Annotated in this window: 56 protein-coding genes and 1 pseudogene; 33 read left to right on the forward strand and 24 right to left on the reverse strand. The window is 65.6% G+C overall.

The features are described from left to right. The coding region (locus AYB31_RS11790; RefSeq protein WP_068829006.1) for an Hcp family type VI secretion system effector at nt 1-361 on the reverse strand (361 nt) is incomplete at its 3' end. A 667-nt stretch (nt 362-1,028) separates the two neighbouring features. Then, on the reverse strand, nt 1,029-1,433 hold the full coding sequence (locus tag AYB31_RS11795; RefSeq protein WP_068828848.1) for a DUF3301 domain-containing protein: 405 nt from the start codon (nt 1,431-1,433) through the stop codon (nt 1,029-1,031). Nucleotides 1,434-1,550: 117 nt separating this feature from the next. Here AYB31_RS11795 and AYB31_RS11800 point away from each other — a divergent pair, with 117 nt between their 5' ends. From AYB31_RS11800 to AYB31_RS11815, 4 genes are all read left to right on the forward strand, one after another. Further along, nucleotides 1,551-2,084 (forward strand): TFIIB-type zinc ribbon-containing protein, encoded by a 534-nt coding sequence (locus AYB31_RS11800; RefSeq protein ID WP_068828850.1) that lies wholly within the window; start codon nt 1,551-1,553, stop codon nt 2,082-2,084. A 7-nt stretch (nt 2,085-2,091) separates the two neighbouring features. Further along, nucleotides 2,092-3,342, forward strand: a complete 1,251-nt coding sequence (locus tag AYB31_RS11805) for a hypothetical protein (RefSeq protein WP_068828851.1) — start codon at nt 2,092-2,094, stop codon at nt 3,340-3,342. Between the two features lie 61 nt (nt 3,343-3,403). After that, nucleotides 3,404-3,772 (forward strand): DUF2946 family protein, encoded by a 369-nt coding sequence (locus AYB31_RS11810; RefSeq protein WP_236715544.1) that lies wholly within the window; start codon nt 3,404-3,406, stop codon nt 3,770-3,772. A 61-nt stretch (nt 3,773-3,833) separates the two neighbouring features. After that, nucleotides 3,834-5,210 carry a PepSY-associated TM helix domain-containing protein gene (locus AYB31_RS11815; RefSeq protein WP_068828853.1) on the forward strand — a complete coding sequence of 459 codons (1,377 nt, stop codon included), beginning with the start codon at nt 3,834-3,836 and terminating at the stop codon, nt 5,208-5,210. Nucleotides 5,211-5,219: 9 nt separating this feature from the next. On the opposite strand, the gene AYB31_RS11820 is transcribed toward AYB31_RS11815, so the two are convergent. From AYB31_RS11820 to AYB31_RS11830, 3 genes are all read right to left on the reverse strand, one after another. Further along, nucleotides 5,220-5,702, reverse strand: a complete 483-nt coding sequence (locus AYB31_RS11820; protein WP_068828855.1) for an acyl-CoA thioesterase — start codon at nt 5,700-5,702, stop codon at nt 5,220-5,222. A 338-nt stretch (nt 5,703-6,040) separates the two neighbouring features. After that, nucleotides 6,041-7,408 carry a glutamine synthetase family protein gene (locus AYB31_RS11825; RefSeq protein WP_068828857.1) on the reverse strand — a complete coding sequence of 456 codons (1,368 nt, stop codon included), beginning with the start codon at nt 7,406-7,408 and terminating at the stop codon, nt 6,041-6,043. A gap of 144 nt (nt 7,409-7,552) precedes the next feature. Continuing rightward, nucleotides 7,553-8,944, reverse strand: coding sequence for an aspartate aminotransferase family protein (locus tag AYB31_RS11830; RefSeq protein WP_068828860.1), 1,392 nt, complete (start codon nt 8,942-8,944; stop codon nt 7,553-7,555). Nucleotides 8,945-9,067: 123 nt separating this feature from the next. Between AYB31_RS11830 and AYB31_RS11835 the strand changes: the two genes are divergently transcribed. From AYB31_RS11835 to AYB31_RS11855, 5 genes are all read left to right on the forward strand, one after another. Beyond that, complete coding sequence (locus AYB31_RS11835) at nt 9,068-9,838, forward strand: SDR family NAD(P)-dependent oxidoreductase (protein ID WP_068828861.1); 771 nt, start codon at nt 9,068-9,070, stop codon at nt 9,836-9,838. A 122-nt stretch (nt 9,839-9,960) separates the two neighbouring features. Next, entirely contained in the window at nt 9,961-10,647 is a 687-nt protein-coding gene (locus tag AYB31_RS11840) for a GntR family transcriptional regulator (RefSeq protein WP_068828863.1), read from the forward strand. Between the two features lie 66 nt (nt 10,648-10,713). Further along, entirely contained in the window at nt 10,714-12,318 is a 1,605-nt protein-coding gene (locus AYB31_RS11845) for a response regulator (RefSeq protein WP_068828865.1), read from the forward strand. Continuing rightward, on the forward strand, nt 12,315-12,995 hold the full coding sequence (locus AYB31_RS11850; RefSeq protein ID WP_068828866.1) for a sensor histidine kinase: 681 nt from the start codon (nt 12,315-12,317) through the stop codon (nt 12,993-12,995). The genes AYB31_RS11845 and AYB31_RS11850 overlap by 4 nt, the downstream gene beginning before the upstream one ends. Nucleotides 12,996-13,211: 216 nt before the next feature. After that, entirely contained in the window at nt 13,212-14,600 is a 1,389-nt protein-coding gene (locus AYB31_RS11855) for a pectin acetylesterase-family hydrolase (protein ID WP_068828868.1), read from the forward strand. 148 nt (nt 14,601-14,748) lie between these two features. Here AYB31_RS11855 and AYB31_RS11860 read toward each other — a convergent pair whose 3' ends face one another. From AYB31_RS11860 to AYB31_RS11875, 4 genes are all read right to left on the reverse strand, one after another. Further along, nucleotides 14,749-15,390, reverse strand: coding sequence for a hypothetical protein (locus AYB31_RS11860; protein ID WP_068828869.1), 642 nt, complete (start codon nt 15,388-15,390; stop codon nt 14,749-14,751). Between the two features lie 70 nt (nt 15,391-15,460). Continuing rightward, a complete protein-coding gene (locus AYB31_RS11865) occupies nt 15,461-15,868 on the reverse strand; it encodes an SMI1/KNR4 family protein (protein WP_068828871.1) in 408 nt (135 codons plus the stop codon). Between the two features lie 79 nt (nt 15,869-15,947). Next, nucleotides 15,948-16,370, reverse strand: a complete 423-nt coding sequence (locus AYB31_RS11870) for a PA0061/PA0062 family lipoprotein (RefSeq protein ID WP_068828872.1) — start codon at nt 16,368-16,370, stop codon at nt 15,948-15,950. A gap of 40 nt (nt 16,371-16,410) precedes the next feature. Next, nucleotides 16,411-16,827, reverse strand: a complete 417-nt coding sequence (locus AYB31_RS11875) for a PA0061/PA0062 family lipoprotein (protein WP_068828874.1) — start codon at nt 16,825-16,827, stop codon at nt 16,411-16,413. Between the two features lie 57 nt (nt 16,828-16,884). Between AYB31_RS11875 and AYB31_RS11880 the strand changes: the two genes are divergently transcribed. Beyond that, complete coding sequence (locus AYB31_RS11880) at nt 16,885-17,949, forward strand: aminopeptidase (RefSeq protein ID WP_068828875.1); 1,065 nt, start codon at nt 16,885-16,887, stop codon at nt 17,947-17,949. 55 nt (nt 17,950-18,004) lie between these two features. Further along, entirely contained in the window at nt 18,005-18,235 is a 231-nt protein-coding gene (locus tag AYB31_RS11885) for a DUF1161 domain-containing protein (protein ID WP_236715545.1), read from the forward strand. Here the strand turns inward: AYB31_RS11885 and AYB31_RS11890 are convergent. Both AYB31_RS11890 and AYB31_RS11895 read right to left on the reverse strand, forming a co-directional pair. After that, entirely contained in the window at nt 18,232-18,876 is a 645-nt protein-coding gene (locus AYB31_RS11890; RefSeq protein ID WP_068828878.1) for an HAD family hydrolase, read from the reverse strand. The two genes, AYB31_RS11885 and AYB31_RS11890, sit on opposite strands and share 4 nt — an antisense overlap. Nucleotides 18,877-18,881: 5 nt before the next feature. Then, on the reverse strand, nt 18,882-19,427 hold the full coding sequence (locus AYB31_RS11895) for a gamma carbonic anhydrase family protein (RefSeq protein ID WP_068828879.1): 546 nt from the start codon (nt 19,425-19,427) through the stop codon (nt 18,882-18,884). 125 nt (nt 19,428-19,552) lie between these two features. Here AYB31_RS11895 and AYB31_RS11900 point away from each other — a divergent pair, with 125 nt between their 5' ends. The 5 genes from AYB31_RS11900 to AYB31_RS11920 all read left to right on the forward strand — a co-directional run bounded on the left by AYB31_RS11900 (nt 19,553) and on the right by AYB31_RS11920 (nt 25,697). Further along, nucleotides 19,553-21,268, forward strand: coding sequence for a diguanylate cyclase (locus AYB31_RS11900; RefSeq protein ID WP_082805283.1), 1,716 nt, complete (start codon nt 19,553-19,555; stop codon nt 21,266-21,268). A gap of 127 nt (nt 21,269-21,395) precedes the next feature. Continuing rightward, nucleotides 21,396-23,444 (forward strand): oligopeptidase A, encoded by a 2,049-nt coding sequence (prlC, locus tag AYB31_RS11905; RefSeq protein ID WP_068828882.1) that lies wholly within the window; start codon nt 21,396-21,398, stop codon nt 23,442-23,444. Further along, nucleotides 23,441-23,701 (forward strand): YheV family putative zinc ribbon protein, encoded by a 261-nt coding sequence (locus AYB31_RS11910; RefSeq protein WP_068828884.1) that lies wholly within the window; start codon nt 23,441-23,443, stop codon nt 23,699-23,701. The genes prlC and AYB31_RS11910 overlap by 4 nt, the downstream gene beginning before the upstream one ends. 117 nt (nt 23,702-23,818) lie before the next feature. Continuing rightward, complete coding sequence (locus AYB31_RS11915) at nt 23,819-24,877, forward strand: PA0069 family radical SAM protein (RefSeq protein WP_068828886.1); 1,059 nt, start codon at nt 23,819-23,821, stop codon at nt 24,875-24,877. Between the two features lie 94 nt (nt 24,878-24,971). Then, the gene (locus tag AYB31_RS11920; protein ID WP_068828888.1) at nt 24,972-25,697 is read left to right on the forward strand and encodes a carbonic anhydrase; all 726 of its coding nucleotides are present in this window, start codon (nt 24,972-24,974) and stop codon (nt 25,695-25,697) included. A 46-nt stretch (nt 25,698-25,743) separates the two neighbouring features. Here AYB31_RS11920 and AYB31_RS11925 read toward each other — a convergent pair whose 3' ends face one another. Further along, complete coding sequence (locus tag AYB31_RS11925; RefSeq protein WP_068828890.1) at nt 25,744-26,385, reverse strand: hypothetical protein; 642 nt, start codon at nt 26,383-26,385, stop codon at nt 25,744-25,746. 371 nt (nt 26,386-26,756) lie between these two features. Here AYB31_RS11925 and coxB point away from each other — a divergent pair, with 371 nt between their 5' ends. Genes coxB through AYB31_RS11945 form a run of 4 tightly spaced genes read left to right on the forward strand, consistent with a single transcriptional unit; the run spans nt 26,757 to nt 30,952 of the window. Next, nucleotides 26,757-27,884 carry a cytochrome c oxidase subunit II gene (gene coxB / locus AYB31_RS11930; RefSeq protein WP_068828892.1) on the forward strand — a complete coding sequence of 376 codons (1,128 nt, stop codon included), beginning with the start codon at nt 26,757-26,759 and terminating at the stop codon, nt 27,882-27,884. Between the two features lies 1 nt (nt 27,885). After that, nucleotides 27,886-29,475, forward strand: a complete 1,590-nt coding sequence (gene ctaD / locus AYB31_RS11935; protein WP_068828894.1) for a cytochrome c oxidase subunit I — start codon at nt 27,886-27,888, stop codon at nt 29,473-29,475. 10 nt (nt 29,476-29,485) lie between these two features. Then, entirely contained in the window at nt 29,486-30,052 is a 567-nt protein-coding gene (locus tag AYB31_RS11940; protein WP_068828896.1) for a cytochrome c oxidase assembly protein, read from the forward strand. A gap of 12 nt (nt 30,053-30,064) precedes the next feature. Then, nucleotides 30,065-30,952 (forward strand): cytochrome c oxidase subunit 3, encoded by an 888-nt coding sequence (locus tag AYB31_RS11945; protein WP_068828898.1) that lies wholly within the window; start codon nt 30,065-30,067, stop codon nt 30,950-30,952. Nucleotides 30,953-30,958: 6 nt separating this feature from the next. Here AYB31_RS11945 and AYB31_RS11950 read toward each other — a convergent pair whose 3' ends face one another. Beyond that, the gene (locus AYB31_RS11950) at nt 30,959-31,162 is read right to left on the reverse strand and encodes a twin transmembrane helix small protein (RefSeq protein WP_068828900.1); all 204 of its coding nucleotides are present in this window, start codon (nt 31,160-31,162) and stop codon (nt 30,959-30,961) included. A 77-nt stretch (nt 31,163-31,239) separates the two neighbouring features. On the opposite strand from AYB31_RS11950, the gene AYB31_RS11955 reads away from it, so the two are divergent. The 5 genes from AYB31_RS11955 to AYB31_RS11975 are packed head-to-tail and all read left to right on the forward strand — an operon-like array spanning nt 31,240 to nt 35,258. Then, on the forward strand, nt 31,240-31,968 hold the full coding sequence (locus AYB31_RS11955; protein ID WP_068828901.1) for an SURF1 family protein: 729 nt from the start codon (nt 31,240-31,242) through the stop codon (nt 31,966-31,968). Beyond that, nucleotides 31,965-32,555 (forward strand): hypothetical protein, encoded by a 591-nt coding sequence (locus tag AYB31_RS11960; protein ID WP_068828903.1) that lies wholly within the window; start codon nt 31,965-31,967, stop codon nt 32,553-32,555. Before AYB31_RS11955 ends, AYB31_RS11960 begins: the two co-directional genes overlap by 4 nt. 39 nt (nt 32,556-32,594) lie before the next feature. Then, a complete protein-coding gene (locus tag AYB31_RS11965; RefSeq protein ID WP_068828904.1) occupies nt 32,595-33,653 on the forward strand; it encodes a COX15/CtaA family protein in 1,059 nt (352 codons plus the stop codon). A 14-nt stretch (nt 33,654-33,667) separates the two neighbouring features. Beyond that, a complete protein-coding gene (gene cyoE, locus AYB31_RS11970) occupies nt 33,668-34,567 on the forward strand; it encodes a heme o synthase (protein ID WP_068828906.1) in 900 nt (299 codons plus the stop codon). Nucleotides 34,568-34,622: 55 nt separating this feature from the next. Next, nucleotides 34,623-35,258, forward strand: coding sequence for an SCO family protein (locus AYB31_RS11975; protein ID WP_068828907.1), 636 nt, complete (start codon nt 34,623-34,625; stop codon nt 35,256-35,258). Between the two features lie 4 nt (nt 35,259-35,262). On the opposite strand, the gene AYB31_RS11980 is transcribed toward AYB31_RS11975, so the two are convergent. Then, nucleotides 35,263-35,688 (reverse strand): VOC family protein, encoded by a 426-nt coding sequence (locus AYB31_RS11980; RefSeq protein WP_068828909.1) that lies wholly within the window; start codon nt 35,686-35,688, stop codon nt 35,263-35,265. 95 nt (nt 35,689-35,783) lie between these two features. Between AYB31_RS11980 and AYB31_RS11985 the strand changes: the two genes are divergently transcribed. Further along, complete coding sequence (locus AYB31_RS11985) at nt 35,784-36,647, forward strand: LysR family transcriptional regulator (RefSeq protein ID WP_068828911.1); 864 nt, start codon at nt 35,784-35,786, stop codon at nt 36,645-36,647. A gap of 141 nt (nt 36,648-36,788) precedes the next feature. Here AYB31_RS11985 and AYB31_RS11990 read toward each other — a convergent pair whose 3' ends face one another. From AYB31_RS11990 to AYB31_RS12020, 7 genes are all read right to left on the reverse strand, one after another. After that, nucleotides 36,789-37,568 carry a MetQ/NlpA family ABC transporter substrate-binding protein gene (locus tag AYB31_RS11990; protein ID WP_068828913.1) on the reverse strand — a complete coding sequence of 260 codons (780 nt, stop codon included), beginning with the start codon at nt 37,566-37,568 and terminating at the stop codon, nt 36,789-36,791. 75 nt (nt 37,569-37,643) lie between these two features. Next, on the reverse strand, nt 37,644-38,312 hold the full coding sequence (locus AYB31_RS11995; RefSeq protein ID WP_068828914.1) for a methionine ABC transporter permease: 669 nt from the start codon (nt 38,310-38,312) through the stop codon (nt 37,644-37,646). Further along, nucleotides 38,312-39,319, reverse strand: coding sequence for a methionine ABC transporter ATP-binding protein (locus AYB31_RS12000; RefSeq protein WP_068828915.1), 1,008 nt, complete (start codon nt 39,317-39,319; stop codon nt 38,312-38,314). Before AYB31_RS12000 ends, AYB31_RS11995 begins: the two co-directional genes overlap by 1 nt. Before the next feature lie 235 nt (nt 39,320-39,554). Next, on the reverse strand, nt 39,555-40,442 hold the full coding sequence (locus tag AYB31_RS12005; RefSeq protein ID WP_068828917.1) for a hypothetical protein: 888 nt from the start codon (nt 40,440-40,442) through the stop codon (nt 39,555-39,557). Nucleotides 40,443-40,495: 53 nt separating this feature from the next. Next, entirely contained in the window at nt 40,496-41,284 is a 789-nt protein-coding gene (gene znuB / locus AYB31_RS12010) for a zinc ABC transporter permease subunit ZnuB (protein WP_068828919.1), read from the reverse strand. Then, nucleotides 41,284-42,078: a zinc ABC transporter ATP-binding protein ZnuC gene (gene znuC / locus AYB31_RS12015; protein WP_068828922.1), complete on the reverse strand. Its 795-nt coding sequence runs from the start codon at nt 42,076-42,078 to the stop codon at nt 41,284-41,286. The genes znuB and znuC overlap by 1 nt, the downstream gene beginning before the upstream one ends. Beyond that, nucleotides 42,075-42,575, reverse strand: a complete 501-nt coding sequence (locus AYB31_RS12020; RefSeq protein ID WP_068828924.1) for a Fur family transcriptional regulator — start codon at nt 42,573-42,575, stop codon at nt 42,075-42,077. Before AYB31_RS12020 ends, znuC begins: the two co-directional genes overlap by 4 nt. A gap of 64 nt (nt 42,576-42,639) precedes the next feature. Here AYB31_RS12020 and AYB31_RS12025 point away from each other — a divergent pair, with 64 nt between their 5' ends. After that, complete coding sequence (locus tag AYB31_RS12025; RefSeq protein WP_082805285.1) at nt 42,640-43,545, forward strand: zinc ABC transporter substrate-binding protein; 906 nt, start codon at nt 42,640-42,642, stop codon at nt 43,543-43,545. 117 nt (nt 43,546-43,662) lie between these two features. Here the strand turns inward: AYB31_RS12025 and AYB31_RS12030 are convergent, their stop codons facing one another. Both AYB31_RS12030 and AYB31_RS12035 read right to left on the reverse strand, forming a co-directional pair. Next, the gene (locus AYB31_RS12030; RefSeq protein WP_068828928.1) at nt 43,663-44,613 is read right to left on the reverse strand and encodes a homoserine kinase; all 951 of its coding nucleotides are present in this window, start codon (nt 44,611-44,613) and stop codon (nt 43,663-43,665) included. Nucleotides 44,614-44,617: 4 nt separating this feature from the next. Further along, a complete protein-coding gene (locus AYB31_RS12035; RefSeq protein WP_068828931.1) occupies nt 44,618-44,902 on the reverse strand; it encodes a DUF2782 domain-containing protein in 285 nt (94 codons plus the stop codon). 74 nt (nt 44,903-44,976) lie between these two features. On the opposite strand from AYB31_RS12035, the gene polA reads away from it, so the two are divergent. Then, nucleotides 44,977-47,781, forward strand: a complete 2,805-nt coding sequence (gene polA, locus AYB31_RS12040) for a DNA polymerase I (protein ID WP_068828933.1) — start codon at nt 44,977-44,979, stop codon at nt 47,779-47,781. Nucleotides 47,782-48,195: 414 nt separating this feature from the next. Here polA and yihA read toward each other — a convergent pair whose 3' ends face one another. Further along, nucleotides 48,196-48,843 carry a ribosome biogenesis GTP-binding protein YihA/YsxC gene (gene yihA, locus AYB31_RS12045; protein ID WP_068828935.1) on the reverse strand — a complete coding sequence of 216 codons (648 nt, stop codon included), beginning with the start codon at nt 48,841-48,843 and terminating at the stop codon, nt 48,196-48,198. Nucleotides 48,844-49,051: 208 nt separating this feature from the next. On the opposite strand from yihA, the gene AYB31_RS12050 reads away from it, so the two are divergent. From AYB31_RS12050 to AYB31_RS12070, 5 genes and pseudogenes are all read left to right on the forward strand, one after another. Continuing rightward, complete coding sequence (locus AYB31_RS12050) at nt 49,052-49,336, forward strand: c-type cytochrome (RefSeq protein ID WP_442961815.1); 285 nt, start codon at nt 49,052-49,054, stop codon at nt 49,334-49,336. A 45-nt stretch (nt 49,337-49,381) separates the two neighbouring features. Next, complete coding sequence (locus tag AYB31_RS12055) at nt 49,382-49,999, forward strand: c-type cytochrome (RefSeq protein ID WP_068828939.1); 618 nt, start codon at nt 49,382-49,384, stop codon at nt 49,997-49,999. Between the two features lie 143 nt (nt 50,000-50,142). Further along, a complete protein-coding gene (locus tag AYB31_RS12060) occupies nt 50,143-50,805 on the forward strand; it encodes a thiol:disulfide interchange protein DsbA/DsbL (RefSeq protein WP_068828941.1) in 663 nt (220 codons plus the stop codon). A gap of 10 nt (nt 50,806-50,815) precedes the next feature. Then, nucleotides 50,816-51,661 carry an endonuclease/exonuclease/phosphatase family protein gene (locus AYB31_RS12065; RefSeq protein WP_068828942.1) on the forward strand — a complete coding sequence of 282 codons (846 nt, stop codon included), beginning with the start codon at nt 50,816-50,818 and terminating at the stop codon, nt 51,659-51,661. A gap of 24 nt (nt 51,662-51,685) precedes the next feature. Further along, nucleotides 51,686-52,375, forward strand: a pseudogene (locus tag AYB31_RS12070) (GGDEF domain-containing protein); the annotation flags it as partial.

Genomic DNA, 52,375 nt, shown 5'->3' on the forward strand with positions numbered 1-52,375 from the left:
CGATCACGGCGTCTTCCAGTTCGATGGTGAAGTAGTGCTCCTGGGTACCGGTGGAGGAGGTGCGGTACCACTCCAGGCGGCACTTGTTCAGGCGCTCACCGGAAGTCAGCGAGTTGAAGATCAGCGGCGAGGACTTGTCGAACACCTTGGTGATCATCAGCGGCTTGTGTACGCGCTGGCCGGTCGGCTGGCCGGACTGCGGATCACGCGGGATGATGACCTGGTGGTTGAAAGCCTGAACCAGGATCTGATCCTCGTGACCTTCCTGGAAGATGTTGCCGACCGAGTCCTCGGTGAAGGTGCCGGCGGTGATCAGGCCTTGTTTGGTGCCTTCGAGGGACAGATACGCGGGTGTTGGCATGGTGCTCTCCTTGCTTTGCGACGAGGACCGGAAAGGTCCGGGAGCCATCAGGAGTACAAGGGGCGTGCCAAGCTGTGCCGGGCCAGTATTTACGTGGGCTGCAGCGGAGCCTGGCACTGCACGAGACAAACCCTGTGCGGCTGGTCACGAAAGGTTGCGCAACAACTGGCGCAGGGCTGTGCAGAGGCTTGCGCAAAGTGATGAAGGGCCCGCTGAGTGGGCGTTGGCGAGTGGTGCGTCGGTATTTCTGGGGATGGGCTGCGCAGGAAGTGGCGCAGTTGCGGGTACGGGGAGCTTGGATAGCCGCGATGAGGCTGCTGCAGAGCATCGCGGCTGAAGCCGCTTGCGTTAGCTCAGAGCCTTAGCCTTTTAGGCGAGAGCAGTAGGGGCAGGCTGGTCAGCCGCAGTGCTGAGCACGAGCGAGAGCTTATTCCGCTCCTGCAATACCTCTGGCACCCAAGCCCGAACAGTTGATCGAGCTACCAAGCGGGCTCCAGGCAGTGCCATGAGTCCCTTCGCCAGTGTGGGAAACAGTCAAGGTAGCTCTGGCAGCCCGCCTGCGAGCCCTACTCATCCGCGTCAATGCCATGCTGTGTGACGGGGCTCCTTGGCGGCCGGGCTGCAGATGAACAAGAAAGCTGCTCTCTAGGGGATGCAAAGTCCCCTGTCAGTCGGCGCGCCGCTGTTCGTCCGATTTGGGATGAGTGCGCCGCCAGGTGTCCAGCTGGATCACCTTGTCGTCAGTCTGGGCCTGGGCCTCGAAAGGATGGGCCTGCAGCTCAATCCTTCCGGGCCGCTGGCCGAACATCTGTACGCTGCCGCGCAGGCGCTGTTCGCCGGTGACGGTGAACTCGAAGTCGTAGAGGCGCGCCAGGCGTCTGCGCCCCTGGCTGTCGCGCACCAGGGCCAGGCGGCGCAAGGCGACGTTGCCGTCGAGCAGTTCGACATCCAGGCGCGCGCAGTGCTGCTTGGCCAGCAGCAGGGCTCGCTCGCGAATGCCATGGCCGCGCCACAGCCAGGCGCATGCGGTGGCAAAAAGCATCAACAGCAGTACATCGAACAGGTCGATCATCACAATTCCCCGGCTTCTGGGTGAAGCTTAACCGATTCGTCACGGCGCGCTTGAGCCGGTTGGGCAACTTGGTTAGGGTCGCGCTCGGCATCTACTCACAGCGAAAAGGACTTCAGCATGCACTGCCCCGCCTGTCGTACGACCCAGCTCAAACCCACCAAGCTCGACGACGGCTTGCTGGCCCACGGGTGTGAACAATGTTCCGGCGCGCTGGTGGCGCTGCTCTATTACCGCGACTGGGCCGAGCGCGCTGCCCCGGTTGCCGAGAGCGAGACGGCACTACAGGCCGAGCCGGCCAGCGATACCCAGCAGGCGCTGACCTGCCCCAAGTGCGCCAAGCTGATGAGCAAGTTCCAGATCAGCGGCGCCCACGGCAACCGCCTGGATCTGTGCACCTCCTGCGACGAGGCCTGGCTGGACGGCGGCGAATGGCAGCTGCTCAAGGCCCTGGAGCTGAGCCAGCGCATGCCGGCGATCTTCAGCGAGGCCTGGCAACGCAAGGTGCGCCAGGAGGCTGCCGAGGCGGCACGGCGCGAGCGCTTCAGCCGCATCGCCGGCGCCGAGGCCATCGCCCGCGCCGACGAGGTTCGCGCCTGGCTCAAGGAGCACCCGCAGCGCCGCGAGCTGTTGCATTACATCGGCCACGAATGAGTTGCCTATGAAGACCTGGCCGATCATCCTCCTCGGCAGCCTGGTGGCGCTGGGCGCCGGTGCCTGGCAGTGGGCGCAGGACGAGCCGCTGGCGCCGCAGGCCGCCGCCTGGCTGCAGTCGCCGGCGGCAACGCCGGACAGCTTCGCCTACTACCAGCTGCTCGGCCTGGATGCTCCGGCCGGGAAAGACCCGCTGGTGGTGGGCCGCCAGCTGTTGCAGGTCCATCGGCAATGGCGGGCGCAGCATGGCTTCAGCGAACCCATGGTCAATGACGAGGGTGAACGCATCGCTCTGCCCGGCCAGGCGCTGTGTGCCTTCGGCGAGCCTGACTGCCTGCCGCGTCTGCGTCAGGATCGCGCCGCGTTGGCCGAGCTGCTGGCGCGCCATTCCGAACTGTTGCAGCGCTACGACAAGCTGCTGGCGTTGAGCGACTACCGGACCCTGGCCGAGCCGAGCATGGACGAGCCATTGGCCAACTTCACCAGCCTGCGGCAAGCCAATCTCCTGCGCGCGGCCCAGGCCCTGGCGCTGGCCGAAGACGGACGGGGTGCCGAGGCCCTGGCTCTGCTGCAACTGGACGCCTATCTGCTGCGCGGCTGGCTGGCGCGGGCCGACAACCTGATCCTGAAGATGGTGCTGGTGCGTCTGCAGGGCAACGACCTGGAGGCCATCGCCGCGTTGTATGGCGCCGGCCTGCTGCCGCACCCCGCAAAGCTGCCGGCGCTAAGCGAAGAGGAACGCTCGCTGGCGCCGGCCATGCGGCGCGAGTTCGCCCTGGTCGGCGCCGGTTTGCTGAACCTGGTGGATAACCCGCAGCTCGTCGCCGAACTGGGTGTGCACAGCTGGCAACTGCGCTGGTTGTACAAACCGCAGATGACGCTCAACGACAGCCTGCCGGCCTATCTGCGAGTGGCCGACAACTCGCGTCTCGATGCCCAGGCCTTCGCGCGTACGCTGGCCGAGCCGGCCCCTAGCGAGCCGAGTCCGTGGCGCCGCGTACGCAATCCGGTGGGCGTGATCCTGAGCCAAGTGGCGATTCCCGACTTCAACCGCTACCTGGCCCGCCTGCACGACCTGAATGCCAAGCTGGCCCTGTTCAATGCCTTGGGGCAGAGCGAGCCTGATGTGGACAACCCCTACCAGACGGGGCCCAAGGCGAGCTGGAACGCGAAGCGCCAGGCCTACTGTTTCAGCGGCCCGCTGAAGGATGAACAGGGCCTGCGCTGCCTGCCCTGGACGCCACCGCCGCCGCGATAACGGCTATGCTTGCCGGCGGGGCGCGTTGGCGCCCTTCCTTTAGCGAATCGGATAGCCGTCCTTGCCGTCGACCCGCCACCTACACAGCACCGCGCGCCTGGCCCTGTTGGCCATGTTCCTGCTGCTGGCCGCGCCGCTGTTGTCCCAGGGCCTGGCCCAGGCGCAGGCGGGCGGTGTGCCGACCTGGCTGGACGAGTTGGCCTGCGGCGATGCGGCGCCGGCCCACCACGGTAGTCAGCCGCTGTGGGCCAAGTGCGGCTACTGCACCCTGCTGCTATCTAGCCCGGCCCTGCCCGGTGCCCTGGTCGATCTTGGCGGTGTCGCGGATGCCCTGGCCGTCGCCATGTCGCTGCCGCTGGCCGGCACATTCATGCGTCGGCTTGCCCCTCACGATGCGCCGCCGCGCGCGCCGCCGCAGCTCCTGGCCTGATCGTTTTTCCAGTGCGGGGCCGCAGAGCCCCCCTCGATCTGACCATTGCGGAGTATTCACCGTGAGCAAGCCCAAGGTTTCCTTCTACAACCTGGCCTGGCGCTGGCACTTCTATGCCGGCCTGTTCGTCATCCCCTTCCTGATCATGCTGGCGCTGACCGGCATCGTTTACCTGTTCAAGCCGCAGCTCGATCAGCTGATGTACCCCGAACTGCTCAGCGTGCAGCCGGCTGGCACGCCGCTGTCCGCCGATCAGCAACTGGCTCACCTGCAACAGGCCTTGCCGCAGGCGCAGGTGAGCAAGTACCTACCTCCAGTCAATACCGAGAGCAGCGCACAATTCGTCGCGACGCTGGATGGCCGGTCGACCAACCTGTTCGTCGACCCCTATAGCGGCGCGTTGCTCGGCGAGCAGGATGCAGCCGACAACCTGCAGGCCATCGCCCGCGCCCTGCACGGCGAGCTGCTGATCGGCACCGTCGGCGACCGCCTGATCGAGCTGGCCGCCGGCTGGGGCATCGTCCTGGTGGTGTCCGGCCTGTACCTCTGGTGGCCGCGCGGGCAGGGCGGCGCCGGTGTGCTGTGGCCACGCCTGAGCGCGCGCGGGCGCCTGTTGTGGCGCGACCTGCATGCGGTGAGTGGTTTCTGGGGCAGCGCCCTGCTGCTGTTCATGCTGCTCACCGGCATGACCTGGACCGGCTTCTGGGGCGCGCAGTTCGCCGGCACCTGGAACCATTTCCCCGCCGCCATGTGGGACGACGTGCCGCAATCGGATGTGCAGGCGCGCAGCCTCAACAGCGCAGCGGTGCAGACCGTGGCCTGGGCGGTGGAGAACACGCCGCTGCCGGCGTCCGACCCGCATGCCGCGCACAACGGCCATGTCACGTCGAGCGAGATGGCGCCGGCTGGGCGCATCGGCCTGCAGCAGGTGGTCGACACGGCCAGTCGTCTCGGCGTGCAGCCGGGCTACAGCATCAGCCTGCCGAAGGATGAGCAAGGCGTGTTCACCGTCGCCCTGTTCGCCGACGACCCGCGCAATGACGCCACCCTGCACCTGGATCAGTACAACGGTCAGGTGCTGGCGGATATCCGCTGGGCCGACTACGGCCTGGTGGCGCGTACGGTGGAGAGCGGGGCGATGCTGCACGAGGGCAAGATGTTCGGCCTGGCCAACCAGCTGCTGATGCTCGGCGTGTGCCTGCTGATTCTTTTGGGCGCGGTCAGTGGTCTGGTGATGTGGTGGAAGCGCCGTCCGGCGGGCCGTTTCGGTGTGCCGCCGCTGCGCCACGCCCTGCCGTTGTGGAAGGGCGGGGTGGCGATCATGTTCGGCCTGGGCCTGCTGTTCCCGCTGGTCGGTGCTTCGCTGCTGCTGATGCTGTTGCTCGATTGGCTCGGCCAGCGCCTGGCCCGGCGTGGGGCCGAGCCAGTCGCGGGCTGAACCCGAGGCTCAGCCTTCGGCGTCGAGGGACTGGTAGCGGCGCACTAGTTCCTCGCGGATCTCGCGGCGGCGCTGGGCCTGGCGGAAGCGCCGCTGCTCGTCCGGCGTCTGCGGTTGCAGTGGCGGCACGGGGATGGGCTGGCGCTGATCGTCCATCGCCACCATGGTGAAGAAGCAGCTGTTGGTGTGGCGTACCGAGCGTTCGCGGATGTTCTCGGTGACCACCTTGATGCCGATCTCCATCGAGGTGCGCCCGGTGTAGTTGACCGAGGCGAGGAAGGTGACCAGCTCGCCGACATGCACCGGCTCACGGAAGATCACCTGATCCACCGACAGGGTCACCACATAGCAGCCGGCGTAGCGCGCGGCGCAGGCATAGGCCACCTCGTCGAGGTACTTGAGTAGCGTGCCGCCGTGCACATTGCCGGAAAAGTTGGCCATGTCCGGAGTCATCAGGACGGTCATCGACAGGGTGTTGTTGGCAAAATCCATGGTTGTCTCATAGGCAGTTTTTAGGGCGCTGGCGTTGCAGTTCCTGCGGGGTCTGCTTGTTGTTATAGGTGCTGCCTGTTTACTTCGCGTTGCCAGCGGGGAAACACCATGCAATTTCGCGACCTGGCGAAAAGCCGGTGTTCGGGAGGTTGTTGACGTTGCCTGCGCCCCGTTTCGGCACGTATTGCACGCTTATGCGTCAGGAAAAGGCAGTGGAGGGAGGTACGGCGCGTCGGCGAACGGCGTTATCCGTCCTGCGCAGGGCTGCAGAACTGCAGCCGGAAGGATGAAGCGGGGCAGGGTGGGTAAGGGCGCGGCCTTACCCACCGGCAAATGAATCAGGCGTGGGTCAGGTACCAGCGCCAGTCCTGCTCGCCGACCTCGCCGACGAACTGGCGGAATTCTTCCCACTTGATCGCCAGGAAGATCTTCAGGAAGTCCTCGCCCAGGGCCTCCTTGGCCCAGGCAGACTGTTCCAGGTTGCGCAGCGCGGTGAGCCAGTCGGTCGGCAGGGTTTCGCGGGCCTGCTCGTAGCCGTTGCCGATGATCTCCTCGCCCGGATCGATCTGCTCGCGAATGCCTTTGTGGATACCCGCCAGGATCGCGGCGGCGGCCAGGTAGGGGTTGGCGTCGGCGCCGCAGATGCGGTGCTCGACGTGGCGGCTCTTGGCCGGGCCGCCCGGTACGCGGAACGACACGGTGCGGTTGTTGACACCCCAGCTTTTGGCCAGCGGCGCGTAGCTGTTGGCCTGGAAGCGCCGGTAGGAGTTGGCGTTGGGGCAGAAGATCGCCAGCGCGTCGTTGAGCGTGGCCATCATGCCGCCGATGGCGTGCTTGAGCAGCGGGGTGCCGTGCGGGTCTTCCGAAGCCATCAGGTTGTTGCCCTGCTCATCGGCCAGCGACACATGCATATGCAGACCGCTGCCGGCCTGATCGCCGAACGGCTTGGCCATAAAGCAGGCAATGAGGCCATGTTTGTTGGCCACGCCCTTGACCAGGCGCTTGTAGCGGATGCCTTCATCGACCGCCTGCAGCGCGTCGAAGCGGTGCTCCAGGGTCAGCTCCAGCTGGCCGGGAGCGTACTCGGAAATCGCCGTGCGCACTGGCAGGCCCTGGGCCTCGCAGGCGGCATACAGGTCGTCGAGGAAGGCCTGCTGTTGCTCCAGCTCCAGCACGCCGTACACCTGCGGCGCCTGCGGTCGCGCGCCATTGCCCTGCAACGCCGGCTGCGGGCGGCCGTTGGCGTCGCGCTGTTTATCCAGCAGGTAGAACTCCAGCTCCACCGCCATTACCGGGTGGTAGCCGTCTGCTTTCAGCCTGTCGATGGCACGGGCCAGCACATGGCGCGGATCACCGGGGCTGGCCGGCAGTCCCTGGGTCGGGTGCATGCTCACCTGCACCTGGCCGGTGGGCGTGGCGCGCCAGGGTTGCAGGGTCAGGCTGCCGGGCAGCGGGTAGGTCCAGCAGTCGGCATCGGCGACTTCCCAGACCAGGCCGCTGGCCTCGACGTCCTCGCCCTGGATGGTCAGCGAGAGGATGGAGCTGGGCAGCGGACGGCCATTTTCGAAGATCGGCAGCAGCTCATCGCGGTGCAGCAGCTTGCCGCGCGGGATGCCGTTGGCGTCGATCAGCATCAGCTCGATCAAGCGCACGTCGGGGTGTTGTTCGAGGAAGTCGCGGGCTTCCTGGGGGTTGGCGAATTGCATGGTGGTGTCCTTGCTTCTGTTCCCCTCTCCCCTGGGGAGAGGGGCTAGGGGTGAGGGCGGTTCAGGCGACGCTGGGCGGCATGGGGCGAGTCGAACCGCCCTCATCCGCCCTTCGGGCACCTTCTCCCGAGGGGAGAAGGGTAGTCAGAGCCTTGCGCCGGGGATGGCCAGCAGCTCGGTGATGGCCTGGTCGAGCACGCCGATCAGCTTGTCCACATCGGCCTCAGTGGTGCTCGGGCAGCACAGGGTCATGTTGTGGAACGGGGTGATCAGGATGCCGCGGTTGATCAGGTACAGGTGGATGGCCATCTGCAGCTCATCGTGGAAGGCCGCTTCGGCCTCGGCGCCGGTCTTCGGCGACACCGGGCAGAACTGGAACTCGCTGCGCGCGCCCAGTTCGGTCACCGACCACTTGAGGTCGTGCTTGTTGATCAGGCTGCGGAAACCATCGGCCAGGCGCTTGGCCAGCGGCAGCATGTGGTCGTAGGCCGCCGGGGTCATCACCTGTTCCAGGTTGGCGCGCATGCAGTGCATGGCCAGGGCGTTGGCCGACAGGGTGGTGCCCATGCCGCTGTGGCCGTGACCATGGCTGTTCTCGCTGGCACGTTGGCGCGCGGCGCTCATCGCCTCGGCCATCTCGGCGCTGCAGCCGAAGATGCCGCAGGGCACGCCGCCGGCGATCGGCTTGCCGACCACGAAGAAGTCCGGGTCGAGGTTCCACAGTTTGGTGCAGCCGCCGATGTCGGTGGAAATGGTGTGGGTCTCGTCGATGATCAGCAGGCTGCCGTACTTGCGCGTCAGCTCGCGGCACTTTTGCATGAAGCCCGGCTCGGGCAGGACCATGCCGATGTTGGTCATCGCCGGCTCGCAGAGCAGGGCGCAGACGTCGCCCTGGGCCAGCGCCGCTTCCAGTGCCGCGACATCGTTGAACGGGATCGAGCGGCTGTACTGGGTCAGGTCGTAGGCCTGGCCGACCAGGCCGGAGCGCGGCACGGTCTCGCCGTCGCGGTAGCGCACCATCACGTCGTCGACGGTGCCGTGGTAGCAGCCGTCGAACACCAGCAGGGTCTTGCGCTGGGTGATCTCGCGCGCCCAGCGCAGCACATAGCGGTTGGAGTCGGTGGCGGTGGCGGTGACCTGCCAGAACGGCAGGCCGAAGCGTGCGGCCAGCAGCTCGCCGCAGACCACGGCGTCCTCGCCCGGCAGCATGGTGGTCAGGCCGTTGTTGCCCTGTTCGGCGATGGCCTTGGCGATCGGATCCGGCGAGTGGCCGAACATGGTGCCGGTGTCGCCCAGGCAGAAGTCGATGTGCTCGTGGCCGTCGACGTCATAGAAACGCGCGCCCTTGGCGCGTTCGACGAACAGCGGCACCGGGGTCGACCAGTCGGCCATCCAGTGCATCGGCACGCCACCGTACAGGGAGTTGCGCGCGCGCTCGGCGAGCGCCACGGACTTCGGATTGCGGGCCAGGAACAGTTCGCGCTCGCGGGCGAAGAAGGTTTCCACGGCGGAAGGGCTGATACCACTGGCAGTCATGTTGCACACCTCGTTCGAATTTCTGCACATGCTATTTTGTGATCACAAAAATGGCAATAGATGCATTTATCTGTGATTGGAGATAGATTTGAACCACTTTTGTGATCACAAGGATCAAGCCGGATGCAGTTCAACGAACAGGTGGCACTGATCAGCGGCGCGGGCAGCGAGAGCGGCATCGGCATGGCCATTGCCCGGCGCCTGGGCCAGGCCGGTGCCCGCGTGCTGGTGACGGCCAGCAGTGCGCGCATCGAACAGCGGGTCGCCGAGCTGTGCGCTGCAGGTATTGAAGCACGTGGTTACGCCGCCGACCTGACCGATGAGCGCCAGGTCGCCGCGCTGGTGGCCTGGGCCGAGGCCCAGTGGGGGCGCATCGACATTCTGGTGAACAACGCCGGCATGGCCATGCAGGGCAGCCCGGAGCCGTTCGCCGAACTGGCGGACATGGATCTGGCCACCTGGAACCTGTCCATCGCGCGCAACCTGGGCACGGCCTTCCTGCTGACCCGTGGCGTGCTGCCGGGCATGCGTGCGCGTGGCTACGGGCGCATCGTCAATATCAGCTCCACCACCGGCACGCGTGGCAGCAATCCCGGCGAGGCGGCCTACAGCGCGGCCAAGGCGGGGATGCTCGGGTTGTCCATGGGCCTGGCGTTGGAAGTAGCCAAACAGGGCATCACGGTCAACAGCGTGGCGCCGGGCTGGATCGCCACGGGCTCCTCAACCGAGGAAGAGAAGCATGCCGCCGAATACACCCCGCTCGGCCGTGCCGGGCGTCCGGAAGAAGTAGCGGCGGCGGTGGCCTTTCTCGCCTCGCGCGAGGCCAGCTATATCACCGGCGAGGTCCTCGTCGTGGATGGCGGTAATTGCCTGATAGAGAACAAGACGCCGTGAGCCATTAGAATCCCCCTGCGCCGCTCTGGAGCGGCCTTTTTAAGCCAAAGGAATCCTTCATGCGCAATTGCTCGCTGACCCTCGCTCAACTCCCTGCACCACCGCTTAAAGGGTGACTGACGATGGCCGACAATCTGCAGGAACAGCTCTACCAACGAATTCGTGAAGGCCTGCTGGCCGGGCGTTTCCAGCCTGGCCAGCGGCTGAAGATCCGCGACCTCGCCGCCGAGTGGGGCACCAGCCCGATGCCGGTGCGCGCCGCGCTGCAGCGCCTGGTCGCCGAGGGCGCACTGGAAGGCGAGCCGCAGCGCTCGGTGCGGGTGCCGGCGATGACTCGCGAGCGCTACCAGAACATCTTCCAGGTACGTCTGGGTCTGGAGGGCCTGGCCGTGGAGCTGGCCACTCCGAACCTGAAAGCCGCCGACCTGGCCGAGCTGCGTGACTGCGTGGCGCGCATGGACGTGGCCATCGAGCAGCGCGACGTGCAGGCCTACCTGGACGCCAACAGCCAGTTCCACCTGCAGTTGTATGGCGCCTGCGGCAACCCGGTGCTGCTGCGCTCGATCGAATCGCTGTGGCTGCAAATCGGCCCGTTCTTCAATCGCCTGTTCACCGGCGCCGACCTGTCGCTGCGCCTCAACGACTTCCACGAGGAAGCCTTCGCCGCCATCGAGGCCGGTGACGCCAAGGCCGCGCGCCAGGCCATGGAGCAGGACCTGCTCTACTTCGCGCGTTTCCTGCTCAACCTGCTGGAGCTGGAAAGCGCGCCGGGGCGGCGGGCGCAGCCGGCGGTCAGTCCGCCGGCGTAGTGGGCTGCCGGTACGAAGGTTTTTCCTGGCATACACTGAAACGACTTTTCGCACCCGGGGCAATCGATGCAGGACTACAGCCAGCAGCGCTTTCTGATCGTTGACGACTTCAACGACTTCCTCAGCTCGGTCAAGGCCATGCTGCGCGAGATGGGTGCGCGTGACGTGGATACCGCCAACCGTGGCGAGGAAGCCATCGCCATGTGCCGGCAGAAGCGCTACGACATCATCCTCCACGACTACAACCTGGGCGCCGGCAAGAACGGCCAGCAGGTACTGGAGGAATTGCTCACCCTGCGTCTGATCAGCCATCAGTGCATCTTCGTCATGGTTACCGCCGAAAGCAGCCAGGCCATGGTGCTCAGCGCCCTGGAGCACGAACCGGATGCCTACCTGACCAAGCCCTTCAACCGCGCCAGCCTGGCCCAGCGCCTGGACAAGCTGATGGAGCGCAAGAGCCTGCTGCGGCCGGTGTTGCAGGCGCTGGACAAGCGCATTCCCGCCGAGGTCCTGAGTGCCTGCGAGCGCCTGGCGCAGCAGGACAAGCGCCTGCTGCCGCTGTGCCAGCGCTACAGGGCCGGAGCCTTGCGCGAACTGGGCCGCGACGAGGAGCTCGAGCGCCTGCTCAATGCCGTGCTGGCCGAGCGGGCGATTCCCTGGGCCTACCAGGCACTCGGTGGCCTGCTGCTGCGCCGCGGCGAGCACGAGCATGCCCGCCAGCTGTACGAGAAGGCGCTGCAAGCCTTTCCCATGCAGCCGGGGTTGTACGACGGCCTGGCCGCCGTGCTGGCCGCCCAGGGCGAGGGCAAACGCGCGCAGGGCGTATTGGAAGATGCGGTGCGTCTGTCGCCGCTGGCCATCCGCCGGCAGGCGCAACTGGGCAAGCTGGCCATGGACAATCAGGACTTTCAGAGCGCCAGCAAGGCTTATCGCAGCGCGGTGGAGCAGGGTCGCAACTCGCGCTTCAAGACCCCGGACAGCTATCTCGGCCTGAGCCAGGCGCTGCTGTCCGAGTCCGGCGACGAGCCGCTGGACAAGCGCGCCCAGGCCGAGATCAACCAGGCCCTGGCCGAACTGGACAGCCACTACGCCGAGGATCGCGCGGTGCGGGTGCGCAGCCGCCTGATGCAGGCCAACACGGCGCAGAAGAACGGCGACAAAGCACGCGCTGCCGAACTGGCCGGGCAGGCCGCGGCGGAGCTGGATAGCCTGGGCGAATTCTTTTCCGCCGAAGCCGCGCTGAGCGTGGCCGCGCAGCTGCAAGCGCTCGGCCAGCAGGAGGCCAGTCAGCAACTGCTGAAGAGCTGCGTGGAAATCTACGGCGACGATGCCAACGTGCTGCGCGGGGTGGCTCGGCTGACCGACGATCCAGCCATCCTCGGCGGCGCCAAGGAGGCGGTGGAGCTCAATCGCCAGGGCGTGCGCGCCTATCAGCTGGGGCGCGCCACCGATGCCCTGGAGCTGTTCCGCCGGGCCCTGGTACTGCAACCGAAGAACATCAGCATCGCGCTCAATGTCGCCCAGTCGCTCTTGCGCCTGGGGGGTGAGCAGCTGGGCGGCGACGCTCAGACCGAATGCCGCGCCTGCCTCGACGCGGTGAGCATGATCCCCGCCAGCGACCCGCGTTACGAGCGCTACCAGCAGCTGCGCCAGCGAGCGTTCGGCGCATGAGTGGGCTGGATATCGCCACCGTCATCGCCTCCACCGTGCACGACATGAAGAATTCCCTGGCCCTGCTCGGCCAGTCCCATGCGCGCTGGTTGGCGCAGTTGCCGGTCGAGCTGCAGGGCGGTGCCGAGCGCGGGGTGATCGAGTACGAGTTCGCCCGCCTCAACGGCATGCTGGTGCAGCTGCTCGGCCTATACAAACTGGGGGTCAATCAGCTGCCGCTGCACCCGGGCCACCATGAGCTGGACGACTTCATCGGTGCCCAGCTGGCACGTCACCAGGATGTGCTCGAAAGCCGTGGCATTGCCGCCCGGGGCGAGGTGGAGAGCTTTGACCTGATGGGTTTCTTCGACCAGGAGCTGATTGGCTCGGTGCTGGCCAATGTCATCGCCAATTCCATCCGCTACGCCCGTAGCGCCCTGCTGATCAGCGCGCGCGAAGAGGGCGGCGAACTGCTGCTATGCGTCAACGACGATGGTGCCGGCTACCCGCAGGCGATGATCGAGCAGCAGGGCGACTATATCCTCGGCCTCAACCAGAGCAGCGGCAGTACCGGTCTGGGCCTGTACTTCGCCGCGCGCATCGCCGAACTGCACCGCAATGGCGAGCGCTGCGGGCGCATCGAGCTGGGCAATGGCGGGCCGCTGGGCGGTGGCGAGTTTCGTATCTATCTGCCTTGAGTCTGCGAGATTGCTGACAATGGCCGCAGATGGCCGCGCTATCTCGAAAAATAACCAGCTTATCCCTACCTATCCCCAATCGATATAAAGCCTCGGCAGCCATCGGCTAGGGTGGCTCATGTAAGCGTATTTCCTGTTTGCCAGGCCAACACGGAGCATGGAAGCGGTCGGCAGTAGCCGTGCTCGTAGAACAAGAACAACACGAGGAACTGCCCCATGAAGTCAGTCTTACTGGCGTGCTGCAGCATTGTCCTGTCGTTCGCCCTGAATACCCCGGCCCATGCCGAGCTGGGCGATTACGGGTTCTGGAAGACCCTGCTCAACCTGGCCTCGCCGCCGACGGCGGACAACAAGGTCACGCCGGCCCAGGGCGTCGGCCCCTATCCCTTGCTGAACAATCCGGCGGGCTTCGATTCCGGCTTCAAGCCCAACGCCTACTACGCCTGGCAGACCGTGCAGCTGGCGCCGCAGACCGGCGCGGTGTGCGGCAACGGGTCGCCCTACAAGTTCTTCGTCAACCGGGTGCCGAACACCAGCAACACCATCATCTACCTGGAAGGCGGTGGCGCCTGCTGGGACTACGCCAGCTGCACCGGGCAGAGCGGCATCCGTGGCGCGCGCAACCCGGATGGCATCCCCGATGACTACATGAGCCTGCTCAACCCCGGCGCCAGCCTGGTCAGCCCGCTGGTGGTGCGTCTGCACCCCTGGACGCGGACCAAGACGCAGAACTGGAACATGATCTATGTGCCCTATTGCACCGGTGACATCTACTCCGGCGACAAGGTCGCGGTGTACAACGACCCGCAGAACCAGCAGGCGCCGCTGATCTGGCATCACAACGGCCTGCGCAACATGCGCGCGGTGGTGGCCTGGCTGAAGAACAACCTGCAGCGCCCGGCGCAGATGCTCACCACCGGGTGCAGCGCTGGCGGCGCCGGCAGCCTGACCAACTACGGGCCGACCCGCCAGGACATGGCGCCGACCCGCAGCTTCCTGCTCGACGACTCCGGGCCGGTGTTCAGTGCGCCGCCGGGCAGCGACACCGCGCAGTACCCGTCGCGTCCTCTGCAGGACTTCATCCGCGTGGCCTGGGGCCTGAACGAGAGTCCGTTGCCTTATCTCCAGACTCGCGTGCCCGGCTTCGACAGTAATGACCTGGGCAGCTTGTATCCGGCGCTGGCGAGCAACCTGTCGGGCGACCGCATGGGCCATACCCACTTCTGGCAGGACCTCAACTACTCGGCCTATTCCTACGAGCGCTTCTACCCGGAGATCATCAACGCCCCGGACGCGGCCACCAAGGAGGCGCTGATTCACGCCAAATGGGCGGTGGACACGGGCCGTCTGCGCGACCAGTTGGCCAACCTGGACAATGTCGGCGGTTATTTCCCGCAGTACCGGGCGGTCAATGAAAGCCATTGCACCAGCATCATCGAGTTCGCCAACTCCGACATCCAGGAGCAGAACCTGCAGCTCGACGACTTCGTCAACAACCTGCTCGACGGCAGCGGGGCGGTGTTGTCCGCCTCGGAAAGCAGTGATGCCGCCGACCGGGCCAAGCCGTTCAACCTGCTGTACTACATCCTCGACCAGTTGCTCTGAGGGGCTGAGCGCTCTAGCCGCGAAAGAGGGCCATATCCGGGCTCTTTCGCGGCTAAAGCCGCTCCCACAAGGCGCGTTGTGCGCGGGTGGCCAGGCCAAGGTGGATGTCTATCAAGGCGTGCTTCAGTAAGCGGGGCGGGCCGCAGGGCTACTGATACGCCTGCTCCCGCGCCTCCTGCAGGCGCTGGCGCAGGTACTGGTCGCGGCTCAGGCCGTCGGGAATGCTGCCCATGCTCAGCACCTCGTCGACGATGCGCTTCTCGTCAGCCTTGTACTGGCTGAAGCGGGCGTCGGGTGCCTTGCGTTGCGCCTCGCGCTGCTGGCTGAGCGCCTGGTAGCGCGCCACCAACTGATCCGCACGGGCCTTCTGGGTTTCCTCGTCGCCACCTTCGGCCTGGGCCAGGCCCAGCTGCAGCAGCAGTGCCTCGCTCAGCGCCAGTTCGGCGGCTGCCTCGCGTCGGTCGATCTCCTCGGCCAGGGCCTTGGCCTGGCGCTGGCGCTCTTTTGCGTCGAGTTCGGCGGCCTTCTGCAGAAAGTCCTGGTAGTCAGCGGCGAAGCGCAGGCGGGCCTGGTAATTCTGCACCGCGGGGCTGACCAGCAATTGCTGACGCGCATCGGGGCTGCTGTCTGGCGCGCTGGCAGTCGACGGCGGGGTCTGCTGCGTGTCGGTGCTGTTGCTGGCCGCACTGGGCAGCGGCGCGGGGTCATTCAGGCTGGCGTAGCCGAGCCAGGCGCCGCCTGCGCCGGCGGCGAGCGCGGCCAGTAGCAAGCGGAAACGGTGATTGGCCATGGGGCGGCGTCCTGTGCTGCTCAGGCTTGCCAGTTAAGCTCAGGCTCGGCGTGGCTTCCAGGCTGGCGGCTCATTGCTCCAGCCAGACGTCGCGCACCCAGTGCCAAACCGAGTCCCAGCTTTCGTCGGTCAGTTCGCCCTCGCCGCCGTCCCACAACACCACCTGGCCCTCCACATCCACGGCGTAGTAGTCGCGACCGTCCTGGCACAGCGGCACCAGGTCACGCGGCAGGCCGAGGTCCCAGGCCACCGAGGCGACTTCCGGCAGATAGGTGTGCGATTGCGGGTCTGTGGCGGTGACCGGTTCCAGGCGGCCGTAGACCACGTCGCTGACCTTGAGCAGGAACTCGCGCAGCTCGAAGGGCAGGTGGATCAGGATCTGCTCCTGGATCTCCACCAGGGTTTCCTCGTCCGGCAGCTCCAGGGGCACCGGCACCGGCTCGTTGAGTTCGCGCAGTTGTTCGATGACTTCTTCCATGGGGTGCTCCTGGCAAGGTGGGATGCGGCGGTGAAGCTCGCCGGCGGGAGGCGCGTTTTACCCTGTTGTTGCGCAGGGCTCAACCAAAGGTGTTGCAGCGCTGTACCTTGGCCCTTGCCAGCACCTGGCCGGCGCCGTCATACAGCCAGCCCTGGGCCTTGTACTGCAGCGGGCGGGCCTCGATACGGTAGCGCTGGCCGGCGGCGAAGTCGGCGTAACTGAAGCGCAGGTGACAGGTCATGGTGACCGGCTCGCTGCTGAAGTCACTGCCGCCACCGCCCCCCGGCACTTCGAACTGGAAGCGTACGTCGAGGTCATGGGCGCCGGGGCTGACCTGGAAGTAGCGGCCGTCATCCCAGTACTTATCGTCCAGGCGGTGGGCCATCAGGGTGTAACCGGCGCGGATCTGCATGTCGACCCAGGCCTGTTGCGGGTCGGGTTGCGGCAGTGGGCTGGCGCAGGCACCGAGGGCCAGCAGGGTGAGCATGAGTGGCAGGCGCATGGCGGTGTTCCTCCGGGCAGAGTGGCCAGCATAGCGCCGATCAGACGGCGCCGCAGCGCCCCTCGCGGGCCTTGGCCAGGGTGTTGCCCTGGGCATCGCGCAGCTTGGCCCAGGGGCGGAAGCCACGACTGCCGGCGACCAGCCAGTAGCGCTGGCCGGCGCTGAAGCCGGCGTACTCCAGATGCAGCAGGCAGGTGCGCGGCAGCACCTGGCCCGGCGTGCCGACGTTGTCGGCGGCCACCTCGAAGTGCAGGCGTACCTGCAACTGGTGATGCTCGGGCGACAGCTGCACATAGTCGGCATCGCCCAGGTCGTGGCCGTCCACCTGGGCAAAGCCCAGCTGCTGACCTTTGCCAGGCTGCAGGTCGACCCAGGCCATGTTGGGGTCATGGCGCAGCCACAGCTGGGCGCAGCCGGAGAGGGTCAGTAGCAGGCAGAACAGCAGCATGGGGCGCATGGTGGTTTCCTTATCCTGGGCATCGACAAGACCGGGCGTTCTGCCTAGTCTCGCGGCATGCCCATCGCCCTACTCGACCGCTGCCCGCGACTGCTGGTTCCGCTGCTGCTCGGCCTGCTGCTGAACGGTTGTGCCAGCCTCGATTACTACACCCAGCTCGGGCGAGGCCAGCTGGCCCTGCTGGCGGCGCGCGAACCGGTGGACAAGCTGCTTGCCGACCCGGCGCGTGATCCCGAACTCAGGCGCCGCCTGGCCCTGGCCCAGCAGGCGCGGGATTTCGCCAGCCGCGCGCTGCACCTGCCGGACAATCGCAGCTATCGCCTGTATGCCGACTTGGGGCGGCCCTATGTGGTGTGGAATGTGTTCGCCACCCCCGAGCTGTCGCTGGCGCCGCTGACCCACTGTTTCCCCATTGCCGGCTGCGTGGCCTATCGCGGCTTCTACCAGCAGGGGCGTGCCCGCGGCGCCGCCGCCCTGCTGCAGGGCGAGGGCCTGGACACCTATGTCGCCGGCATCGAGGCCTATTCCACCCTGGGCTGGTTCGACGACCCCATCCTCAACACCATGCTGCACTGGGGCGACGAGCGCCTGGCTGCGTTGATCTTCCACGAGCTGGCGCATCAGCAGCTGTACGTGGCCGACGACACTGTCTTCAACGAGTCCTTCGCCAGCTTCGTCGAACATGAGGGGGCCCGTCAGTGGCGCGCGGCCCGTGGCCTGGCGCCGCTGGATGCCGGCGCAGAGCGCCAGCGCCGGCAGTTCACCGAGCTGATCCTGGCCAGCCGCGCGCGTCTGCAGGCGCTGTACGAAAGCCCGGCCAGCGATGCGGAAAAGCGCCAAGGCAAGGCCGCCGAGTTCGCCCGCCTGCGGCTGGACTACGCTGCACTGCGCGACAGCCAGTGGCAGGGCGACCGGCGTTACGATGCCTGGATCGCTGCGCCACTGAACAATGCCCGGCTGCTGCCCTTCGGTCTCTATGACCAGTGGCTGGACGCGTTCGCCGCGCTGTTCGCGCAGGTCGAGGGTGACTGGCCGGCGTTCTATCGGCGCGCTGCCGATCTGGGCGCACTGCCGGCGGCCGAGCGTGAACGGGCGCTACGGGCCCTGGCCGGGCAGGGCTAGAACTGCCGCCGATGGCGAGCGGTCAGATGAAACGTGGGGAATCTGGAGGTGAATGATGAAACTGTGGATAACCCTGCTGCTGGCCAGCCTGTCGAGTGGCCTGGCCATGGCCGCGCCCAAGCCCTGTGAGGAGTTGAAGCAGGAGATCGAGGTGAAGATCCAGGCCGCCGGCGTCGCCAGCTACACCCTGGAGATCGTGCCGAACGCCGAGGTCGAAGACCCCGGCATGGTGGTCGGCAGCTGCGACGGTGGCAGCAAGAAGATCATCTACCAGCGCAACGACTAGCCGAAGGCCTGGGCCAGTTCCGCCAGGCTGGCGAAGTAGTAGGCCGGTGCCTCGCCCAGCAGCTCTTCGCGGCTGCCGAAGCCGTAGCCCACGCCGGCTGCGTGCAGGCCGTTGCGGTGGGCGCCGATCAGGTCGTGCTTGCGGTCGCCGATCATCAGGCAGTCCGCCGGGTCCAGGTCTTCTTCCTGCAGCAGGTGGGCGATCAGCTCGACCTTGTCGGTGCGCGTGCCGTCCAGTTCGCTGCCGTAGATCACCTTGAAGTGCCGGTCGAAGCCGAAGTGGCGGGCAATCTCGCGGGCGAACACGGTCGGCTTGCTGGTAGCGATGTACAGGGTGCGACCCTGGTCGACCAGGCGAGCAAGCAGGGCGTCAATGCCGTCGAACGCGTGGTTCTCGTACAGGCCGGTGACCTTGAAACGCTCGCGGTAGTGGTTCACGGCCTGCCAGCCTTGTTCTTCGCTGAGCTGGTAGGTCTGCATGAAGCACTGCAGCAGCGGCGGGCCGATGAAGTGCTCCAGCGCCGCCAGGTCGGGTTCGTGGATATCCAGCTGGGCCAGCGCATGCTGCACCGAGCGGGTGATGCCCTCGCGCGGGTCGGTCAGGGTGCCGTCGAGGTCGAAGAGCAGGGTGCCGTAGTGCATGTCGTTTACTCGCCGTCGTAGCCTTCGGCCAGGTGCAGGTCTTTCAGTTTCACGTAGTTGGCTGCGCTGTAGCTGAAGAAGGCACGTTCCTTGTCGGTCAGGGCGCGGGCCTGCTTCACCGGGCTGCCGACGTACAGGTAGCCGCTCTGCAGCACCTTGCCCGGCGGCACCAGGGAGCCAGCGCCGATCACCACCTCGTCTTCCACCACGGCGCCGTCCATCACGATGCTGCCCATGCCGACCAGGATGCGGTTGCCCAGGGTGCAGCCGTGCAGGGTGACGTTGTGGCCGATGGTCACTTCGTCGCCGATCAGCAGCGGGTAGCCGTCCGGGTTGAAGGGCCCGGCGTGGGTGATGTGCAGCACGCTGCCGTCCTGCACGCTGCTGCGCGCGCCGATGCGGATGCGGTGCATGTCGCCGCGCACCACGGCCATCGGCCACACCGAGGCGTCCTCGCCCAGCACTACGTCGCCGATCACCACGGCGCTGGCGTCGACGAAGGCGCGCGGGCCCAGTTGCGGGGTGATCTGTTGATAGGTGCGAATGCTCACCGCGACTCTCCTCGATTGACTAGGCTCGGAATTGTAACCGCCACCGTCCGCCGCCCGATGATGGCACAGCGCCATTTCGACTGGCAGAATCCGCTCACGCTCCGCAGCAGTTCGCCGGAGTGATAATGACAACCGCCAACCAGGCGGGAGGGTTGCTGATGTATCGCCTGTTGAAGCCCGGCCTGAGCTTGCCGTGGTGGTTGATCGTACTGGGTCTGTTGGCCGGCATGGCCCGCGCTGAACCGCTGGTGCTGGAGGGGGCGATCCTCGACGGTGGCAATCTGTCCGCCCACCTGCAGTTGCTGGAAGACCCGCAGGGCAGCCTGACGCTGGAGCAGGTGCAGGGCATGACCTTCCAGCCCAATATGGCCAATTCGGCTAATTTCGGCTTCAGCTCGTCGGCCTGGTGGGTGCGCCTGACGCTGGACAACCCTTACGACCGCCATCAGGAAGTGCTGCTGCGCCAGGACTATCCGCTGATCGACTGGCTGGAGTTCTGGGCCCCGGACGCGCAGGGCGCCTGGCAGGTACGCCGTACCGGCGATCGCACGCCGTTCGCCAGCCGCGAGGTGCAGCACCGTGACTTCATCTTCGTCGTCGATCTGCCGGCGCACAGCCAGCGTACCTACTACCTGCGCTACGCCTCCGGCGGGCCGGTCAATATCGCCCTCAGCCTCTATTCGCCGCAGGCGCTCATCGAGCGTATCAGCCTGGAGCAGCTGGCCTATGGCTGCTACTACGGCGGCTTCCTGGCGCTGGTGCTGTACAACCTGTTCATGTTCCTCGCCGTGCGCGACCGCGCCTTCCTGTTCTACCTGCTGTATGTCAGCTGTTATGGCCTGTACATGGCGGTGCATAACGGTCTGACCTACCAGTTTCTCTGGCCGCACAATCCGGCTCTGGCCAACGACAGCCTATTGCTGCTGCTCGGTCTGTCGCTGTTCGGTGGGCTGAAGTTCACCCGCACCATTCTCGCGACCCGCCGCCTGGCGCCGCGCCTGGACCTGCTCGGTCGTGCCCTGCAGGCACTGTGTCTGCTGCTGCTGCTGGCCATCCCGTTGTTCAGTTATGCCCAGCTGATCCAGCCCTACTCCTATCTCACCCTGGTGGTCACCCTGCAGTTGCTGCTGCTGGGTATCGCCGCCTTCGTCGCCGGCAGCCGGCCGGCGCGCTACTACCTGCTGGCCTGGACGGCTCTGCTGGTGGGCGTCACCGTCTACATGCTGAAGACCTTCGGCTGGCTGCCGCACAACTGGATGACGCAGAACGCCTTCCAGCTCGGCTCGCTGATCGAGATGCTGCTGTTGTCCCTGGCGCTCGGTGCGCGCGTGCGTGACCTGCACCACGACAGCTATCGCGACGCGCTCACCGGGCTGGCCAACCGCCGCCAGTTCGACGAGCGCATGCGCGAGCATTGCCAGCAGTACCGCGAACATGGTCAGCCGCTGAGCCTGCTGTTGCTGGATATCGACCACTTCAAGCGTTTCAACGACGAGTTCGGTCACCAGGCCGGCGACCGCGTGCTGCAGGAGGTGGCGCGGCTGCTGCAACTCGAGGTGCGCCGGCCCTATACCGCCTGCCGCTACGGCGGCGAAGAGTTCGCCGTGATCATGCCGGATGCCAGGGGAGAGGCCGCCGAGGTACTCGCCGAGCGTCTGCGCCGCGAACTGCGGCGGGCCAGTCGCAGTGATGCGCCGCTGACCCTGAGTATCGGCATCGCCAGCCTGGACGAAGGTCGGTTCGACTCCCCCGAGCAGCTGTTCGCCGCCGCCGACAGCGCGCTGTACGCGGCCAAGAGCGGCGGGCGCGACCGGGTGATGCACTGGCAGGCGGCGGACTGAGGAGCATTCGGCGTAGCGGCCTAACCGACCGCGGCCCGACTGATCGACGCGATAGACAGCTTTGCTGCGGCAGGGCGCAGCGCATGTATTACTATGGCCGGCATTCCGTGACGCCAAGGTGCCGCCCGTGACCGCGAACAATCCCCTGCTGCAAGACTTCGACCTGCCGCCGTACTCCCTGATCAAGCCCGAGCACGTCGAGCCGGCCGTCGACCAGATCCTCGCCGACAGCCGTGCAACCATCGCCGCCCTGCTGGAGCAACAGCGCAACACGCCGAGCTGGAACGGCCTGGTGCTGGCGCTGGACGAGCTGAACGCCCGCCTGGGCCGCGCCTGGAGCCCGGTCAGCCACCTCAACGCGGTGTGCAACAACGCCGAGCTGCGCGCCGCCTACGAGGCCTGCCTGCCCAAGCTGTCGGAGTTCTGGACCGAAATGGGCCAGAACAAGCCGCTGTTCCAGGCCTACGAGGCGCTGGCCGCCAGCCCCGAGGCCGCCGGCTTCGACGTGGCGCAGAAGACCATCCTCGAGCATGCCCTGCGCGACTTCCGTCTGAGCGGCATCGACCTGCCGGCCGAGCAGCAGAAGCGTTACGGCGAGATCCAGATGAAGCTCTCCGAGCTCACCAGCAAATTCTCCAACCAGCTGCTCGACGCCACCCAGGCCTGGACCAAGCACGTCAGCGACGAAGCGGCCCTGGCCGGCCTGACCGACTCGGCCAAGGCACAGATGGCCCAGGCTGCAGAGGCCAAGGGCCTGGATGGCTGGCTGATCAGCCTGGAATTCCCCAGCTACTTCGCGGTGATGACCTACGCCGACGACCGCGCCCTGCGCGAAGAGGTGTATGCCGCCTACTGCACCCGCGCCTCCGACCAGGGGCCGAACGCCGGGCAGAACGACAACACGCCGGTGATGGCCGAGATCCTCGACCTGCGCCAGGAGCTGGCCAGGCTGCTCGGCTTCGCCAACTACAGCGAGCTGTCGCTGGCCAGCAAGATGGCCGAATCCACCGAGCAGGTGCTGCACTTCCTGCGTGACCTGGCCGTGCGCAGCAAACCGTTCGCCGCCCAGGACCTGGCCGAACTCAAGGCCTTCGCCGCCGAGCAGGGCCTGGATGACCTGCAGAGCTGGGACGTCGGCTACTACAGCGAGAAGCTGCGCGAGCAGCGCTACAGCATCTCCCAGGAGCAGGTGCGCGCCTGGTTCCCGATCGACAAGGTGCTGTCCGGCCTGTTCGCCATCGTCGAGAAGCTCTACGGCATCCAGATCCAGGAGCTGTCCGGCTTCGACAGCTGGCACCCGGACGTGCGCCTGTTCGAGATTCGCGAGAACGGCCAGCACGTCGGCCGCTTCTTCTTCGACCTCTACGCCCGCGCCAACAAGCGTGGTGGTGCCTGGATGGACGGTGCCCGCGACAAGCGCCGCGATGCGGCTGGCCAGCTGATCGCCCCGGTGGCCAACCTGGTGTGCAACTTCACCCCGGCGGTGGGCGGCAAGCCGGCGCTGCTGACCCACGACGAAGTCACCACACTGTTCCACGAGTTCGGCCACGGCCTGCACCACCTGCTGACCCGCGTCGAGCATGCCGGCGCGTCGGGCATCAACGGCGTAGCCTGGGACGCGGTGGAGCTGCCCAGTCAGTTCATGGAGAACTGGTGCTGGGAGCCGGAAGGTCTGGCGCTGATCTCCGGCCACTACGAGACCGGCGAGGCGCTGCCGCAGGCCATGCTCGACAAGATGCTGGCGGCGAAGAACTTCCAGTCCGGCCTGATGATGGTGCGCCAGCTGGAGTTCAGCCTGTTCGACTTCGAGCTGCATGCCACTCATGGCGACGGTCGCAGCGTGCTGCAGGTGCTCGAAGGCATCCGCGCCGAGGTCTCGGTCATGCGTCCGCCGGCCTACAACCGTTTCGCCAACAGCTTCGCGCACATCTTCGCCGGCGGTTACGCGGCCGGTTACTACAGCTACAAATGGGCTGAAGTGCTGTCGGCCGATGCCTTCTCCAAGTTCGAGGAGGAGGGCGTGTTCAACGCCGAGACCGGTCGCGCGTTCCGCGAGGCGGTGCTGGCCCGTGGCGGCTCGCAGGAGCCGATGGTGCTGTTCGTCGACTTCCGTGGCCGCGAACCGAGCATCGACGCCCTGCTGCGCCATCTCGGCCTGAGCGCGGAGGCGGCATGAGTGACGTGACGCCCAAGCGCTTCATCGCCGGCGCCGTGTGCCCGGCGTGCAGCGCCCAGGACACCATCAAGATGTGGAACGTCGACGGCGTGCCCAACCGCGAGTGCGTGGCCTGCGGCTATGCCGACACCCTTAACGCCCAGGGCCAGTCGGTGCCGAAGGAGCTCGGCACGCGGGTCAACCAGGCCGAGGCCAAGCCGGCGGCGGCCAAGGGCCAGACGGTGCAGTTCTTCCCCAACCCCAAACTGAAGAAATGACCCGGCGGGCCTTGCCAGGCTGATCAGCTACAGCGGCGACCGATCGTCGTCGCCACGCTGGCCAGAAGGGGATAAAGCGAATACTGTGTATATATACAGTATTCGTGAGTAGTCCCCATGCCCGTTTCCCTGCCGCCGCGTGGTCGCGGCACCGCCAGCAACCCGCACAACCGCTTCGCCGCGCAGCGCATCATCGCCAGCGACGACGGCTGGTTTCAGGAAGTGCCGCCGAGCCGCGCCACCGAGGTGCGGGTGGAGATGGCCAAGACCATCATCACCCGCAACCAGTCGCCGGACTTGCCCTTCGACCGCTCGCTCAACCCCTATCGCGGCTGCGAGCATGGCTGCATCTACTGCTATGCGCGGCCCAGCCATGCCTACTGGGACCTGTCGCCGGGTATCGACTTCGAGACCAAGCTGATCGCCAAGCGCAACGCTCCGGCGCTGCTGGAACAGCAGCTGAGCAAGCCCGGCTATGAGCCCGCGCCGATCAACCTGGGCGCCAACACCGACCCCTACCAGCCCATCGAGCGTGAGCAGCGCCTGACGCGCGCCTGCCTGGAAGTGCTGCTGCGCTATCGCCACCCGCTAACCATAGTCACCAAGGGCGCGCTGATCCTGCGCGATCTCGACCTGCTCGCCGAGCTGGCCGAGCGGCGCCTGGTGTCGGTGTACATCAGCCTCACCACCCTCGACGATGAGCTCAAGCGCATCCTCGAACCCCGTGCAGCGGCGCCCTCCGCGCGTTTGCGCGCCATTCGCGTGCTACGCCAGCACAAGGTGCCGGTCGGGGTGCTGTGTTCGCCGATGATTCCGATGATCAACGACATGGAGCTGGAGGCCCTGCTGCAGGCGGCCAAGGAGGCCGGCGCACAGTCGGCCAACTACATGCTGCTGCGCCTGCCGCGCGAGGTGGCGCCGCTGTTCGAGGAATGGCTGCAGGCTCACCATCCGCAGCGCGCCGAGCATGTGCTCAGCCTGATTCGCCAGAGTCGCGGCGGCGAGCTGTACGACAGCCGTTTCGGCGCCCGTTTCCGGGGCGAGGGGGCCTTTGCCGAGCTGCTGGCCCAGCGTTTCGCTCTGGCGATCCGTCGCCTGGGTCTGAATCGCGGGCGTGGCTTCGAGCTGGACTGCCGCCAGTTCGCGCCGCCCGGCGGTCAGCTGTCCTTGCTGTAATTTGTGACTCTTCGAGGCTGGCGGCTGTCCGCATGGCAGGTCGATAATCGTCACCCACGCAGCCGCGCGTTAGTTCCAGCACGAGGTATATGCAATGCCCTACAAGCACAACGCCATTCCCCTGCAGGCGCGTACCGCGCCGGAAAGCGCCGATGAAGCGCTGAACGCCATTGTTGGCGGCTTCAAGCGCTTCCGCCATGAAGTCTTCCCGCAGCAGGAAGAACTGTTCAAGGCGCTGGCCACGGCACAGAACCCCCGCGCCATGTTCATCACCTGCGCCGATTCGCGCATCGTCCCCGAGCTGATTACCCAGAGCGCCCCCGGCGACCTGTTCGTCAGCCGCAACGTCGGCAACGTGGTGCCGGCTTACGGGCAGATGATGGGCGGCGTTTCCACCGCCATCGAATACGCGGTGCTGGCCCTGGGCGTGCAGCACATCATCGTCTGCGGTCACTCCGACTGCGGCGCGATGAAGGCGGTGCTGGCTCCCGAGTCCCTGGACAGCATGCCCACGGTCAAGGCCTGGCTGCGCCATAGCGAAGTGGCGCTCAAGGTGGTCGAGGCAAACTGCGGCTGCGAAGGCCACGACCGGCTGGGCGTCCTCACCGAGGAAAACGTGGTGGCTCAGCTCAACCACCTGTGCACCCACCCCTCGGTGGCGGCGCGCGTGGCCAGCGGCCAGCTGTTCATCCACGGTTGGGTCTACGACATCGAGACCAGCGCCATTCGCGCCTACGACGCCGAGAGCGGTACCTTCCTGCCGCTGGACGGAGACGTGGTGCCGATGGCGACACCTAAGGCGCGCTACCCGGCGCAGTAAACGAAAAGGCCCGCGTGTAGCGGGCCTTTTGCATTGTCCCCCGCGCTCAGGCCGGCAGGCCCAGCTCAACCCCCAGCTGGCGCGACAGGCAGGGCCAGTTCTGCCAGGCCGCCAGGGTCTGCGGGCTGTTCAGGCGGGCCCGGTACTCCTGCACCGAGTCCCGCTGGAATACCTGCTCATCCAGCATGCCTTCCAGGGCGTGGCGCACGGCCTCGTCCAGCTGGTTGGCGAAGGGTTCGCCGATCAGTTGGTGGGCGATTACATTGGCCACGGTGGTATCCAGAGGGATCAGCGGCTGGCCGAGATGGGTGATGTAGCGATCGTTCACTTCTTCGACCAGGCGGTGGGCCAGATAGGCTTCGTCGAGCAGGGCGTCCAGGCCCTGGTGGCCTTCCATGATCTGCGGCGGGCTAAGGAAGAACTGTTCGGCCAGCTTCAGTACCGGCTTGACCTGAGCCTCGATGCCCGCCTCGCGAGCCACGCTGTTGGCGGCATCAAGCACGTCCGGCACCTGTTCCACATAGGCACTGACGAACCGTTGCAGCACACCACTGGCATCTGTCGTGGGGAGTTGAATGCTGTGGTGCAGGCTGCCCAGTTGCTGATCCAGCTGCCGGGCGAGCTGGCCGGTGGCGGCCTCCTGATCGAGAGCGATTTGAATCTGTTGGCGCAATGCAGGGGTGTTCATGACGGCTCCTGGATGAGGACATGAGGCAAACGAGAATTCACCTTAGTCGGCCCTGGCTTGGGACTAAGATCGGATTGTCATATTTAATTAATGTTTATACGGACGAGCTATATAAGAAGGCCGATTTTCTGGCCCACCCCGCGCCAATCAAGGCCTGGGAAGCTCAACAGAATTGGGGCGTTATTTTTCTGACTGCGTTGTACTGTCGCCCCCCCTGTCTATACTCGAACTCGCAAGGCGTTACCTGATGGAACCGGACGGGCTTCGGCACGGAGAGGTTTCGACAGTTGTAGCCAGCAGTATCGGCAAGGTCGATCCCTGAGCCGCAGGCTTGTCCGGCGGGATAACAAGAACAATGAGGGGAACCCGCAATGATGCGACATCCACGAGTCTGGATGGGCCTCCTGCTGTGGCTGACATTCAGCTCGGCACAAGCCGCCTGGACGGTGAACATGGCGCCCGGAGCCACCGAGGTCAGCCGTACCGTTTTCGACCTGCACATGATCATCTTCTGGATCTGCGTCGTGATCGGCGTGGTGGTGTTCGGTGCCATGTTCTGGTCGATGCTGATCCACCGCCGTTCCACCGGTCAGCAGCCTGCACACTTCCATGAGAGCACCACGGTCGAGATTCTCTGGACGGTGGTGCCCTTCGTCATTCTGGTGGTGATGGCGATTCCCGCCACCAAGACCCTGATCGACATCTACGACACTTCCGAATCGGAGCTGGATATCCAGATCACCGGTTACCAGTGGAAGTGGCACTACAAGTATCTGGGTCAGGACGTCGAGTACTTCAGCAACCTGGCGACACCTTCCAGCCAGATCCACAATCAGAACGACAAGGGTGAGCACTACCTGCTGGAGGTGGACGAGCCTCTGGTGGTGCCGGTGGGTACCAAGGTGCGCTTCCTGATCACCGCTGCCGACGTCATCCACTCCTGGTGGGTACCGGCCCTGGCGGTGAAGAAGGATGCCATCCCCGGCTTCGTCAACGAGTCCTGGACGCGCATTGAGGAGCCCGGCATCTACCGTGGCCAGTGCACCGAGCTGTGCGGCAAGGATCACGGCTTCATGCCCATCGTGGTCGAGGCCAAGAGCAGGGAAGACTTCTCCGAGTGGCTGGCCCAGCGCAAGGAAGAGGCGGCCAAGCTCAAGGAGCTGACCAGCAAGGAGTGGACGCTCGAAGAGCTGGTCGAGCGTGGCGACAAGGTCTACCACACCAACTGCGCTTCCTGTCACCAGCCGGAAGGCCAAGGGTTGCCGCCGATGTTCCCTGCGCTGAAAGGCTCGAAGGTCGCCACCGGTCCCAAGGAAGATCACCTGCACACCGTGTTCTTCGGTAAGCCGGGCACGGCGATGGCCGCTTTCGGCAAGCAGCTGTCGGAAGTGGATATCGCCGCCGTCATTACCTACGAGCGCAATGCCTGGGGCAACGCCATGGGTGACATGGTGACCCCGAAAGAAGTGCTGGAGCTCAAGCAGGCCGAGGAGAAATGACATGAGTGCAGTGATCGACCACGGTCATGCCGGACATGACCATCACCACGGCCCGGCCAAGGGCCTGATGCGCTGGGTGCTGACCACCAACCACAAGGACATCGGCACGATGTATCTGTGGTTCAGCTTCTGTATGTTTCTGCTCGGCGGCTCCATGGCCATGGTGATCCGCGCCGAGCTGTTCCAGCCGGGCCTGCAAATCGTGCAGCCCGAGTTCTTCAACCAGATGACCACCATGCATGGCCTGATCATGGTGTTCGGCGCGGTGATGCCGGCGTTCGTCGGCCTGGCCAACTGGATGATTCCGCTGATGGTCGGCGCGCCGGACATGGCGCTGCCGAGGATGAACAACTTCAGCTTCTGGCTGCTCCCGGCGGCCTTCGGTCTGCTGGTCAGCACCCTGTTTACCGAGGGCGGTGGGCCGAATTTCGGCTGGACCTTCTACGCGCCGTTATCGACCACCTACGCGCCGGAGTCGGTCACCTACTTCATCTTCGCCATCCACCTGATGGGTATCAGCTCGATCATGGGCGCGATCAACGTGATCGCCACCATCCTCAACCTGCGTGCTCCGGGCATGACCCTGATGAAGATGCCGCTGTTCGTCTGGACCTGGCTGATTACCGCCTTCCTGCTGATTGCGGTGATGCCGGTGCTGGCCGGTTGCGTGACCATGATGCTGATGGATGTGCATTTCGGCACCAGCTTCTTCAACGCCGCCGGCGGCGGTGATCCGGTGCTGTTCCAGCACGTGTTCTGGTTCTTCGGTCACCCCGAGGTGTACATCATGATCCTGCCGGCGTTCGGCGCCGTCAGCTCGATCATCCCGGCCTTTGCGCGCAAGCCGCTGTTCGGTTACACCTCGATGGTCTACGCCACGGCCTCGATCGCCTTCCTTTCGTTCATCGTCTGGGCGCACCACATGTTCACCGTCGGCATTCCGCTGACCGGTGAGCTGTTCTTCATGTACGCCACCATGCTGATCGCCGTGCCCACCGGGGTGAAAGTGTTCAACTGGGTGAGCACCATGTGGCAGGGGGCGATGACGTTCGAGACCCCGATGCTGTTCTCGGTGGCCTTCGTCATCCTGTTCACCATTGGCGGCTTCTCCGGGTTGATGCTGGCCATCGCCCCGGCGGACTTCCAGTACCACGACACCTACTTCGTGGTGGCGCATTTCCACTATGTGCTGGTGCCCGGCGCCATCTTCGGCATCTTCGCCTCGGCCTATTACTGGTTGCCCAAGTGGACCGGCCACATGTACGACGAGACCCTTGGCAAGCTGCATTTCTGGATGAGTTTCGTCGGCATGAACATGGCGTTCTTCCCGATGCACTTCATCGGCCTGGCCGGCATGCCGCGGCGGATTCCCGACTACAACCTGCAGTTCGCCGACTTCAACATGATCTCGTCGATCGGTGCCTTTACCTTCGGCGCCACCCAGTTCCTCTTCCTGTTCATCGTCATCAAGTGCATCCGCGGCGGCAAACCGGCTGGGGACAAGCCTTGGGACGGCGCCGAAGGGCTGGAGTGGACGGTGCCGTCGCCGGCGCCCTACCACACCTTCAGCACGCCACCGGAAGTGAAGTAGGAGTGCGGCCATGAGCGATAGCCTGAGCACCGGACGTCTGGTCACTCGCCTGTTGCTGGTGGTGGCTTGCATGTTCGCCTTCGGTTTCGCCCTGGTGCCGATCTACGACGTGATGTGCAAGGCCTTCGGCATCAACGGTAAACCTGATGGCACGGCTTATCAGGGGCAGCAGGCGCTTGACGAGCAGCGCCAGGTACGCGTGCAGTTTCTTGCTACCAACTCGGTCGAAATGGTCTGGGAGTTTCATCCCAAGGCGGATGATTTGGTGGTGCACCCTGGGGCGACAAACGAGATGTTGTTCGTCGCGTACAACCCGAGTGACCACCCGATGACCGCTCAGGCGATTCCCAGTATTTCCCCGTCGAAAGCGGCGGCTTATTTCCACAAGACCGAATGCTTCTGCTTTACCCAGCAGGTGCTGCAGCCGGGCGAGCGCATCGAGATGCCGGTGCGCTTCATCGTCGACAGAGACTTACCCAAGGATGTGAAGCACCTGACCCTGGCCTACACCCTGTTCGATATCACTGCGCGCAAACCACCGGTCGCGCAGGTATCCCTTACCCAGGCGGCTCCATAAGGAGAACAATAAATGTCGAGTCACGAGAACTACTACGTTCCCGCCCAGAGCAAATGGCCGATCATCGCCACCATCGGCATGCTGACCAGCGTCTACGGGGTTGGCACCTGGTTCAACGACCTCAAGGCCGAGCGTGCCGACTCCAACGGCCCGCTGATCTTCTTCGTCGGTGGCCTGATCCTCGCCTACATGCTGTTCGGCTGGTTCGGCAATGTGATCAGGGAGAGCCGCGGCGGCCTGTACAGCCCGCAGATGGATCGCTCGTTCCGCTGGGGCATGAGCTGGTTCATCTTCTCCGAGGTGATGTTCTTCGCCGCGTTCTTTGGTGCGCTGTTCTATGTCCGCCATTTCGCCGGGCCCTGGCTCGGCGGCGAAGGCGCCAAGGGCGTGGCCAACATGCTCTGGGACGGTTTCCAGTACAGCTGGCCGGCACTCAACAACCCCGACTCCAAACTGTTTCCACCGCCCACTGCGGTGATCGATCCCTGGCACCTGCCGCTGATCAATACCATCCTGCTGGTCAGCTCCAGTTTCACCGTGACTTTCGCTCACCATGCGTTGAAGAAGGACAAGCGCGGCCCGCTCAAGCTGTGGCTGGCGCTGACCATCTTGCTCGGGATCACCTTCCTGGGCTTCCAGGTCACCGAATACATCGAGGCTTATCACGAGTTGGGCCTGACCCTGGGCTCGGGCATCTATGGCGCCACCTTCTTCATGCTCACCGGCTTCCACGGTGCTCACGTGACCATGGGCGCGCTGATTCTCACGGTGATGCTGGTGCGTATTCACAAGGGCCATTTCGACGGCGAAAAGCACTTCGGCTTCGAGGCGGCCAGCTGGTACTGGCACTTTGTCGACGTGGTCTGGCTGGGGCTGTTTATCTTCGTCTACGTACTTTGAGGGCAGCTACCAGGTGACATGACTGACCAGCTGGCCGCTGTAGAAGCCCCAGGCGATCAACGCCACGGTCATGGCGGTCAGCGTGACGCGCACGCTCAGCGAATTGACCACTCGCGAGCCGCGGCCTTCGTCCTTGACCAGGAAGAACAGGCCGCTGAACAGGCTGACCAGTGTGGCCAGCAGCAGGAGGATGATCGCGGCCTTGAGCATGCGTGACTCCGGGGGATGGGGAAGATGGTGTGCAGCTTCAGTATAGCTAGCCCTGCTCGGGTCTTCGGGGGAAGGTCATGAGCGGCTTTCGCCCGGGCCTGTTACCCAGCCTGGTGGTGGCTCTGCTGCTACCGGCACTGTTGGCCCTGGGTTTCTGGCAGCTGGCGCGGGCCGAGGAGAAGCGCAGCCTGCTTGCCGAGTTCGAGGCGCGGCGCACGGCCGAGCCCGTCGCCGTGACCGACCTGGAGCGGCGCGCCGACCTGGCGCATCTGCGTATTCGTCTGCAGGGCCAGTTCGACGCCGGGCACAGCCTGTTGCTGGATAACCGCATGCGTGATGGCCAGGTCGGCGTCGAGTTGCTGCAGCCTTTCTATGATCAGCCCAGCGGCCTCTGGCTGCTGGTCAATCGCGGCTGGTTGCCCTGGCCGGATCGGCGCCAGGCGCCGCAGTTCAGCACGCCCGAGCAGCCGCAGGAGCTGTTGGCGCGGGTCTATGTGCCGCTCGGCAGTACCTTCCAGTTACAGGCCGACCCCGCGGGCGGAGCCTGGCCGAGGCTGATTACCGCGGTAGACCCGGAGCGCCTGTGGCAACAGCTCGGCCGGGGTGGCCTGGCCTACGAGGTGCGCCTCGAACCCGGTCCCGCCGCTTACCAGGCTCAGTGGCCGCTGGTGGCTATGGGCCCGGAAAAACATACCGGCTATGCCGTGCAGTGGTTCGCCCTGGCGGCGGCCCTGCTCTGCCTCTACTTCTATTTCGGCTGGCAAAACGCCCGGCAGCAACCCGCGCATGCAGGAGAGCCACAATGAGCACGACCTTGAATACCAGCCTGCCCGACGATGTACCGACCCCGCGCAAGCGCGGCCGTCTGCAGCTGATCCTGCTGTTGCTGGTGGCCGTCGGCCCGATGATCCTCGCTACCTTCATGTACCAATGGCGTTTCTGGGTACCGGATGGGCGCAATTACCACGGCACCCTGATCGGCAATGGCACCCAGCTGGCCGATATCGGCGTGCAGGGCGCGGCACAGGAACGTTGGCAACTGCTGGTCACTGCACCCGGCGACTGCGCCGAGGACTGCCGCGAACTGGTCTATGCCGCCCGGCAGATCCATATCGGCCTCAACCGCGAGGCGGCACGCGCCAGCCATGGCCTGGTCATCGCCCGACCGCTGGATGCCGCCTATGACGAGCAGCTGCGCCGCGAGTACCCGCAGCTCGGGCGTTACAGCCTGGACAGCGTGGTTTACCAGAAGGCCATGCCGGATACACCGGAGGCCCAGCTGTGGATAGTCGACCCCCACGGCAACCTGGTGCTGCGTTACGACAGCAAGACCACGGGCAAGGACATACTCAACGACCTGCGCCTGCTGCTGAAGCTGTCGCAGATCGGCTAGACCCTATGACGGCCCGCACAACAACAAGAGAGGCCCAGGATGAGTGAACGCAAGACCCTGCCCGGCTTTCGTCTGGCGCTGCTCGCCACCGTTCTGGCGGTTTTCGTCGTATTGCTCGGCGCCTATACCCGCCTGACCCACGCCGGCCTCGGCTGCCCGGACTGGCCGGGCTGCTACGGCTTTATCGGCGTGCCGATGAGCGAGCACAAGCAGACCCTGGCTGAGGTGCGCTTCCCCGAGGCACCGGTGGAAGTGGAGAAGGGCTGGAACGAGATGGTCCATCGCTATTTCGCCGGCACCCTGGGGCTGCTGATACTCGGCTTGGCCGTGCAGGCCCTGCGCCGTCGCAGCGCGCCGGGCCAGCCGCTGAAGCTGCCGTTGCTGTTGCTCGGCGTGGTTATCGCCCAGGCCGCCTTCGGCATGTGGACGGTGACCCTCAAGCTCTGGCCGCAGGTGGTCACCGCCCACCTGCTCGGCGGCTTCACCACCCTGGCGCTGCTGTTCCTGCTCAGCCTGCGCCTGTCCGGCAGTTTGCCCGCCTTGCCGAGACTGCCCGTGCGCCTGCGTTTGCTGGCCGGCCTGGCGCTGCTCCTGGTGATCTGCCAGATCGCCTTGGGCGGCTGGGTCAGCTCCAACTATGCGGCGGTGGCCTGCGTCGATCTGCCCACCTGCCATGGCGAGTGGTGGCCGGCGATGGACTTCGCCAACGGCTTCCACCTTAGCCAGCATATCGGCCCCAACTACCTTGGCGGGCAGCTCGACAGCGATGCGCGCACCGCTATCCATATGACCCATCGCCTCGGGGCCGTGCTGCTCAGCCTGGTGCTGTTGCTGCTGGCCTGGCGCTTGCGCGTCGCCGGCCTCGGCCGCCTGGCCGGCCTGCTGCTGCTGACGCTGGCCGTGCAGGTCAGCCTGGGCGTGAGCAATGTGCTGCTGCACCTGCCGTTGGCCGTGGCGGTGGCGCACAACGCTGGTGGTGCCGCCCTGCTGCTGGCGCTGGTACTGATCAACTACCGTCTGCGGGCGGTTCCCCTGGCGGCGACCAACCGGGAGCAAGCCGATCTGGCCGACGCCCGCCTCGTCCCGCTGGGCAAATAAGAAGGAGATACGCCATGGCTACTGCGCTGCGAGCCCACTCCGATGCCGCCAGCTGGCGCGACTACCTGGAGCTGACCAAGCCACGGGTGGTGCTATTGATGCTGATCACCTCGCTGGTTGGCATGTTCCTCGCCACGCGTGCCGGCGTGCCCTGGAGCGTGCTGCTCTTCGGCAACCTCGGCATCGGCCTGTGCGCCGGCGCGGCAGCGGCGGTCAACCATGTGGTCGACCGGCGCATCGACTCGATCATGGCGCGCACCCACAAGCGTCCGGTCACGGCCGGGCGGCTGTCCGTACCGGCAGCGCTGGGTTTTGCCCTGCTGCTCGCGGTCGCGGGCATGGCGCTGCTGCTGGCCTTCACCAACGAGCTGGCGGCCTGGCTGACCCTGGCTTCGCTGCTCGGTTACGCGGTGCTCTACACCGGATTTCTCAAGCGCGCCACGCCGCAGAACATCGTCATTGGCGGCCTGGCCGGCGCGGCTCCGCCGCTGCTCGGCTGGGTTGCGGTGACCGGGCATATCAGCGCGGAGCCGTTGCTGCTGGTGCTGATCATCTTCGCCTGGACGCCGCCACACTTCTGGGCCCTGGCCATCCACCGCAAGGAGGAATACGCCAAGGCCGATATCCCCATGTTGCCGGTGACCCACGGTGAGCACTACACCAAGGTGCACATCCTGCTGTACACCGCCGTGATGCTGGCCGTGACCCTGCTGCCCTATGCCATCCACATGAGCGGGCCGCTCTATCTCGCGGCGGCGCTGGCGTTGGGCGGGCGCTTCATGTTCTGGGCCTGGGTGCTGTACCGTGACAGCCGGCCGCACGCCGCGATCAACACCTTCAAGTACAGTATCTGGTACCTGTTCCTGCTGTTCATCGCCCTGCTGGCGGATCACTACCTGCTGCTCAACCTTTAAGCAGCCCTGCCCACAGCGACGGGCGCCAGTGCCCGTCGCCCCGAAGAGAGACTCCATGAGCCGTACCCAGAAAACCGTCTTCGTTCTCGTCGCCCTGGTCGCCCTGGTCATGGGCCTCACCGTCAACAAGGTGCTCAACAGCCATGGCGATGGCACCGACAAGGTGGCCATGCTCGATGCCGGCATCGTCCTGCTGCCGCAGAGTCGCAACCTGCCCGAGCTGTCGCTGACCAATCAGGACGGCCAGGCAGTGGTGGTGGATAACCTCAAGGACAAGTGGAGCCTGCTGTTCTTCGGCTATACCTTCTGCCCGGACATCTGCCCGGCGACCCTGGCCCAGCTGCGCCAGCTGCAGGGCATGCTGCCGGCCGAAGCCAAGGGCAAGCTGCGGGTGGTGCTGGTGACGGTCGATCCGCATCGCGACACGCCGGAGCAATTGAAGAAGTACCTGGCCTACTTCGACACCGGCTTTCAGGGGCTGACCGGCGCCCAGGCCGACATCCAGAAACTGGCTAGCGCGGTGAGCATCCCCTTCATTCCGGCCGACACCAGCAAGGAAAACTACACCGTCGACCACAGCGGCAACCTGGTGATCATCGGCCCGGATGGCACCCAGCGCGGCTTCATTCGTGCGCCGCTGAACAACGACAAGCTGGCCGCCCAGCTGCCGAGCCTGCTGCAGCTGAACTGAGCCGCTACTTGGCGAACAGCTGGCCGATGTCCTTGAACGCCTTGAACTCCAGGGCGTTGCCGCAGGGGTCGAGCAGGAACATGGTGGCCTGCTCGCCGACCTGGCCCTGGAAGCGCACATAGGGCTCGATCACGAAGGCCGTATCAGCTGCCCGCAGGCGCGCGGCCAGCGCTTCCCAGTCGTCCCAGCCGAGCACCACGCCGAAGTGCGGCACCGGCACGTCGTGGCCGTCCACCGGGTTGCTGTGCGCGGCTTCCTGGTGCGCCATCTTCGGCGCCTCGTGAATCACCAACTGGTGGCCGAAGAAGTCGAAATCGACCCAGTGCTCGCTGCTGCGCCCCTCGGCGCAGCCGAAGCGCTCGCCGTAGAAGTGCCGAGCGGCGGCCAGGTCGTAGACGGGAATGGCCAGGTGAAAGGGAGCAAGCGTCATGGGGGGAGTCCTCGGCAAGGTTTTGCTCACCTTAGCTTCAATAAAATCCATTAAAAGCGAATATCCTTGCTTTCGAGCTCAAAGGATTTCGATCAATGCTGCGCGAACTGAAAACCTTCGTCGCTGTGGCCCGCCACGGTACCTTCGCCGCCGCCGGCCAGTATGTCGGCCTTACCCAGTCGGCTGTCAGCGCGCAGATGCGTGTGCTGGAGCAGGGCCTGGGCCTGCGCCTGTTCGACCGCAGCGGGCGGGCTGCCGTGCTCAATGCCGCCGGGCGCCATGCCCTGCCGCTGGCCGAACAGATGCTCGCGCTGTATGCCGAGATGGCTCGCCCCGAAGCGGCCGGCGAGTGGCGCGGCGAACTACGGGTGGGCGCCATCGCCAGCCTGCAGACCGGGTTGCTGCCCGAGGCGCTGCCGCGCTTTCGCGAACGCGCACCGGGCATCGAGCTGAAGCTGCTGCCGGGTGTTTCGCTCGATCTGCTGAGCCGGGTCGACGCCGGCGAGCTGGACCTGGCGCTGCTGATCAGGCCGCCCTTCGAGCAGCCCAAGGAGCTGCAGCTGCTGGCCCTGGCCCGCGAACCCTTCGTGCTGGTCGTGCCGGCGGAGCTGCCGGGCGACGATCCGCTGCAACTGCTCGCCAGCCAGCCCTTCGTGCGCTATGACCGCAGCTCCTTCGGTGGTCGCCAGGTCAGTCGCTTCCTGCGCGAGCAGCAGTTGCAGGTGCGCGAGGCGCTGGAGCTGGACGAGCTGGAAGCTATCGTGCGCATGGTCGAGGCCGGCCTGGGCGTGGCGCTGATTCCCCTGGCCGGCCTGTGGCGCGAGCGGGGCGCGCGGGTACGGGTGATCGAACTGGGCGAGCTGAGCTTCCATCGCGAACTGGTCGCCCTGGTACGCCGCGCCCAGCGCCAGCCGGCGCTGGACTGCCTGTTGGAGTGTCTGGGCGCAGTAAACCTTTAGCACTATTGGCGGCAGCTCTGTTGGCGATGGCTTTAGCCGCGAATGAGGGGCGTTGGGTCTGCTTATCGCGGCTAAAGCCGCTCCCACGGAGACAAAAAAGCCGGCACAAGGGCCGGCTTCTTCAGGGCTAGGCTGCTGCGATCAGAACGCCGGCACCACGGCGCCTTTGTACTTGTCGACGATGAACTGCTTCACCGCAGTGCTGTGCAGGGCCTGGGCCAGCTTCTGCAGGTCGGCGTTGTCCTTCTTCTCGCTGGTGGTGACCAGGATGTTCACGTAGGGCGAGTCGTCGCCTTCGATCACCAGGGCGTCCTTGGTCGGGTTGAGGCCGGCTTCCAGGGCGTAGTTGGTGTTGATCAGCGCCAGGTCGACCTGGTTCAGCACGCGCGGCAGGGTAGCGGCCTCCAGCTCACGCACCTTGATGTTCTTCGGGTTCTCGACGATGTCCTTGACGGTGGCGGTGATGCTGGTGGCGTCCTTGAGCTTGATCAGGCCGGTTTTCTGCAGCAGCAGCAGGGCACGGCCGCCGTTGGTGGCGTCGTTGGGAATTACCACCTGGGCGCCGTCGGCCAGCTCTTCCAGACTCTTGATTTTGCTCGAGTAGGCGCCGAAGGGCTCGACGTGAACGCCGGCGATGCTGACCAGGTCGGTGCCGCGCGAGGCATTGAATTCGTTCAGGTAGGGTTGGTGCTGGAAGAAGTTGGCGTCCAGGCGGCCTTCGGCGACCTGCACGTTGGGCTGCACGTAGTCGGTGAAGACCTTGATCTTCAGCTCGACGCCTTCCTTGGCCAGGGCCGGTTTGACGAATTCGAGGATCTCGGCGTGCGGCACTGCGGTGGCGGCGACGCTGATCTCGCCGGCCTGGGCTGCGGCGGTGGTGAGGGCGGCCGAGGCGGCCAGGGCAGTCAGCAGTTTCTTCATGTTCAACTCCTTGTGGGATGGGGCGCGGGTCCCGCGGATAACGGCTCGCCCGCTGTTCTAGGTGTTGCGAAAAGGTTACTTGCGCGAGAAATGCACCACCAGCCGGTCGCCGGCCATCTGCAGCGCCTGCACCAGGATCAGCAGCAGGATCACGGTCACCGCCATCACGTCCGGCTGGTAGCGCTGGTAGCCGTAGCGCACGGCCAGGTCGCCGAGGCCGCCGCCGCCGATCAGGCCGCTCATGGCGGTGTAGGAGACCAGGGTAATGGCGGTCACCGTGGCGGCGGCGATCAAGCCCGGCAGCGCTTCCGGCAGCAGGGCGCGGAAGATGATCTGCAGGGTGCTGGCGCCCATTGCCTGGGTGGCTTCGATGATGCCGCGGTCCACTTCGCGCAGGGCGGTTTCCACCAGGCGGGCGAAGAACGGCGTGGCACCGACCACCAGCGGCGGGATGGCACCGGCCACGCCCAGCGAGGTGCCGGTGATCAGCACCGTCAGCGGGATCATCAGGATCAGCAGGATCACGAACGGCACCGAGCGCAGCACGTTGACCAGCAGGGACAGCACGGCATACAGCGCCTTCTGCTCGAACATCTGCCGTGGCCCGGTGAGGAACAGCAGCACGCCCAGCGGCAGGCCGAGCAGCACGGTGAACAGCAGCGAACCGCCGAGCATGTTGAGGGTGTCGAGGCTGGCGTAACCGATTTCCTGCCAGTCGACGTTGGGTAGCAGTTGTTCGAGCATCAGCGCAGTACCTCCAGATGCACCTCGGCGGCGGCGAAGCGCGCCAGGGCCGCCTCGAAGTCGCCGCCGGTGATGGCCAGGGTCAGCTGGCCATAGGGGTTGTCCTTGATGCGGTCGATGCGCCCGGCAAGGATGCTGTAGTCGACGCCGGTTTCGCGGGCCACGGTGCCGAGCAGCGGCGCGTAGGTGGCTTCACCCTGGAAGGTCAGACGCAGGATGCGCCCCTGTACGTGGGCGAAGTCGTCGCGCTGTTCGTTCTCGTCGACGTGCTCGTCTTCCTGGACGAAGCGCTTGGTGGTCGGGTGCTGCGGATGCAGGAATACCTGGGCCACCGGGCCTTGTTCGACGATGCTGCCGGCATCCATCACCGCAACCTGGTCGCAGACCCGGCGGATCACATCCATCTCGTGGGTGATCAGCACTATGGTCAGGCCAAGCTCGCGGTTGATCTCGGCCAGCAGTTGCAGCACCGAGGCCGTGGTCTGTGGGTCGAGGGCGCTGGTGGCCTCGTCGCACAGCAGGATCTTCGGGTTGGTCGACAGCGCGCGGGCGATACCGACGCGCTGCTTCTGCCCGCCGGAGAGTTGCGCCGGGTACTTGTTGGCGTGCTCGCTCAGGCCCACGCGGGCCAGCAACTCGGTGACGCGCCGGGCGATCTCGTCACGGCTCAGTTCGCCGGCCAGTTCCAGTGGCATGGCCACGTTGGCGGCGACGGTCTTCGAGGACAGCAGGTTGAAGTGCTGAAAGATCATCCCGACCTGGCGACGGAAACGGCGCAACCCATTGGCGTCGAGGGCGGTGACGTCTTCGCCGTCGACCTCGATGCGCCCGCCGCTGGGCTCTTCCAGGCGGTTGATCAGGCGCAGCAGGGTGCTCTTGCCCGCCCCCGAATGACCGATCAGGCCGAATACCTGGCCGCGCTCGATGCGCAGGCCGGTGGGCTGCAGGGCGGGCACATCGCGCCCGGCGACCCGGTAGGTCTTGTTGACGTGGTGAAACTCGATCACGGAGCGAACCTTGTGGGTACGTGGGAGCGGCTGCCGCAGTCCGATGGGCGCGGCGACTCCTTCTAGCCTAGGCGGTTAGCCGAAAGCCGCGCATTTTAGCCGGTTTGTTTATGCGCTCTTAGTCTTTCTTGGCCTGAATTGCTTACCAAGAGGCATAAGCAAGCAGGGCGGGTGCAACCCGCAGGATTATGTCCCGCGCGGGTTGCACCCGCCCTGCGTTGTCCTGCCGTCAGATTTAGCCGTTGCTTTGCGGGCTTAGCACCAGCCGCGGCTCCTGGTCCGGCTTGAGCACCGGGGAGAACTGCGGGTCGAAGCCCGGGGCGAGTTTCTTGATCCGCGCCGAGAGCAGGGCGGCGACGAAGGGGTAATCCTTGGCCTCGCGCACTTCCAGGCGCACGGCGCAGTCGAAGGCGACCACATCGGCGGCGACCACGTCGAGCAGGTCGCGCAGGCCGTCGCGGTCACCGGCGTCGAGCATGGGCATGGGGACGCTGCTGCTGGTGGCATTCGGGTCGATCAGGCGCGCGCGCGGGGCGGCAACCACTGCCGGCTTGACTGCGGCAACCGGCACCGGGGCGGCGCTGGGCTCGGTCTTCGCCGCGGCTGCCTGCTGTTGGGCACGGGCCTGGCGTTCGGCGGCGGCTTTGGCTTCGGCCAGTTGTTGCTGACGCGCGCGCTCGGCTTCCTGGCGGGCCTGCGCAGCCTTGGCCTGCGCTGCGGCTTTGGCTTCGGCCTGGCGGCGCTCGACCGTGGCGGCTTCGAGGCTCGACTGATATTGCGCTTTCAGGGCCGGAGAGGCCGCGATCAGATGCTGTTCGCCCTGCGTCAGGGTCGTGGCGGCCGCCTCGGTATTGCCGCTCGCCAGTTGCTGCCGGCCCTGCTCCAGATAGGCGTTGGCCAGCTCGCGATGATACTGGCCGATGCGCACGTCGCTCTTGTCGATGTTCTGGCTGATGCTCTGCAGCTTGGCTTCTGCTGCCTGCAGATCACCGCGCAGCAGATGCGCGGACACGTCGTTGAAGTTCTTGACCTGCTCGTCGACCGTCCAGTATTCGGCCTGAGCGCCACTCGCCAGCAATCCAAGGGCGAGGCCAGCGAGATAGCGGTTCGTTTTATTGTTCATATTATGACCCGTCGGTTCTGTCTCGTTTTGGGTTGGGCAAAAAACGCCCAATCCTAACGGGCTCGACGAGGCAGGGCAAAGCCTATGAGGAAAATCGATGCGGCGGATACCACGATAGAAGGTCCGGCGGGGGTGTCCTGGTACCAGGACAGGGCCAAGCCGCCGCACACGGCGAGCATGCCCAGCACGCTGGCGCCAACAGCCATCTGCTCCGGGGTGCGCGCGTGGCGCTGGGCGGCGGCGGCGGGAATGATCAACAGCGAGGTGATCAGCAGCACCCCGACTATCTTCATGGCCACGGCGATGACCACTGCAATCAGCAGCATCAGTGTCAGGCGCAGGCCAGCCACCGGCAGGCCTTCGACCCGCGCCAGCTCCTCGTGCACGGTGATCGCCAGCAGGCGCCGCCACAGGGGTAGCAGCAGGGCCAGGACCAGGGCGCTGCCGCCGAGAATCCAGGCCAGGTCGGTGTCGCTCACCGCCAGCAGGTCGCCGAACAGGTAGGCCATCAGGTCGATGCGCACCTCGTCCATGAAGCTCAGCACGACGAGGCCCAGTGACAGGGTGGTGGGCGCCAGGATGCCGAGCAGGGTGTCCGAGGCCAGCGGCTGGCGCTGCTGCAGGGTGACCAGCAGCACGGCCAGCAGCAGGCAGCCGGCGGTCACCGCCAGGGTCGGGCTGAGGTCGAGGAGAAAGCCCAGGGCCACGCCGAGCAGCGCGGCATGCGACAGGGTGTCGCCGAAATAGGCCATGCGCCGCCATACCACGAAGGAGCCGAGGGGGCCGGCGACCAGGGCCAGGGCCAGGCCGGCGAGCAGAGCGTTGAGGAGGAAATCGGGCATCAGTGTTTACAGCCTGGACCGTGGACATGCGCCGGACCGTGGATGGTCAGTCCGGCGGGTTGGTCGACCACGCTGCCGTGCAGGTCGTGGCTGTGATCGTGGTGGTGGTGGTAGATCGCCAGGCTTTGCGCATCCTGGCCGAACATCTCGACGAACACCGGGTCGTTGCTGACCTGCTCGGGGTGGCCGGAGCAGCACACATGGCGATTGAGGCAGACCACCTGGTCGGTGGCACTCATCACCAGGTGCAGGTCGTGGGAAACCATCAGCACGCCACAGCCGTGGCGGTCGCGCAGGCGGCCGATCAGGCCGTACAGCTCGGCCTGGCCGGCCACGTCGACGCCCTGCACCGGCTCGTCGAGCACCAGCAGCTGCGGCTCACGCAGCAGGGCGCGGGCCAGCAGCACGCGCTGCAGTTCGCCACCGGAGATGCCCTGCAGCGGGCTGTCGATGACCTGCTCGGCGCCGACTTCCCGCAGTGCGGCCAGCGCCGCAGCGCGGTCTACGCCCGGCACCAGGCGCAGAAAGCGCAGCACCGACAGTGGCAGGGTCGGGTCGACGTGCAGCTTCTGCGGCATGTAGCCGATGCGCAGGCGTGGCGTGCGGCGCACGCTGCCGCTGTCCGGCTTGAGCAGGCCGAGCACGGTGCGCACCAGGGTGGTCTTGCCGGCGCCGTTGGGGCCGATCAGGGTGACGATCTCACCGGCACGCACGCTCAGCTGCACATTCTGCAGTACGGCCTGGCCGGCAAAATGCACGCCGATGTCGCGCAGCTCGATCAGCGTCTCGCTCATGCCGCCTCCCGGCAGCGGCTGCACAGGCCGACCACTTCGACTGTCTGGCTTTCCACGACGAAGCCCACGCTAGCGGCGCTGGCCACGATGGCCTGGCTGATTGCCGCCTGCTCCAACTCGATGGCGGTGTGGCAGGCCTTGCAGATAAGGAACTGGCCCTGGTGCAGCTCGCCCGGATGCACGCAGCCGATAAAGGCGTTGAGCGAAGAGATGCGGTGCACCAGGCCGTTTTCCAGGAGGAAATCCAGCGCGCGATAGACGGTGGGCGGTGCAGCGCGGCGGCCGTCTTCCTCGCTGAGCACGGCGAGGATGTCGTAGGCGCCGAGTGGTTTGTGGCTGGCCCAGACCAGTTCCAGCACGCGCTTGCGTAGCGCGGTCAGGCGCGTGCCCTGCTTGTGGCAGAGTTGCTCGGCCTCGGCCAGGGCGTCGGCGACACAGCGCGAATGGTCGTGCGGCAGGCAGGCCAGGGGCGTGTTGTCGGTCAGTGGCTTGAACATGACGAGGACGTCCGGATGAAGAGACGTTATTCTATTACTCTTTTTGCCTCAGAGTCTTGTCGTCGTGCCGCGTCTGTTCGCCCTCCTATTTATATCCCTGCTAAGCCTGGCCGCTCAGGCCGAGGTACGGGTTCTCACCAGCATCAAGCCGTTGCAGCTGATCGCCGCCGCCGTGCAGGGCGATCTCGGGCAACCCGAGGTACTGCTGCCGCCTGGCGCCTCGCCACACCATTTCGCTCTGCGCCCTTCGGACATGCGCCGCGTGCAGGAAGTGGATCTGCTGTACTGGATCGGCCCGGATATGGAGAACTTCCTGCCACGCGTTCTGGCCAGCCGCGAGAAGCCGAGCATTGCTGTGCAGGACCTGGCGGGGCTGACCCTGCGCCGCTTCGGTCAGGAGAAAGGCGGTGAGGGCGCGCACGAGCATCACGACGAAGAGCACGACCACGATCACCGCCCCGGCAGCCTGGATGCGCACCTGTGGTTGCTGCCGGCCAACGCCCGGGTCATCGCCACGCGCATGGCCGCCGACCTGAGTGCCGCCGACCCCACCAATGCCGCGCGCTACCAGGCCAACCTGCAGGCCTTCGCCGGTCGCCTGGAAGCACTGGATGCCCGCTTGAAGCTGCGCCTGGCGCCGTTGGCCGGCCAGCCGTTCTTTGTCTTCCACCAGGCTTTCGACTACTTCGAAAGTGCCTATGGCCTGCAGCATGTCGGCGTCTTCAGCGCTGCCAGCGAGGTGCAGCCGGGTGCGCGCCATGTGGCGCAGATGCGTGCGGCGCTCAAGGCGGCCGGGCCGTCCTGCGTGTTCAGCGAGCCGCCGCTGCGCCCGCGCCTGGCGCAGACCCTGTCCGAGGGACTTCCGGTCCGGCTGGCCGAGCTGGATGCCCTGGGCGCCAAGGCGCAGAGCTATGAGCAACTGATCGACGATCTCGGCGCCGGCCTGGCTGGCTGCCTGGAAGGTCTGTAGGCGGCTGAGTCTGCTGCAAGGTCGGCCGGCATGGCGACAGGGCTGGGTTTGCCAGGAAGCATCCCTGCTCAGCCGGCTTACGAGCAGGGACGTTTCCGTCTGCGACCAGGGCTGGTCTCAGAGCACGACAGGCAAGTGCAGTGTCACCTGCTGGCGCTGGGCCAGGCGGCGCTGGAACTCGGCGGGGTCCTTGACCAGCACGTCGCGGCCCTGGAAGCGGCGCGCGGCAATCAGGCGCGACAGCCAGAAACGCAGGCAGGCGATGCGCAGCATGGCCGGCCACAGCTCGGCCTCGGCGCGGCTGAAGGGGCGTAGCGCGGCATAGGCGCCGAGCAGCGCCTGGGCGCGCGGCAGGTCCAGACTCTGGTCGGGCAGCGAGCACCAGTCGTTGAGGGTGATCGCCAGGTCGTAGAGCATCGGCCCCGAGCAGGCGTTGTAGAAGTCGATCACCCCGGTCAGGTGGTTGCCGTCGAACAAGGCGTTGTCGAGGAACAGGTCGGCATGCAGGTTGGCGCGCGGCAGGGCGAGGATGCGTGGCTTCAGTTCGCTGACCTCGTGCAGGCTGTCGCGCAGCAGCGGCAGTTGCTCGTCGTGCAGCTCCAGAGCCAGGACGGTGCCTTCTTCCAGCATCCAGTCGAGGCCGCGATCGCTGCGCCGTTCCAGCGGCGCGTCGTGCGTCGCCAGGTGCAGACGGGCCAGCCAGGCGCCGATTTCCGCGCAGTGGTGGGTGTTGGGTTGCTGCACATGCTTGCCGGCCAGGCGCGGCTGCAGCAGCGCGGGCTTCTCCGCCAGTTCGCGCAGCACTTCGCCGTCATGGGCGGCGACGCCATAGGGCACCGGCAGGCCGGCCTGATGCAGGCGCTCCAGCAGTTCGACGAAGAACGGCAGGTCGCCGCGCGGACCACGCTCGACCAGGGTGAGAACGAACTCACCGCCTTCCAGGCTGATGAAGAAGTTGCTGTTCTCGCTACCGGCCGCGATGCCCTGGAAGTCCTTCAGGCGCCCGAGCCCGTAGGGTTCGAGGAAGGCTTCCAGTTCGTGGCGTTCAAGGGGTGTGAAGACGGACATGGGCTTACCAGCTGAAGATTTCCCAGGCCGGAATCAGCATGTCCGGCTGGTCGGAGCGGATGAAGTTGCCTTCGCTGCCGTCGGCGCGCACCAGGAAGTACGGCTTGCCGTTTTTCGGCGTGACCTTGATGGCGTAGAGAAAGCCGTTCTGGCGGTATTCGGTGATGGTCTTGTCGCCGTCCTGGCGGATGGTCACGTCCGGGTCGCCGGTAACGTCTTCCTCGGCCAGGGCGAGCAGCGGGCTGGCGGCCAGTACGGCGGCCAGGGTCAGGCGGGTGAGCATGCGCATGGTAACCTTGTCCCTTTCTTCAGGTTGATGCAGCCATTCTAGCGCTCGCACCCGGCAAAAGGTTGATCCCAAGCATGTCCAATGCCCCTCTCGTTCTGGTCGACGGTTCCTCCTACCTGTACCGCGCCTTCCACGCCCTGCCGCCGCTGGCCAACTCCAAAGGCTTGCAGACCGGCGCGGTGAAGGGCGTGCTGAACATGCTCAAGAGCCTGCGCAAGCAATACCCCAACAGCCCCTTCGCGGTGGTCTTCGACGCCAAGGGCGGCACCTTCCGTGACGCGATGTTTGCCGAGTACAAGGCCAACCGCCCGCCAATGCCGGAGGAGCTGCGCGGTCAGGTCGAGCCGCTGCACGCCGCAGTACGTGCGTTGGGCTACCCGTTGCTGTGTGTGGAGGGGGTGGAGGCCGACGACGTGATCGGCACTCTGGCGCGGCAGACTGCAGCGCTGGGTCGCGACGTGGTGATCTCCACCGGCGACAAGGACATGGCTCAGCTGGTCTGCCCGCACGTCACCCTGGTCAACACCATGACCGGCAGCGTCTACGACATCGAGGGCGTGCGCGAGAAGTTCGGCGTCGGCCCGGAGCTGATCATCGATTACCTGGCCCTGATGGGTGACAAGGTCGACAACATCCCCGGCGTGCCGGGCGTCGGCGAGAAGACCGCGCTGGGCCTGCTGGTCGGTGTCGGTGGCGGCCTCGATGTGCTCTACGCCAACCTGGACAAGGTGCCGGAACTGCCGATCCGCGGGGCCAAGACCCTGCCGGCCAAGCTGACCGAGCACAAGGACATGGCGTTCCTCTCCTACCAGTTGGCGACCATCAAGGTCGACGTCGAGCTGGACGTCGGTGTCGACGACCTGCATCCGGGCGAGCCGAACCGCGCGGCCTTGGTCGAGCTGTACAGCGAGCTGGAATTCAAGGGCTGGCTGGACGAGCTGCAGCGCGAGAAGCCCAAGGCGCGCCCGGCCACGGTGCCCGCGCCCAGCGGCGGTCTGTTCGACCAGCCCGTCGCGGCTCCTGCCGAGATTGCTGCAGACGGCGAGCCGGCCGCGCAAGCCGAGAGCCGCTACGAAACCGTGCTGGAACAGGTGCAGTTCGACGCCTGGTTGCAGAAGCTGGAGCAGGCCGAGCTGATCGCCTTCGACACCGAAACCACCAGCCTCGACCCGCAGCAGGCCCAGGTGGTCGGCGTATCCTTCGCCGTCACCGCTGGCGAGGCCGCCTATGTGCCGCTGGCCCACTCCTACATGGGTGTGCCGGCGCAGCTGGATCGCGACGCCGTGCTACGTGCGCTCAAGCCGCTGCTGGAGGACCCGGCCAAGGCCAAGGTCGGTCAGCACGCCAAGTACGACATGAACGTACTGGCCAATGCCTCGACGCCGATCATGGTGCAGGGCGTGGCCTTCGACACCATGCTCGAATCCTATGTGCTGGACTCGACGGCGACGCGGCACGACATGGACAGCCTGGCGATGAAGTACCTCGACCACAGCACCATTCGCTTCGAGGACATCGCCGGCAAGGGCGCCAAACAGCTGACCTTCGACCAGATCGCCCTGGAACAGGCCGGGCCCTATGCGGCGGAAGACGCCGACATAACCTTGCGCCTGCACCAGACCCTGTGGGCCAAGCTGCAGGCCACGCCATCGCTGGCCAAAGTACTGCAGGAAATCGAGATGCCGCTGGTGCCGGTACTGGCACGTATCGAGCGCCAGGGGGCGCTGGTCGACGCCAAGCTGCTCGGTCAGCACAGCGTCGAGCTGGGCGAGCGCCTGGTCGAGCTGGAGCGGCAGGCATTCGCCATTGCCGGCGAGGAGTTCAACCTCGGCTCGCCCAAGCAGCTCGGCGCGATCCTCTATGAAAAGCTCGGTCTGCCGATCATCAGCAAGACCGCCACTGGTCAGGCCTCGACCGCCGAGGCGGTGCTGGCCGAGCTGGCCGAGCAGGACTACGAGCTGCCCAAGGTGCTGATGCAATACCGCTCCCTGAGCAAGCTGAAGAGCACCTATACCGACCGCCTGCCGGAGCAGATCAACCCGCGCACCGGGCGCATCCACACCAGCTACCACCAGGCCGTGGCGGCGACCGGACGGCTGTCCTCGACCGACCCGAACCTGCAGAACATCCCGATCCGCACCGCCGAAGGCCGACGCATTCGTCAGGCCTTTATCGCGCCCAAGGGCTACAAGCTGCTGGCGGCGGACTACTCGCAGATCGAGCTGCGCATCATGGCCCACCTGGCCAAGGACGAAGGCCTGCTGGACGCCTTCCGTCATGATCGCGACGTACACAAGGCTACCGCTGCCGAAGTCTTCGGCGTGGCCCTGGAAGAGGTGACCAGCGATCAGCGACGCAGCGCCAAGGCGATCAATTTCGGTCTGATCTACGGCATGAGCGCCTTCGGCCTGGCCAAGCAGATCGGCTGCGACCGCAAGCAGGCGCAGGCCTATATCGACACCTATTTCGCCCGTTATCCCGGCGTACTGGCCTACATGGAGCGCACCCGCGAGCAGGCCAGCCAGCAGGGCTATGTCGAGACCCTGTTCGGTCGTCGCCTGTACCTGCCGGATATCCATGCGAAGAACCCGTCGCTGCGCAAGGGTGCCGAGCGCACGGCGATCAACGCGCCGATGCAGGGCAGCGCGGCGGATATCATGAAACGCGCGATGATCGCCGTGGACGCCTGGCTGCCGCAGTCCGGCCTGGATGCCAAGGTGATCCTGCAGGTGCACGACGAGCTTGTCCTGGAGGTTCGCGAGGATCAGGTCGACGCGCTCAAGGCCGGCCTGTTGCCGCGAATGAGCGGCGCCGCCGAACTGGATGTGCCGTTGCTGGTGGAAGCGGGCGTGGGAGCCAACTGGGACGAGGCGCATTGAGGCAGGGCGCGTTTTCGCGTTATTCCTGTTTTCAGCGGCTTTTTAATCTTTTATCGCAACGCGATTTAAAAAAATCTGAACTATCTGCCAGCAGGGCCGGTCAGAGGATATGAATGGCACGACGCCCTTCAATGCTCCTAGCTGTGTTTTAGTGTTGGCAGATCTCTGAACCCCGCCCTAGCGGTTCAGAATTGAACCCCGGTCTTCTCCCTCCCCATACGAAGCCCGGGGTTTTTTTTGTTCGCGATTTGCTGCGCGTCGGCCATGCGTCGTTGAAATCCCGCCGGGACGCGGCGTCTCGGGCTGCTCATTTACAACGCGTAAACTCCGCGCCCTCGCGATTGACTCGCTACGCTCGCCCTGCGGGCCAGCCTGCGGCTGTTACTCCCGTTGGTCGTTGCGCCTAGCCTGGCTCTAGCTCGCGAAATCGCTGCTTTCTTCTTCCAGCAGCCCCAGCCAGCCGGCGAGCACCAGTTGTGCCTCTTCCACGCCCATGCGCTTCGGCGCGGAGAACAGCTGGATGCTGGCGACGTCATCGCCCCATTCCTTGCGAATTTCCTGACGCACCTTGAGCAGGGCGTTCTTCGCCGCGCCGAAGGCCAGCTTGTCGGCCTTGGTCAGCAGGATGTGCAGGGGCATGCCACTGGCCTTGGCCCAGTCCAGCATCATGCTGTCGAATTCGGTCAACGGGTGGCGGATGTCCATCATCAGCACCAGGCCGCACAGGCTCTCGCGGCTGCTCAGGTAGGCTTCCAGGTGCTTCTGCCAATGCTGTTTGAGCGGAATCGGCACCTTGGCGTAGCCGTAGCCCGGCAGGTCGACCAGGCGGCGCTCGTCATCCAAACGGAAGAAGTTGAGCAGCTGGGTGCGTCCCGGCGTCTTTGAGGTGCGCGCCAGGCTGGCATGGGTCAGGGTATTCAGCGCGCTCGACTTGCCGGCATTGGAACGCCCGGCGAAGGCCACTTCCAGGCCCTGATCGTCCGGGCACTGGTCGACCTTGGCGGCGCTGATGATGAAGCTAGCCTGCTGACACAGACCGAGGATGGGGTTCTTGATTGACATGGGAAATCCGGTTCGAGGCAGGGGCTGGAGGCGTTGCGCGCCAAGTGCGGCAAGGGGCCGCGGCATGCTGTCGCTTCCGTTTCAGCGTCGCCAGTATATAATGCCGCAGATTTTGTGTGCGCTTTGTCCTTCTGCCGGGAACGAGTCACAACTGCTGCGCGACCAGACGCAGGCCGTTCCCTCACTGATGAGGTTGGCTATGAAGAGAATGCTGGTCACCAGCGCAGTGCTACTGTGCTTGTCGAGCGTCGCCCAGGCGGCGCAGGATCCGGAAGCGGTGTATGCCAAGGCCTGTTCGGCCTGCCACAATGGCCAATTGCCGATGGCGCCCAAACGTGGCGACAAGGCAGCCTGGGAGCCCAGGGTGGCCAAGGGCATGGATGCGCTGGTACAGAGTGTCACCAACGGTTTGAATGCCATGCCGCCGCGTGGTTTGTGCATGGATTGCAGCGCCGAGGACTACCAGGCCGTCATCAAGTTGATGAGTGAGTAGTCCCGTAAGAACTCTTAAAACCTTTAGCCGTTATTGGATTAGCTGATGAACAAAGTACTCGTGAGCCTGCTGTTGACCCTGGGTGTCTCCGCTGCCGCGCATGCCGCCGGCCCGCTCGTCGGCGATGCCGAGGCAGGCCAGGCCAAGACTGCGGTGTGTGGCGCCTGCCATGGTGCGGACGGTAACAGCGCCGCGCCCAACTTCCCGAAGCTGGCCGGCCAGGGCGAACGTTACCTGCTCAAGCAGCTGCATGACATCAAGGGTGGCAAGCGTACCGTGCTGGAAATGACCGGCCTGCTGGATAACCTCAGCGAGCAGGACATGGCCGACATCGCGGCCTATTTCTCTAGCCAGAAGATGAGCGTCGGCGCCGCCGATCCGCAGATCGTCGCCCGTGGCGAAGCACTGTTCCGCGGTGGCAAGATCGAGGAAGGCATGCCGGCCTGCACCGGTTGCCACTCGCCCAACGGTGCCGGCAATGCGCCGGCTGCGTTCCCGCACCTGGGCGGCCAGCATGCCCAGTACGTGGCCAAGCAGCTGACCGACTTCCGCGAAGGCAACCGCACCAACGATGGCGACAGCATGATCATGCGCGCCATCGCCGCCAAGCTGAGCAACAAGGATATCCAGGCCGTTTCCAGCTACATCCAGGGCCTGCACTGAGTTGGATTGATACGCGGAAACAAAAGGGTGGCCATGGCCACCCTTTTTCGTTGGTGCTGCCGCTACAATGCCGGAACCCGCTGTGGCGCCGTCGGTCGAACCCACGCCCGCCCCGCGCGGTTCCCATCGCCAAGGAGTTCTGCATGCGTAACCTGATTCTCGGCGCCGCCTTTGCCTCGCTCAGCCTGTTCGGTACCTTCGCCCAGGCCGAGAGCATCGAGGCCGGCCGCCAGTACGACGAACTGAGCAGCCCGGTGCCCGTATCGCAACCCGGCAAGATCGAAGTGGTCGAGCTGTTCTGGTACGGCTGCCCGCATTGCTACCAGTTCGAACCGACCCTCAACCCCTGGATCGAAAAGCTGCCGGCAGACGTGCACTTTATCCGTATTCCCGCCATGTTCGGCGGTGTCTGGGACATCCACGGCCAGATGTTCATCACTCTCGAGTCGATGGGCGTGGAAAAGGAAGTGCATGACGCCGTGTTCAAGGCCATCCACCAGGAGAAGCGCAAGCTGGCGACGCCGGAAGAAATGGCCGAGTTCCTCGCCGAACAGGGCGTGGACAAGGACAAGTTCCTCAGTACCTACAACTCCTTCGCGGTGAAAGGCCAGGTGGCCAAGGCCAAGAAGCTGGCGCTGGCCTATCAGATCAAGGGCGTACCGGTGCTGATCGTCAACGGCAAGTACCGTTTCGACATCGGCAGCTCGGGTGGTCCGGAGCAGGCGCTGGACGTGGCCGACTTCCTGATCGACAAGGAGCGTGCCGCCGGCCCCGACCTGGTCGAGAAAGCCACTTCCGCCAATTGAGTCCAGCGCCATGTTGCGTCACTGGAGTTCCAGGCGTGTCGCCGGCCTGCGCCAGGCGCAGGTCAACGGCCATTGCCAGGACTCCGGTGCACGCAGCGCTGACGGCCTGCTGCGCCTGCTCAGCTTCAATATCCAGGTCGGCATCAGTACGGCGCGTTACCACCACTACCTGACCCGCAGCTGGCAGCATCTGCTGCCGCACAGCGGGCGGGCGGGCAACCTGCAGCGCATCGGCGCACTGCTGGGCGACTACGATCTGGTGGCCTTGCAGGAAGTGGATGGCGGCAGCCTGCGCTCCGGCTACGTCAATCAGGTCGAGCATCTCGCCGAGCTCGGCGCCTTTCCCTACTGGTATCAGCAGCTCAATCGCAATCTCGGGCGCTTCGCCCAGCACAGCAATGGCGTGCTCAGCCGTCTGCGGCCCAGTCAGCTGGAGGATCACCCGCTACCCGGTCCGGCGGGGCGGGGCGCGGTGCTGTTGCGTTTCGGCGAAGGCGAGGAGTCGCTGCTGGTGATCAACATGCACCTGGCCCTGGGCCCCCGTGTGCGCACCCGGCAACTGGCCTACGTGCGCGAGTTGATTCAGGGGCATCGCCATGTGGTGCTGATGGGCGACATGAACACCCATGCCGTCGATCTGCTGCAGCACTCACCTTTGCGTGACCTTGGCCTGGTCGCGCCGCAGATCGAGGCCACCTTCCCCAGCTGGCGCCCGCAGCGCTGTCTGGATCATATTCTGCTGAGCCCCGCACTCGCCCTGGAGCGAGTCGAAGTGCTCAGCCAGCCGATTTCCGATCATCTGCCGGTCGCGGTGGACATCCGCCTGCCGAGTAGCCTGACTCTGCCTATGCTGTAGTGGCTTTGCCACTGGATCGCCACCATGACCGATGAAGCCCAGCGCTGGAAAGCCAAGTACCTCAAGAGCCTCGAACAGCAGGAGCAGCTGGAGCAGCGCTGGAACCAGCGGCTCGACCTGTTGCGTCGCGGTCTGGTGCGCAGCTCGCTGGCCGCCGAAGGCAGCGACAAGGCGGTGGACCAGTGCATGCAGGAGCTGCGTGAGCTGATCCGGGGCGACAAGATGGATGCCGGCCTTTCCGGTCTGATTCCGCGCCTGGAGCGGGCGGTGCTGGATTCCGAGCAGCGTCGCCAGCAGCGCCAGGAACAGAATGTGGCGGGCTTCGCCGGGCTGACCCAGCAGCTGTTGGCCATGGACCCGCCACGCGAGGTGCGCCGGGCCCTCAAGCAGTTTGCCAAGCGTATCGACGAGCGCGCCAGCCAGCCCCGCGAGTTGCCGGCGCTGCTGGCCGAGCTGGCTAGCCTACAGGAGAAGACCCTGGCCGTGCTGGCCAGCGAGCCGGTGGCGCGCCCTGGTCTGCTGCAGCGTCTGTTCGGCAATCGCGAGCAGGACGTGGCCGAGCAGAGTGCCGCACCGGCGCCCGCCGCGGTCGAGCCTGTGCTTGCAGATGGATTGTCGGAGGACGAGCCTGAACTCGAGACTCCGACTCCGACTCCGACTCCGACTCCGACTCCGACTCCGACTCCGACTCCGACTCCGACTCCGACTCCGACT

This window comes from Pseudomonas sp. BMS12, assembly GCF_001592875.1.
GTDB lineage: Bacteria > Pseudomonadota > Gammaproteobacteria > Pseudomonadales > Pseudomonadaceae > Aquipseudomonas.

Coding starts and splice junctions, on each gene's coding strand:
- AYB31_RS11945 (WP_068828898.1), top strand. CDS start 30,065: ATGTCGAGTCACGAGAACTACTACGTTCCCGCCCAGAGCAAATGGCCG.
- AYB31_RS11835 (WP_068828861.1), top strand. CDS start 9,068: ATGCAGTTCAACGAACAGGTGGCACTGATCAGCGGCGCGGGCAGCGAG.
- znuB (WP_068828919.1), bottom strand. CDS start 41,284: ATGCCCGATTTCCTCCTCAACGCTCTGCTCGCCGGCCTGGCCCTGGCC.
- AYB31_RS11915 (WP_068828886.1), top strand. CDS start 23,819: ATGCCCGTTTCCCTGCCGCCGCGTGGTCGCGGCACCGCCAGCAACCCG.
- AYB31_RS11940 (WP_068828896.1), top strand. CDS start 29,486: ATGAGCGATAGCCTGAGCACCGGACGTCTGGTCACTCGCCTGTTGCTG.
- AYB31_RS11865 (WP_068828871.1), bottom strand. CDS start 15,868: ATGGAAGAAGTCATCGAACAACTGCGCGAACTCAACGAGCCGGTGCCG.
- AYB31_RS11980 (WP_068828909.1), bottom strand. CDS start 35,688: ATGACGCTTGCTCCCTTTCACCTGGCCATTCCCGTCTACGACCTGGCC.
- AYB31_RS11875 (WP_068828874.1), bottom strand. CDS start 16,827: ATGCGCCCCATGCTGCTGTTCTGCCTGCTACTGACCCTCTCCGGCTGC.
- AYB31_RS11825 (WP_068828857.1), bottom strand. CDS start 7,408: ATGCAATTCGCCAACCCCCAGGAAGCCCGCGACTTCCTCGAACAACAC.
- AYB31_RS11885 (WP_236715545.1), top strand. CDS start 18,005: ATGAAACTGTGGATAACCCTGCTGCTGGCCAGCCTGTCGAGTGGCCTG.
- AYB31_RS11805 (WP_068828851.1), top strand. CDS start 2,092: ATGAAGACCTGGCCGATCATCCTCCTCGGCAGCCTGGTGGCGCTGGGC.
- AYB31_RS11965 (WP_068828904.1), top strand. CDS start 32,595: ATGAGTGAACGCAAGACCCTGCCCGGCTTTCGTCTGGCGCTGCTCGCC.
- yihA (WP_068828935.1), bottom strand. CDS start 48,843: ATGTCAATCAAGAACCCCATCCTCGGTCTGTGTCAGCAGGCTAGCTTC.
- AYB31_RS11840 (WP_068828863.1), top strand. CDS start 9,961: ATGGCCGACAATCTGCAGGAACAGCTCTACCAACGAATTCGTGAAGGC.
- AYB31_RS11985 (WP_068828911.1), top strand. CDS start 35,784: ATGCTGCGCGAACTGAAAACCTTCGTCGCTGTGGCCCGCCACGGTACC.
- AYB31_RS12030 (WP_068828928.1), bottom strand. CDS start 44,613: ATGTCCGTCTTCACACCCCTTGAACGCCACGAACTGGAAGCCTTCCTC.
- AYB31_RS11855 (WP_068828868.1), top strand. CDS start 13,212: ATGAAGTCAGTCTTACTGGCGTGCTGCAGCATTGTCCTGTCGTTCGCC.
- AYB31_RS11820 (WP_068828855.1), bottom strand. CDS start 5,702: ATGGATTTTGCCAACAACACCCTGTCGATGACCGTCCTGATGACTCCG.
- cyoE (WP_068828906.1), top strand. CDS start 33,668: ATGGCTACTGCGCTGCGAGCCCACTCCGATGCCGCCAGCTGGCGCGAC.
- AYB31_RS11845 (WP_068828865.1), top strand. CDS start 10,714: ATGCAGGACTACAGCCAGCAGCGCTTTCTGATCGTTGACGACTTCAAC.
- AYB31_RS11880 (WP_068828875.1), top strand. CDS start 16,885: ATGCCCATCGCCCTACTCGACCGCTGCCCGCGACTGCTGGTTCCGCTG.
- ctaD (WP_068828894.1), top strand. CDS start 27,886: ATGAGTGCAGTGATCGACCACGGTCATGCCGGACATGACCATCACCAC.
- AYB31_RS11975 (WP_068828907.1), top strand. CDS start 34,623: ATGAGCCGTACCCAGAAAACCGTCTTCGTTCTCGTCGCCCTGGTCGCC.
- AYB31_RS11850 (WP_068828866.1), top strand. CDS start 12,315: ATGAGTGGGCTGGATATCGCCACCGTCATCGCCTCCACCGTGCACGAC.
- AYB31_RS12065 (WP_068828942.1), top strand. CDS start 50,816: ATGTTGCGTCACTGGAGTTCCAGGCGTGTCGCCGGCCTGCGCCAGGCG.
- AYB31_RS12020 (WP_068828924.1), bottom strand. CDS start 42,575: ATGTTCAAGCCACTGACCGACAACACGCCCCTGGCCTGCCTGCCGCAC.
- AYB31_RS11920 (WP_068828888.1), top strand. CDS start 24,972: ATGCCCTACAAGCACAACGCCATTCCCCTGCAGGCGCGTACCGCGCCG.
- polA (WP_068828933.1), top strand. CDS start 44,977: ATGTCCAATGCCCCTCTCGTTCTGGTCGACGGTTCCTCCTACCTGTAC.
- AYB31_RS11830 (WP_068828860.1), bottom strand. CDS start 8,944: ATGACTGCCAGTGGTATCAGCCCTTCCGCCGTGGAAACCTTCTTCGCC.
- znuC (WP_068828922.1), bottom strand. CDS start 42,078: ATGAGCGAGACGCTGATCGAGCTGCGCGACATCGGCGTGCATTTTGCC.
- AYB31_RS12005 (WP_068828917.1), bottom strand. CDS start 40,442: ATGAACAATAAAACGAACCGCTATCTCGCTGGCCTCGCCCTTGGATTG.
- AYB31_RS11890 (WP_068828878.1), bottom strand. CDS start 18,876: ATGCACTACGGCACCCTGCTCTTCGACCTCGACGGCACCCTGACCGAC.
- AYB31_RS12050 (WP_442961815.1), top strand. CDS start 49,052: ATGCTGGTCACCAGCGCAGTGCTACTGTGCTTGTCGAGCGTCGCCCAG.
- AYB31_RS11795 (WP_068828848.1), bottom strand. CDS start 1,433: ATGATCGACCTGTTCGATGTACTGCTGTTGATGCTTTTTGCCACCGCA.
- AYB31_RS11870 (WP_068828872.1), bottom strand. CDS start 16,370: ATGCGCCTGCCACTCATGCTCACCCTGCTGGCCCTCGGTGCCTGCGCC.
- coxB (WP_068828892.1), top strand. CDS start 26,757: ATGATGCGACATCCACGAGTCTGGATGGGCCTCCTGCTGTGGCTGACA.
- AYB31_RS11995 (WP_068828914.1), bottom strand. CDS start 38,312: ATGCTCGAACAACTGCTACCCAACGTCGACTGGCAGGAAATCGGTTAC.
- AYB31_RS11925 (WP_068828890.1), bottom strand. CDS start 26,385: ATGAACACCCCTGCATTGCGCCAACAGATTCAAATCGCTCTCGATCAG.
- AYB31_RS11910 (WP_068828884.1), top strand. CDS start 23,441: ATGAGTGACGTGACGCCCAAGCGCTTCATCGCCGGCGCCGTGTGCCCG.
- AYB31_RS11955 (WP_068828901.1), top strand. CDS start 31,240: ATGAGCGGCTTTCGCCCGGGCCTGTTACCCAGCCTGGTGGTGGCTCTG.
- AYB31_RS11900 (WP_082805283.1), top strand. CDS start 19,553: ATGACAACCGCCAACCAGGCGGGAGGGTTGCTGATGTATCGCCTGTTG.
- AYB31_RS11950 (WP_068828900.1), bottom strand. CDS start 31,162: ATGCTCAAGGCCGCGATCATCCTCCTGCTGCTGGCCACACTGGTCAGC.
- AYB31_RS12060 (WP_068828941.1), top strand. CDS start 50,143: ATGCGTAACCTGATTCTCGGCGCCGCCTTTGCCTCGCTCAGCCTGTTC.
- AYB31_RS11990 (WP_068828913.1), bottom strand. CDS start 37,568: ATGAAGAAACTGCTGACTGCCCTGGCCGCCTCGGCCGCCCTCACCACC.
- AYB31_RS12035 (WP_068828931.1), bottom strand. CDS start 44,902: ATGCGCATGCTCACCCGCCTGACCCTGGCCGCCGTACTGGCCGCCAGC.
- AYB31_RS11800 (WP_068828850.1), top strand. CDS start 1,551: ATGCACTGCCCCGCCTGTCGTACGACCCAGCTCAAACCCACCAAGCTC.
- AYB31_RS12055 (WP_068828939.1), top strand. CDS start 49,382: ATGAACAAAGTACTCGTGAGCCTGCTGTTGACCCTGGGTGTCTCCGCT.
- AYB31_RS11860 (WP_068828869.1), bottom strand. CDS start 15,390: ATGGCCAATCACCGTTTCCGCTTGCTACTGGCCGCGCTCGCCGCCGGC.
- AYB31_RS11960 (WP_068828903.1), top strand. CDS start 31,965: ATGAGCACGACCTTGAATACCAGCCTGCCCGACGATGTACCGACCCCG.